55 protein-coding genes are annotated in these 54,457 nt (G+C 74.5%); 28 read left to right on the top strand and 27 right to left on the bottom strand.

The window, feature by feature from the left end; genetic code table 11:
* The first annotated feature begins 16 nt into the window (after positions 1-16).
* A complete protein-coding gene (locus AB0302_RS09220; protein ID WP_366371560.1) occupies positions 17-412 on the top strand; it encodes a hypothetical protein in 396 nt (131 codons plus the stop codon).
* A 50-nt stretch (positions 413-462) separates the two neighbouring features.
* On the opposite strand, the gene AB0302_RS09215 is transcribed toward AB0302_RS09220, so the two are convergent.
* Both AB0302_RS09215 and AB0302_RS09210 read right to left on the bottom strand, forming a co-directional pair.
* On the bottom strand, positions 463-1,476 hold the full coding sequence (locus AB0302_RS09215) for an L-lactate dehydrogenase (protein ID WP_248115728.1): 1,014 nt from the start codon (positions 1,474-1,476) through the stop codon (positions 463-465).
* A 75-nt stretch (positions 1,477-1,551) separates the two neighbouring features.
* The gene (locus tag AB0302_RS09210; RefSeq protein WP_319075927.1) at positions 1,552-2,385 is read right to left on the bottom strand and encodes a CGNR zinc finger domain-containing protein; all 834 of its coding nucleotides are present in this window, start codon (positions 2,383-2,385) and stop codon (positions 1,552-1,554) included.
* Between the two features lie 159 nt (positions 2,386-2,544).
* Between AB0302_RS09210 and AB0302_RS09205 the strand changes: the two genes are divergently transcribed.
* Positions 2,545-4,200 (top strand): thiamine pyrophosphate-dependent enzyme, encoded by a 1,656-nt coding sequence (locus AB0302_RS09205; RefSeq protein ID WP_248115726.1) that lies wholly within the window; start codon positions 2,545-2,547, stop codon positions 4,198-4,200.
* A 37-nt stretch (positions 4,201-4,237) separates the two neighbouring features.
* Here AB0302_RS09205 and AB0302_RS09200 read toward each other — a convergent pair whose 3' ends face one another.
* Positions 4,238-4,801, bottom strand: coding sequence for a GNAT family N-acetyltransferase (locus AB0302_RS09200; RefSeq protein ID WP_366371557.1), 564 nt, complete (start codon positions 4,799-4,801; stop codon positions 4,238-4,240).
* Positions 4,802-5,113: 312 nt separating this feature from the next.
* Between AB0302_RS09200 and AB0302_RS09195 the strand changes: the two genes are divergently transcribed.
* The 4 genes from AB0302_RS09195 (at position 5,114) to adhP (ending at position 9,748) form a co-directional block, all read left to right on the top strand.
* Entirely contained in the window at positions 5,114-5,551 is a 438-nt protein-coding gene (locus AB0302_RS09195) for a DUF779 domain-containing protein (RefSeq protein WP_366371555.1), read from the top strand.
* On the top strand, positions 5,548-7,017 hold the full coding sequence (locus tag AB0302_RS09190; RefSeq protein ID WP_366371553.1) for a GAF domain-containing protein: 1,470 nt from the start codon (positions 5,548-5,550) through the stop codon (positions 7,015-7,017). The genes AB0302_RS09195 and AB0302_RS09190 overlap by 4 nt, the downstream gene beginning before the upstream one ends.
* Before the next feature lie 121 nt (positions 7,018-7,138).
* Entirely contained in the window at positions 7,139-8,662 is a 1,524-nt protein-coding gene (locus tag AB0302_RS09185) for an aldehyde dehydrogenase family protein (protein ID WP_366371551.1), read from the top strand.
* Between the two features lie 54 nt (positions 8,663-8,716).
* Complete coding sequence (gene adhP / locus AB0302_RS09180) at positions 8,717-9,748, top strand: alcohol dehydrogenase AdhP (RefSeq protein ID WP_298985922.1); 1,032 nt, start codon at positions 8,717-8,719, stop codon at positions 9,746-9,748.
* Between the two features lie 154 nt (positions 9,749-9,902).
* On the opposite strand, the gene AB0302_RS09175 is transcribed toward adhP, so the two are convergent.
* Positions 9,903-10,808, bottom strand: coding sequence for an alpha/beta fold hydrolase (locus AB0302_RS09175; protein WP_366371549.1), 906 nt, complete (start codon positions 10,806-10,808; stop codon positions 9,903-9,905).
* Positions 10,809-10,856: 48 nt separating this feature from the next.
* Here AB0302_RS09175 and AB0302_RS09170 point away from each other — a divergent pair, with 48 nt between their 5' ends.
* A complete protein-coding gene (locus AB0302_RS09170) occupies positions 10,857-11,297 on the top strand; it encodes a hotdog fold thioesterase (RefSeq protein ID WP_366371547.1) in 441 nt (146 codons plus the stop codon).
* Positions 11,294-11,614: an antibiotic biosynthesis monooxygenase gene (locus AB0302_RS09165; protein ID WP_248115722.1), complete on the top strand. Its 321-nt coding sequence runs from the start codon at positions 11,294-11,296 to the stop codon at positions 11,612-11,614. Before AB0302_RS09170 ends, AB0302_RS09165 begins: the two co-directional genes overlap by 4 nt.
* A 31-nt stretch (positions 11,615-11,645) precedes the next feature.
* Here AB0302_RS09165 and AB0302_RS09160 read toward each other — a convergent pair whose 3' ends face one another.
* The gene (locus AB0302_RS09160; protein WP_366371545.1) at positions 11,646-12,227 is read right to left on the bottom strand and encodes an SRPBCC family protein; all 582 of its coding nucleotides are present in this window, start codon (positions 12,225-12,227) and stop codon (positions 11,646-11,648) included.
* A 74-nt stretch (positions 12,228-12,301) separates the two neighbouring features.
* Between AB0302_RS09160 and AB0302_RS09155 the strand changes: the two genes are divergently transcribed.
* Positions 12,302-12,721 carry a DUF4259 domain-containing protein gene (locus AB0302_RS09155; RefSeq protein ID WP_248115720.1) on the top strand — a complete coding sequence of 140 codons (420 nt, stop codon included), beginning with the start codon at positions 12,302-12,304 and terminating at the stop codon, positions 12,719-12,721.
* An 8-nt stretch (positions 12,722-12,729) separates the two neighbouring features.
* On the opposite strand, the gene AB0302_RS09150 is transcribed toward AB0302_RS09155, so the two are convergent.
* The 4 genes from AB0302_RS09150 to AB0302_RS09135 form a co-directional block, all read right to left on the bottom strand.
* Positions 12,730-15,216 (bottom strand): heavy metal translocating P-type ATPase, encoded by a 2,487-nt coding sequence (locus tag AB0302_RS09150; protein WP_366371591.1) that lies wholly within the window; start codon positions 15,214-15,216, stop codon positions 12,730-12,732.
* Positions 15,217-15,264: 48 nt separating this feature from the next.
* Positions 15,265-15,483, bottom strand: coding sequence for a heavy-metal-associated domain-containing protein (locus AB0302_RS09145; protein ID WP_298985932.1), 219 nt, complete (start codon positions 15,481-15,483; stop codon positions 15,265-15,267).
* A gap of 83 nt (positions 15,484-15,566) precedes the next feature.
* Positions 15,567-15,926: a metal-sensitive transcriptional regulator gene (locus AB0302_RS09140; RefSeq protein ID WP_248115718.1), complete on the bottom strand. Its 360-nt coding sequence runs from the start codon at positions 15,924-15,926 to the stop codon at positions 15,567-15,569.
* Between the two features lie 181 nt (positions 15,927-16,107).
* A complete protein-coding gene (locus AB0302_RS09135) occupies positions 16,108-16,833 on the bottom strand; it encodes a protein-tyrosine-phosphatase (protein WP_319075909.1) in 726 nt (241 codons plus the stop codon).
* Positions 16,834-16,979: 146 nt separating this feature from the next.
* Between AB0302_RS09135 and AB0302_RS09130 the strand changes: the two genes are divergently transcribed.
* Complete coding sequence (locus AB0302_RS09130; protein WP_366371542.1) at positions 16,980-18,233, top strand: chorismate-binding protein; 1,254 nt, start codon at positions 16,980-16,982, stop codon at positions 18,231-18,233.
* A gap of 21 nt (positions 18,234-18,254) precedes the next feature.
* Here AB0302_RS09130 and AB0302_RS09125 read toward each other — a convergent pair whose 3' ends face one another.
* Positions 18,255-18,530 carry a three-helix bundle dimerization domain-containing protein gene (locus AB0302_RS09125; RefSeq protein ID WP_366371540.1) on the bottom strand — a complete coding sequence of 92 codons (276 nt, stop codon included), beginning with the start codon at positions 18,528-18,530 and terminating at the stop codon, positions 18,255-18,257.
* A 411-nt stretch (positions 18,531-18,941) separates the two neighbouring features.
* Between AB0302_RS09125 and rlmN the strand changes: the two genes are divergently transcribed.
* Positions 18,942-20,339, top strand: a complete 1,398-nt coding sequence (gene rlmN / locus AB0302_RS09120; protein ID WP_366371538.1) for a 23S rRNA (adenine(2503)-C(2))-methyltransferase RlmN — start codon at positions 18,942-18,944, stop codon at positions 20,337-20,339.
* Positions 20,340-20,499: 160 nt separating this feature from the next.
* Here the strand turns inward: rlmN and AB0302_RS09115 are convergent, their stop codons facing one another.
* Positions 20,500-20,982 carry a pyridoxamine 5'-phosphate oxidase family protein gene (locus AB0302_RS09115; RefSeq protein WP_366371536.1) on the bottom strand — a complete coding sequence of 161 codons (483 nt, stop codon included), beginning with the start codon at positions 20,980-20,982 and terminating at the stop codon, positions 20,500-20,502.
* 149 nt (positions 20,983-21,131) lie between these two features.
* Positions 21,132-21,587, bottom strand: a complete 456-nt coding sequence (gene aroQ / locus AB0302_RS09110; RefSeq protein WP_319075901.1) for a type II 3-dehydroquinate dehydratase — start codon at positions 21,585-21,587, stop codon at positions 21,132-21,134.
* Positions 21,588-21,753: 166 nt separating this feature from the next.
* Here aroQ and AB0302_RS09105 point away from each other — a divergent pair, with 166 nt between their 5' ends.
* On the top strand, positions 21,754-22,689 hold the full coding sequence (locus AB0302_RS09105) for an aldo/keto reductase (protein WP_366371534.1): 936 nt from the start codon (positions 21,754-21,756) through the stop codon (positions 22,687-22,689).
* Between the two features lie 155 nt (positions 22,690-22,844).
* Positions 22,845-23,273, top strand: a complete 429-nt coding sequence (trxA, locus tag AB0302_RS09100) for a thioredoxin (protein WP_248115710.1) — start codon at positions 22,845-22,847, stop codon at positions 23,271-23,273.
* A 15-nt stretch (positions 23,274-23,288) separates the two neighbouring features.
* Here trxA and idi read toward each other — a convergent pair whose 3' ends face one another.
* Positions 23,289-23,864: an isopentenyl-diphosphate Delta-isomerase gene (idi, locus tag AB0302_RS09095; RefSeq protein ID WP_248115709.1), complete on the bottom strand. Its 576-nt coding sequence runs from the start codon at positions 23,862-23,864 to the stop codon at positions 23,289-23,291.
* A 153-nt stretch (positions 23,865-24,017) separates the two neighbouring features.
* Here idi and AB0302_RS09090 point away from each other — a divergent pair, with 153 nt between their 5' ends.
* The 9 genes from AB0302_RS09090 to AB0302_RS09050 all read left to right on the top strand — a co-directional run bounded on the left by AB0302_RS09090 (position 24,018) and on the right by AB0302_RS09050 (position 31,369).
* Positions 24,018-24,581 (top strand): hypothetical protein, encoded by a 564-nt coding sequence (locus AB0302_RS09090; RefSeq protein ID WP_248115708.1) that lies wholly within the window; start codon positions 24,018-24,020, stop codon positions 24,579-24,581.
* A 172-nt stretch (positions 24,582-24,753) separates the two neighbouring features.
* Positions 24,754-25,815, top strand: coding sequence for a polyprenyl synthetase family protein (locus AB0302_RS09085; protein ID WP_366371531.1), 1,062 nt, complete (start codon positions 24,754-24,756; stop codon positions 25,813-25,815).
* Between the two features lie 2 nt (positions 25,816-25,817).
* Complete coding sequence (locus AB0302_RS09080; protein ID WP_366371529.1) at positions 25,818-26,747, top strand: squalene/phytoene synthase family protein; 930 nt, start codon at positions 25,818-25,820, stop codon at positions 26,745-26,747.
* Positions 26,744-28,435 carry a phytoene desaturase family protein gene (crtI, locus tag AB0302_RS09075; protein ID WP_366371527.1) on the top strand — a complete coding sequence of 564 codons (1,692 nt, stop codon included), beginning with the start codon at positions 26,744-26,746 and terminating at the stop codon, positions 28,433-28,435. Before AB0302_RS09080 ends, crtI begins: the two co-directional genes overlap by 4 nt.
* Positions 28,432-29,316, top strand: coding sequence for a prenyltransferase (locus AB0302_RS09070; protein ID WP_366371525.1), 885 nt, complete (start codon positions 28,432-28,434; stop codon positions 29,314-29,316). The genes crtI and AB0302_RS09070 overlap by 4 nt, the downstream gene beginning before the upstream one ends.
* Positions 29,313-29,636 (top strand): lycopene cyclase domain-containing protein, encoded by a 324-nt coding sequence (locus tag AB0302_RS09065; protein ID WP_282442579.1) that lies wholly within the window; start codon positions 29,313-29,315, stop codon positions 29,634-29,636. Before AB0302_RS09070 ends, AB0302_RS09065 begins: the two co-directional genes overlap by 4 nt.
* Positions 29,633-29,974 (top strand): lycopene cyclase domain-containing protein, encoded by a 342-nt coding sequence (locus AB0302_RS09060; RefSeq protein WP_366371522.1) that lies wholly within the window; start codon positions 29,633-29,635, stop codon positions 29,972-29,974. Before AB0302_RS09065 ends, AB0302_RS09060 begins: the two co-directional genes overlap by 4 nt.
* 1 nt (position 29,975) lies before the next feature.
* Positions 29,976-30,563: a hypothetical protein gene (locus AB0302_RS09055; RefSeq protein WP_366371520.1), complete on the top strand. Its 588-nt coding sequence runs from the start codon at positions 29,976-29,978 to the stop codon at positions 30,561-30,563.
* On the top strand, positions 30,560-31,369 hold the full coding sequence (locus AB0302_RS09050) for a glycosyltransferase family 2 protein (protein WP_366371518.1): 810 nt from the start codon (positions 30,560-30,562) through the stop codon (positions 31,367-31,369). The genes AB0302_RS09055 and AB0302_RS09050 overlap by 4 nt, the downstream gene beginning before the upstream one ends.
* Here AB0302_RS09050 and AB0302_RS09045 read toward each other — a convergent pair.
* Positions 31,302-32,963, bottom strand: a complete 1,662-nt coding sequence (locus tag AB0302_RS09045) for an SDR family oxidoreductase (RefSeq protein WP_366371516.1) — start codon at positions 32,961-32,963, stop codon at positions 31,302-31,304. The genes AB0302_RS09050 and AB0302_RS09045 overlap by 68 nt on opposite strands.
* Before the next feature lie 105 nt (positions 32,964-33,068).
* Here AB0302_RS09045 and AB0302_RS09040 point away from each other — a divergent pair, with 105 nt between their 5' ends.
* Positions 33,069-36,470: an SNF2-related protein gene (locus AB0302_RS09040; RefSeq protein ID WP_366371514.1), complete on the top strand. Its 3,402-nt coding sequence runs from the start codon at positions 33,069-33,071 to the stop codon at positions 36,468-36,470.
* Positions 36,471-36,626: 156 nt separating this feature from the next.
* A complete protein-coding gene (locus tag AB0302_RS09035) occupies positions 36,627-37,976 on the top strand; it encodes an aminotransferase class I/II-fold pyridoxal phosphate-dependent enzyme (RefSeq protein ID WP_366371512.1) in 1,350 nt (449 codons plus the stop codon).
* Here AB0302_RS09035 and AB0302_RS09030 read toward each other — a convergent pair.
* Positions 37,933-39,228 (bottom strand): acyl-CoA dehydrogenase family protein, encoded by a 1,296-nt coding sequence (locus AB0302_RS09030; RefSeq protein ID WP_366371510.1) that lies wholly within the window; start codon positions 39,226-39,228, stop codon positions 37,933-37,935. The genes AB0302_RS09035 and AB0302_RS09030 overlap by 44 nt on opposite strands.
* 1 nt (position 39,229) lies before the next feature.
* Positions 39,230-40,597 (bottom strand): acyl-CoA dehydrogenase family protein, encoded by a 1,368-nt coding sequence (locus AB0302_RS09025; protein WP_366371508.1) that lies wholly within the window; start codon positions 40,595-40,597, stop codon positions 39,230-39,232.
* 219 nt (positions 40,598-40,816) lie between these two features.
* Between AB0302_RS09025 and AB0302_RS09020 the strand changes: the two genes are divergently transcribed.
* On the top strand, positions 40,817-42,298 hold the full coding sequence (locus AB0302_RS09020) for a hypothetical protein (protein ID WP_366371506.1): 1,482 nt from the start codon (positions 40,817-40,819) through the stop codon (positions 42,296-42,298).
* A gap of 238 nt (positions 42,299-42,536) precedes the next feature.
* Here AB0302_RS09020 and AB0302_RS09015 read toward each other — a convergent pair whose 3' ends face one another.
* The 3 genes from AB0302_RS09015 to AB0302_RS09005 form a co-directional block, all read right to left on the bottom strand.
* Complete coding sequence (locus AB0302_RS09015) at positions 42,537-43,331, bottom strand: hypothetical protein (RefSeq protein WP_366371504.1); 795 nt, start codon at positions 43,329-43,331, stop codon at positions 42,537-42,539.
* 160 nt (positions 43,332-43,491) lie between these two features.
* Positions 43,492-44,163, bottom strand: coding sequence for an SGNH/GDSL hydrolase family protein (locus AB0302_RS09010; protein ID WP_366371502.1), 672 nt, complete (start codon positions 44,161-44,163; stop codon positions 43,492-43,494).
* 112 nt (positions 44,164-44,275) lie between these two features.
* Positions 44,276-45,166 (bottom strand): dihydrodipicolinate synthase family protein, encoded by an 891-nt coding sequence (locus tag AB0302_RS09005; RefSeq protein ID WP_366371500.1) that lies wholly within the window; start codon positions 45,164-45,166, stop codon positions 44,276-44,278.
* 95 nt (positions 45,167-45,261) lie between these two features.
* Between AB0302_RS09005 and AB0302_RS09000 the strand changes: the two genes are divergently transcribed.
* Genes AB0302_RS09000 through AB0302_RS08990 form a run of 3 tightly spaced genes read left to right on the top strand, consistent with a single transcriptional unit; the run spans position 45,262 to position 47,802 of the window.
* Positions 45,262-45,690: a nuclear transport factor 2 family protein gene (locus AB0302_RS09000; protein WP_366371498.1), complete on the top strand. Its 429-nt coding sequence runs from the start codon at positions 45,262-45,264 to the stop codon at positions 45,688-45,690.
* Complete coding sequence (locus AB0302_RS08995) at positions 45,687-47,123, top strand: cytosine permease (protein WP_366371496.1); 1,437 nt, start codon at positions 45,687-45,689, stop codon at positions 47,121-47,123. Before AB0302_RS09000 ends, AB0302_RS08995 begins: the two co-directional genes overlap by 4 nt.
* 4 nt (positions 47,124-47,127) lie before the next feature.
* Positions 47,128-47,802, top strand: a complete 675-nt coding sequence (locus AB0302_RS08990) for a cyclase family protein (protein WP_366371494.1) — start codon at positions 47,128-47,130, stop codon at positions 47,800-47,802.
* Positions 47,803-47,814: 12 nt separating this feature from the next.
* Here the strand turns inward: AB0302_RS08990 and AB0302_RS08985 are convergent, their stop codons facing one another.
* The 8 genes from AB0302_RS08985 to AB0302_RS08950 all read right to left on the bottom strand — a co-directional run bounded on the left by AB0302_RS08985 (position 47,815) and on the right by AB0302_RS08950 (position 54,235).
* Positions 47,815-48,720 carry a hypothetical protein gene (locus AB0302_RS08985; RefSeq protein ID WP_366371492.1) on the bottom strand — a complete coding sequence of 302 codons (906 nt, stop codon included), beginning with the start codon at positions 48,718-48,720 and terminating at the stop codon, positions 47,815-47,817.
* 3 nt (positions 48,721-48,723) lie between these two features.
* Complete coding sequence (locus tag AB0302_RS08980) at positions 48,724-49,119, bottom strand: hypothetical protein (RefSeq protein ID WP_366371490.1); 396 nt, start codon at positions 49,117-49,119, stop codon at positions 48,724-48,726.
* A 103-nt stretch (positions 49,120-49,222) separates the two neighbouring features.
* Entirely contained in the window at positions 49,223-50,029 is an 807-nt protein-coding gene (locus tag AB0302_RS08975; protein WP_298710210.1) for a class I SAM-dependent methyltransferase, read from the bottom strand.
* A 9-nt stretch (positions 50,030-50,038) separates the two neighbouring features.
* On the bottom strand, positions 50,039-50,674 hold the full coding sequence (locus AB0302_RS08970) for a hypothetical protein (protein WP_298710212.1): 636 nt from the start codon (positions 50,672-50,674) through the stop codon (positions 50,039-50,041).
* Entirely contained in the window at positions 50,671-52,089 is a 1,419-nt protein-coding gene (gene brnQ, locus AB0302_RS08965; protein WP_366371487.1) for a branched-chain amino acid transport system II carrier protein, read from the bottom strand. Before brnQ ends, AB0302_RS08970 begins: the two co-directional genes overlap by 4 nt.
* A 179-nt stretch (positions 52,090-52,268) precedes the next feature.
* Positions 52,269-53,345: a GNAT family N-acetyltransferase gene (locus AB0302_RS08960; RefSeq protein ID WP_366371485.1), complete on the bottom strand. Its 1,077-nt coding sequence runs from the start codon at positions 53,343-53,345 to the stop codon at positions 52,269-52,271.
* Between the two features lie 240 nt (positions 53,346-53,585).
* The gene (locus AB0302_RS08955) at positions 53,586-53,882 is read right to left on the bottom strand and encodes an SUMF1/EgtB/PvdO family nonheme iron enzyme (RefSeq protein WP_366371589.1); all 297 of its coding nucleotides are present in this window, start codon (positions 53,880-53,882) and stop codon (positions 53,586-53,588) included.
* A gap of 29 nt (positions 53,883-53,911) precedes the next feature.
* Positions 53,912-54,235 (bottom strand): SUMF1/EgtB/PvdO family nonheme iron enzyme, encoded by a 324-nt coding sequence (locus AB0302_RS08950; protein ID WP_366371483.1) that lies wholly within the window; start codon positions 54,233-54,235, stop codon positions 53,912-53,914.
* Positions 54,236-54,457 lie beyond the last annotated feature (222 nt).

The following is a 54,457-nucleotide window of genomic DNA, read 5'->3' as shown; positions in this document are numbered from 1 at the left end:
CCGTAGGAGGCGCACCGTGAGCGCACCGTCCCCCCGTCCGTCCCACGACCGCGCCGGCACCAGTGCCGGCCGTCCGGCACGCGGCGGGCTGCGCACCACGGTCAAGGGCCCGCTGATCTTCTCCGCCGTGCTCGGCCTCGTCGGCGGCGTCATCGCCGCCCTCACCGCCTCGGGGGGCACTTCGAACCCGCTGCGCGTGGACATCGGCCTCATCGCCTTCGGCGTGTTCTTCATGACCTCGCTCGTGGTGGTCGCCATGCTGCAGCTCTCCACCCGCGAGAATCCGCCGCGCCTCTCCCATGGCTCCGGCGTGAACCTCTCCTCCGAGGAGACCTTCCGCAAGGCGGCCGCCGAGCGCCGCGCCAAGGCGGCCGCCGAGCGCGCCGCCAAGGAGCGTGGGCCGCAGGGCTGAGCTCGCCGGCTGGAGGACCCCCGCCCGCGCCTCACAAGCCGGACCGCCCCTCAGAAGCCGAACCGCGCCGCCGTCGCCCGCAGCGCGGCGGCCGAGGCCTGCAGCTTCGCGGTCTCGGCCGCGTCCAGTTCGAGCGGGATGACCCGCTCCACCCCCGCCCGCCCGACGACGGCCGGCAGCGAGAGCGCGACGTCGTGCAGCCCGTGGGGGCCGTCGAGCACCGTGGAGACCGGCAGGATGGCGTGCTGGTCCCGCAGGACCGCCTCGAGCAGGCGCGTCGTCGCGACGCCCACCGCGTAGGTGGTGGCGCCCTTGCCCTGGATCACCTCGTAGGCCGCGTTCGTGACGGTGTGGGCGATGGCGTCCAGGTCCGCGAGCGAGAAGAGCGGCGCGGCGGCGTCGGGCCACTCGAGGATGGGCATCGGCCCGATCCGCGCGGAGCTCCACGCCGGGAACTCCGTGTCCCCGTGCTCGCCCAGGATGGACGCGTGCACCGACGACGTGTGCACCCCCGCCCGACCCGCCAGCAGCCAGCGCAGGCGTGAGGTGTCCAGGAGGGTGCCGGAGCCGATCACCCGTCCGGCGGGCAGCCCCGTGATCCGCTGCGCCACGAGGGTGAGGACGTCCACGGGGTTGGTCACCAGCACGATGAGCGCGTCCGGCGCCGCGGCCTGCACCCGGGGGAGCAGGTCGTGCAGGATCGCCACGTTGCGCTCGGCCAGGTCCAGGCGGGTCTGGCCCGGCTTCTGCTTCGCGCCGGCCGTGACCACCACGATCTCCGCCTCCGCCAGCACCGCGGGGTCCGCCCCGCCGGTCATCGCGTCCGCGGAGGTGAAGGGCGTGCCATGGGCGAGGTCGAGGACCTCGGCGCGCACCTTGGGCTCGTCGATGTCGTAGAGCGCGACCTCGCGGGCCACGCCGCGGATCAGGGTGGCGTACGCGATCGCCGTCCCGACGCCGCCGGCTCCCACCACGCCGACCTTGCGGTGGGCGGGGACGCCGGGGTCGCTGACCGCCCACGGGGACGGGGCGGGGGAGGGGGCCGGGTCGCGCTGGTCGCTCATGGGCGCCAGCGTAGGGGCGACCCGCGCCGCGCAGAAGGGGGCCGCGCGCCCCGTCACCGGGAGTTCAGACGGGCGTCAGTCGTCGGACTTCTCCGTGTCCTTCTTCGCCTTCTTGTCCTTCTTGCCCTTCTTGGCGGCCTTCTCGGCCTCCTTGGCCGCCTTCTTCTCCGCCTTCTTGCGGGCCTTCTTCTCGGCCTCCTTGGCCGCCTTCTTCTCGGCCTTGGCGGCGTCCTCGGCCTTGCCCTCCTCGGCCTTGCCCTCCTCGGCCTTCACGGGCTCTTCGACCGGGGCGTCCTCCTTCACGGGCTCCGCCTTCCCGCCCGCCTCGGGCGCCGGGGTCTCCGCCGTCTCCTCGGCCAGGCGCGCGCGGTAGCTGCGCACGTGCGTGCGGTTGGCGCAGTTGGCGGCGTCGCAGAAGCGCTTGGAGCGGTTGCGGCTGGCGTCCACGAGCGCGTTCTCGCAGTCCTCGCCCGCGCACACGCGCAGGCGGGAGAGCTCGCCGTCGACGGCGGCCTCGGCCATCGCGAGGGCGGCCAGCGCGGTGAGGCGCTCGACGGCGTCGGACGGGGTGTCCGCGGGCGCGAAGTCCACGGCCTCCTCCCCGGCCACGAGGCGCAGGGGGCCGACCGTGGCCAGCAGCTCGTTGACGCCCTCGGTGGCGGCGGCCTCGTTCGTGGCGGCCAGCGCCCAGGCGGAGGTGAGGCGCTCGCGCAGGTCCTTCGCGCGCACGACGGCGGCCGCGGCCACGCGCAGGCGGGCGTCGCCCTCCTGCAGGGCCGGGACGAGGTCGGCGAGCTGGGCGCCGGCGGTCAGGCGTTCGGGCTGCTCGGCACCGCCTCGCGGGCCGGGCGCGGTGTTGAGGAACGCGGCGATCGAGGAGAGCAGGGTGAGGGTGCGGGCGGAGAGCATGGGCCAACTGTACGGGGGAGTGCCACGTCACACCGCGTGGCACGCCTCCCCGGCCCGCGCGTCGTCAACTACTGTGACCGCAGGCCCCTCGATCCCAGTGCCGGGGCCGGACCGACCGGGGTGCGAGGGCGCTCCCGGAGCACGCCGACAGGAGCCCCCATGACGCAGAACCCCGAGGCCGCCGAGCGACTGAGCGCCGGCCACGTGATCGTGAAGACCCTGGAGTCGCACGGCGTGAAGCGCGTGTTCACCGTGCCCGGTGAGTCCTACCTCGACGTCCTCGACGGCCTGCACGACTCGGGGATCGAGAACGTGGTGTGCCGCCACGAGGGCGGGGCCACCTACATGGCCGAGGCCGAGGGCAAGATGAACGAGGTGCCCGGCGTCGCCATGGTGACCCGCGGTCCCGGCGCCGCGAACGCCCACGTCGGTCTGCACACCGCGTGGCAGGACTCCACCGCCATGGTGCTGTTCGTGGGCCTGATCCCGTTCGAGCACCGAGACCGCGAGGCCTTCCAGGAGTTCGACCCGCACGCCTGGTTCGGCAGCGGCGCCAAGCGCGTCATGGTCCTGGACCACCCCGAGCGCGCCTCCGAGATCGTGGCCGAGGCGATGTTCGCCGCGTCCTCCGGGCGCCCTGGGCCCGTCGTCGTCGGCCTGCCGGAGGACGTCATCCGCGTCGAGGTCGAGGATCACGTGCACCCGCAGATCCCCGTGGCCCCGGGCGGCATGCCGGTGGAGGACTGGAAGTCCCTGCACGCGGCGCTGAAGGAGTCGAAGAAGCCCCTGTTCATCACCGGCGGCAACGACTTCACGGACGAGGGCGCCCAGCAGCTCACCCAGTGGCTCGAGGACCACAAGATCCCGGCCGCCGCCGAGTGGCGCACCGAGGGCACCGTGCCGTTCTCCTCGCCCTCCTACGTGGGGCCCATCGGCTACGGCCGCCCCAAGCCCACCTACGACCTGCTCGAGGAGACCGACCTCATCGTCTTCGTGGGCACCGTGCCCGGCGACGTCGTGACCAACGGCTTCACGATCCGCCAGAACTGGGACAAGAAGAACTTCCTCGTCACCATCGACCCCTCGCTGCGCGGCCGCTCCGGTCCCGTGTCCCACCAGATCGTCGCGAAGCCGGACGTGTTCGTCCGCGACCTCGTCCGCATGGAGCTCGAGGTCAAGCCGGAGTGGGAGGAGTGGACCGCCCGCATGCGCGGCGAGCAGGAGAAGTTCGCGGCCCTGCCCCCGGCCGAGCCGTCCGAGGGTCAGGCGAGGATGGCCACGCTCATGGCCAACCTGGTGCCGAAGCTGCCGAAGGACTCGATGGTCTCCCTCGGCGCGGGTGAGCACACCAACTGGGCGCACCGGTACTTCCCGACCGAGGGCTACCGCGCCATGATCTCGGCCCGCAACGGCTCCATGGGCTACTCGGTGCCGGGCGCCGTGGCCGCGTCCCTGAACTTCCCGGACCGCACCGTGGTGACCATCGCCGGCGACGGCGAGTTCCTCATGAACGGCCAGGAGCTGGCGACCGCCGCGCAGTACGGCGCCACGCCCCTCGTGATCGTCATGGACAACCAGGAGTACGGCACCATCCGCACCCACCAGGAGAAGCAGTACCCCGAGCGCATCTCCGGCACGCAGCTGAAGAACCCGGACTTCGCGCAGATGGCGCAGGCGTTCGGCGGGTTCGGCGTGCGCGTGGAGCGGGACGCGGACGTGCCCGCGGCCGTCGAGGCCGCCCTGAAGGCCGTGCAGGAGGAGGGCCGCTTCGCGCTCATCCACCTGATCGTGGAGCAGCGCGTCAAGGCGTACTGAGGCCGGCGGCGCGGCGCGGTCCGCGCCGCCCCTCCGGTCAGGCCGCCGTCGTGGGGACGTCGAAGCGCAGCTTCGGTTCGGGGAAGGGCGCACCGTCGAGGTCCGTCTCGACCCGGTCCCGCAGCACGCCCCCGCACGCGCGGATCGTGGCCACGGAGGCGGTGTTCGTCTCGTCGCACGTGAGCAGGGCGGAGGGCGTCCCGCGCGCGGCCAGCAGCGTCAGGGCGCCGCGCAGCAGGCGCGCGGCGTGCCCCCGCCTCCGGAACGCGGGGCGCACCGCGTAGCCCACGTGCCCGTTGACGTGCCGCAGCGCCTCGTTCAGCTCCCACCGCACGGACACCCGGCCCACCAGCTCGCCCGCCTCGTTCACGCCCACGTAGAAGGACGCGGGCACCCGGCCGGGTTCGACGTCGCCGCGCGCCTCGGCGGCGAACGCGCGGCGGATCGCGGGGAAGGAGAGAGTGGCCCCGCCGAGGAGGAAGTCGAAGCCCTCGCGGTGCAGCTCGGCGTCCGCCTCGCGCGCCGCGATCTCGTCCGCGGCGCGCAGTGGGCGCAACAGGAGGCCGTCCACGGTGACGGTGGGGCTGGGGTCCGGGAGCATGCGCCGAGTGTACGCGGGGGGACGCCGGGCGCGGCCGAGTGAGCCGCCCGCCGCCCCAGCCCTCTTCCCCTCCCCATCCCCGCGCCGTGAGCCAGACGTTTCGGTGGTGATCAGCCCCTGATTGCAGCCGAAACGTCTGGCTCGCGGCGGAGCACGTGGCCCCGCGCGACCCAGCCCGCGGCTCAGCCCGCGGCACAGCTCTCGGTGCACCCTCCGGGCCGCCGCGCCCCCCACCACGACAACGGGGGTGACGTGGATCACGTTGAGGGCTAGGGTGTGGGGACCGACGATCGCCCACCCCAGGAGGCCGCGATGATCGTGCCGTCCCCGTCGGCGGAGCACGCGCCCGCGCTCGAGGCTCGCCCCGAGCTGCCGGGCGAGACCGTGTCCCGCGTCGCCATGACGCCCGCGGCGCTCGAGCTGATCCGCCGACTCCTCTCGATCCACGGCCCGCTCATGTTCCACCAGTCCGGCGGCTGCTGCGACGGCTCCGCGCCCATGTGCTATCCCGCCGGCGACTTCACGACCGGCGCCGCCGACGTCCTGCTGGGCACCTTCGCGCTGCCGGCCGAGGGGGACCAGGCCGCCGTCGAGATCCCGTTCTGGATGTCCGCCGCCCAGTTCGAGTACTGGAAGCACACCCACCTCACCCTGGACGTGGTGGACGGGCGCGGCTCGGGCTTCTCCGTCGAGGCGCCCGAGGGCAAGCGGTTCCTGATCCGTTCGCGGTTGATGGCCGGCTCGGGATGAGCTCGACCCTCGCCACCGGCGCCTACCGACGCGCCGTGGACCGGGCCCACGAGTCCCTCGACTCGGTCCGCCTGTCGCTCGCGCCGTCGTCGCCCACCGCTCCGGCCGGCGCGGACCAGGGCCTGCGCGCCGCCCTCCAGGGGCTGCGCCGGGAGGTCCGCGAGTCCTGGCTGCGCTCCCTCGGCGCCCTCACCCCCGCGGGGTCAGCCCTCGACGCGGGGGCGTCCGCGACCGCCCCCGGGGTGCCCGGCCAGAGCGACCCGGCCACCCTCGCCGACGACGACCTCGCCGCCGCCCGCCGCGAGCAGCGCCTCGCCGTGGCCCTGCCGGTGGTCCGCCGCATGCTCATCCACCCCGCGGCCGAGGCCGGGATGCTCGCCGCGATCGGCAATGCGCGCGGCCACCTGCTGTGGGTCGAGGGCGATCGGACCGCGGTGGGCCACGCCGAGACCATGGGCTTCGTGGCCGGCGCCGACTGGTCCGAGGCGTCCATGGGCACCTCCGCCCCCGGCATCGTCCTCGCGACCGGCGCCCCCACACAGGTCAGCCGCGGCGAACACCTGAGCCCGCGCGTGCACCCGTGGAGCTGTTCGGCCGTCCCGCTCACAGACCCGGCCACCGGGCGGCTCGTCGGGGTCCTGGACCTCACCGGGGGCGAGGACGCCGTCAGCCACCTCGCCCTGCCGCTGCTCCAAGCCACCGTGGACGCCGTGCACGCCGCCTGGCGGGACCTGCCCGCCCCGTCCCGGGGCCGCCCCCGCGGCACATTCCCGACGCCGGGCCCCTCGGCTCCGCCGTCCGCCTCGCCGGGGCCGAGCCCCGCCGGCGCGCCGCACCGCCACGACGACGCAGCGGGCCTGCTGCGCGTCACCGGCCACCTGCCGCCCACGCTGGACGGGGCCGAGCTCACCCGCCGGCACGCCGAGATCCTCGCCCTCCTCGCGTGGCACGGCCCAGGCCTGACCGGAGCCGAACTCGAGATCGCGCTGTATCCGGAGGAGACGGCCAGCCCCCGGCCCGCGCCGGGCGATGCCCCCGCCCGCGCCATCTCGCTGCGCGCCGAGGTGCATCGACTCCGCCGGGCACTGCATGACGTGGGGGCGCCGGTGGGGCTGCTGTCCCGGCCATACCGGCTCGTGGGGGAGGTGCACGCGGACCTGCTGTGCGCGCGGGAGGCGCTGCGCGCCGGGGATCTGGACCGTGCGCTGCACGCGGCGGCCGGGCCGGTGCTGCCGCGCTCGGTGTCCCCCGGTGTCGCCTCGATCCGAGCAGAGTTGGGGGAGGCGCTGCGCGAGGCCGTCGCCCAGGACGCGGATGTCGAGCAGCTCTGGGCCTACCTGGGCCGCCCCGAGGCCCGCGACGACGTCGACCTCTGGGGTGCCGCCCTGCGTCTGCTGCCGACGGACTCGCCGCGGCGCGCGCTCGCCGTGGCCACGCTCGAGCGGATCGAGCGGGACCTGGCCTGACCCGGCCCACCCCTCATCCGCGCCCGGTGCAACCTTCGTGCAACCTCCTTGTGACTAGGGTCACAGCCACGGCAGGGCGCCACCCGGCGCCGAGGCAACCGCAGGCAAAGGAGCCAGCACCATGACCGTCTACGCATTCCCGGGCACCGAGGGAGCCGAGGTCGAGTTCAAGTCCCGCTACGAGCACTTCATCGGTGGAGAGTGGGCGCCCCCGGTCAAGGGCCAGTACTTCGAGAACGTCACGCCCGTGACGGGCAAGGTGTTCTGCGAGGTCGCCCGCGGCACGGCCGAGGACATCGACGCCGCCCTCGACGCCGCCTGGAAGGCCGCCCCGGCCTGGGGCGCCACCTCGGCGGCCGAGCGGGCGCTCGTGCTGCATCGCATCGCGGACCGCATGGAGGAGAACCTCGAGATGCTGGCGGTCGCGGAGACCTGGGACAACGGCAAGGCCGTCCGGGAGACCCTCAACGCGGACGTCCCGCTGGCCATCGACCACTTCCGGTACTTCGCCGGCGCGATCCGCGCGCAGGAGGGCGGCCTGTCCCAGGTGGACGAGGACACCGTCGCCTATCACTTCCACGAGCCGCTCGGCGTGGTCGGCCAGATCATCCCCTGGAACTTCCCGCTGCTGATGGGGGTGTGGAAGCTGGCACCCGCGCTGGCCGCGGGCAACGCCGTCGTGATCAAGCCCGCCGAGCAGACCCCGGCCTCGATCATGGTGTTCATCGAGCTGATCGCGGACCTGCTGCCGCCGGGCGTCGTCAACGTGGTCAACGGCTTCGGCCTCGAGGCCGGCAAGCCGCTCGCGCAGTCGCCGCGCATCCGCAAGATCGCGTTCACGGGCGAGACGACGACGGGCCGGCTGATCATGCAGTACGCCTCGGAGAACATCATCCCGGTGACCCTGGAGCTGGGCGGCAAGTCGCCCAACGTGTTCTTCGAGGACGTCATGGCGAACGACGACGCCTACTGGGACAAGGCGCAGGAGGGCTTCACCCTGTTCGCGCTGAACCAGGGCGAGGTCTGCACGTGCCCGTCGCGTGCGCTCGTGCAGGAGTCGATTGCGGAGAAGTTCCTCGACGCCGTCGTGGAGCGGACCTCGCGCATCGTGACCGGCAACCCCCTGGACACGGACGTGATGATGGGCGCCCAGGCCTCCAACGACCAGCTCGAGAAGATCACGTCCTACCTGGACATCGGCCGTCAGGAGGGCGCCGAGGTGCTGATCGGCGGCGCGCGGGCCGAGATGGAGGGCGAGCTGGCCGGCGGCTACTACGTGCAGCCCACGATCTTCCGCGGGGACAACTCGATGCGCATCTTCCAGGAGGAGATCTTCGGGCCGGTGGTCTCGACGACCACGTTCACCGACTTCGACGACGCCATGCGGATCGCCAACGACACGCTCTACGGGCTCGGCGCCGGCGTGTGGTCCCGGAACGGCAACACCGCCTATCGCGCGGGCCGGGCGATCCAGGCCGGCCGCGTGTGGGTGAACAACTACCACGCCTACCCGGCCCACGCCGCGTTCGGCGGGTACAAGTCCTCCGGCATCGGCCGCGAGAACCACCTGATGATGCTCGACCACTACCAGCAGACCAAGAACCTGCTCGTCTCCTACTCCGAGGACAAGCTCGGGTTCTTCTGAGCCGACGCCGGCACCGCACGACCCCCCTCCCCAGCCCACGAAAGGTGATCCCCCATGGCCACGATGAAGGCAGCCGTCGTCACCCAGTTCGGCACAGAGACCGACGTCCAGGAGGTCGAGCGCCCGACGCCCGGCCAGCACCAAGCGCTCGTGAAGCTCATCTCCTCGGGCGTCTGCCACACGGACCTGCACGCGATGGAGGGCGACTGGCCGGTGAAGCCGACCCCGCCGTTCATCCCGGGCCACGAGGGCGTGGGCATCGTCGAGGAGGTCGGACCCGACGTCGAGAACCTCAAGGTCGGGGACATGGTCGGCAACGCGTGGCTGTGGGGCGCGTGCGGCCACTGCCAGTACTGCCGCACCGGGTGGGAGACCCTGTGCGAGGAGCAGGTCAACGGCGGCTACTCCATGAACGGATCCTTCGGCGAGTACATGCTCGTGGACGCCCGCTACGCGCCCCTGATCCCCGAGGGCGCGGACCCGATGGAGGTCGGCCCGATCCTGTGCGCCGGCGTCACGGTGTACAAGGGGCTCAAGCAGACCGAGGTGCGGCCCGGGCAGTGGGTCGTGATCTCCGGCATCGGCGGCCTGGGGCACATCGCGGTGCAGTACGCCGTGGCGATGGGCATGCGCGTGGTGGCCGTGGACGTCGCGGACGACAAGCTGGCGCTCGCCTCCCGGCACGGCGCGGAGCTGACCGTGAACGCGAACGTCGCGGACCCCTCCGTGGAGATCCAGGAGAAGATCGGCGGTGCCCACGGCGTGCTCGTCACGGCCGTGCACCCGCAGGCGTTCGGCCAGGCCATCGCGATGACCCGCCGCGGCGGCACCATCGTGTTCAACGGCCTGCCCCCGGGCGACTTCCCCGCGCCGATCTTCGACATCGTCCTCAAGGGCCTGACCATCCGCGGTTCGATCGTGGGCACCCGGCAGGACATGGTCGAGGCACTCGAGTTCTACGAGGCCGGGAAGATCCACCCGACGTTCCACACCCGCCCGCTCACCGAGATCAACGACGTGTTCGACGAGATGCGCCACGGCAAGATCGAGGGCCGCGTCGTCATCGACTACGCGATGCAGGACTGACGTGTCGCCTGGGCGTCGGCTGGGCGCGGGGTAGTGTCGACACATCACACGCACCAGTGCGACGGCGGTCGTCCCGCCCGGAGATCCGGGCCGGGGCGGCCGCCGTCGTCGTCGCGGGGACGGGGCGGGCCGCAGCGCGCCCGACGCCCGAGCCTCAGCGGGCCGCGGCCGGGACGACGCCGTCGCGCAGCCACTCCAGCGTGGCCGGCCAGAAGGTCGGCGCGAACCGCGCGTGGAACAGCCCGAAGTGCCCGATCTCCGCCACACCGAGCTCCTCCGGCCGCACCCGCCAGCGCACCGTCCGCCGGCCCGGCGAGTAGGCGCCCGCGCGATCGAGGGCGGCGTCGGTGCCGAAGTCGTCGTCGACGGGCGCCACGATCAGCGCGTCCGCCGTGAACGCGGCCAGACGACGGCGCAGCTCGTCCCGGCCGGCGGCGGTGCGGGCGCTCGCGGTGAAGTCGCGCCGACTGCGCGCCCAGTCCAGGGCGACCCCGCGCGGCAGGTCCTCGAGCCAGCCGAGCCGCCGCCCCGGGAAGTGCCCGCGGGCCAGCGTGACCACCGGCATCGCCGCATGCCAGCGACCCCACATCCGCGCCCGCCCCGGCCGCGCCCGGTAGTCCCGCCAGTAGGCGTGCTGCCCGCCCACGGCCACGTGCCGGGCCACATGCCGCGCCTCGTCCGCGAGCCCGATGCCGAACCCGCCGTAGCTGTGGCCCACCGTCAGGAGGGGGCCGGGCAGGTGCGTCCGGGCCCAGCCGAGCACGGCGTCCGCGTCGAGGGCGCCCCAGTCCGCCCAGCGCGCCCGCCGGGCCACGGCGAACGGCTCGCGGGACTCCCCGACGCCCCGGTAGTCGAACGTGACCGCGTGGAATCCGTGGCCGGCGAGGAACTCGGCGTAGCGCCGGTAGTACGTGGCCTTCACCCCGGTCGCCGAGGCGATCACCACGGTGCCGGCAGGCGAAGCCGGGGGCGTCGTCGTCGTGGGGGAGAAGTGACGGGCCGCGAGCACGAAGCCGTCGGGGGCGCGGAGGCGCACGGGGGTGGAGGTGGTCTGCGTCACGTCGCCACCCTAGGTGCGGGGCGGCGCGACCTGCGACACAATGGGCCCATGACTGAGACCCCCCAGAGCTCGCCCGGCCAGAGCCGGGACGAGATCCTCGCCCGCCTCGAGGAGATCTACGCGAACGACCCCGCGGTGCGCGAGCACGGCGTCACCCTCGGCGAGGTGGCCGAGGGCCGCGTGGTGCTGCACCGCGACGTCACTGCGGTCATGGTGAACTCCCACGAGATCTGCCACGGCGGCTTCCTGTTCCACCTCGCGGACTCGGCGCTGGCGTACTGCGTGGCGACCTTCGGCGCCGCTCCCGTCACCCGGCGCGCGGAGATCACCTACGTGGCGCCGGCCCGCCTGGGCGCGCGGCTCACCGCCACCGCCCGACAGTCCGTCGAGTTCGGCCGGGACCGCATGATCGAGGTCCGCATCGAGGCGGACGGCCAGCTCGTCGCCTGGTTCACCGGCCACTCCACGAGCCCGAGGCCGCGCGCATGAGCGCCGCGACGCCGTCGGGGCCGGTCCGCGAGATGGTCGAGCTGCACGTGGCCGAGGGTGCCGAGGAGGCATTCGAGACCGCCGTCGCCGAGGCCGCCGCGCTGTTCCGGGACAGGGACGCCACGTCCTTCGAGCTGGTCCGACAGGTGGAGGACCCCCTGTGCTACCGGCTGATCATCGGGTGGCGCCGCCTCGAGGACCACACCGTGGGCTTCCGCGAGTCGGACGCCTTCCCGGCCTGGCGTGCCCTCGTCACACCGCACCTAGCGGAGCCGCCGGCGGCCACGCACTGGACGACGGCGCACGGCGCCTTCTGAGCACCCCCCCTTCGACGACGACGGGGGCCCCTCAGAGGTGGCGGGCCGCCAGCCGCGTGAGGCTGGCCTGGATGCCGCGGGCGTTGTCCTTGGTGAGCCGCAGCGTCTCGAGCGCCTTCCCCACGGCGGGGCGCGTCCAGGAGTAGTCGAAGATCTCGGTGACCTCCGTGGTGCCGTCCCCGTTGTCCAGGAACTCCCAGCGCCAGCGGTGCCCGCCCGGGTGCGCCCACTCGATCAGGCGGTCCGGCTCGGAGGCCGTGGTGGTCAGCGTCATCCGGTACGGCACCCCGTACTTCTTCATGGCGACGGTGAACCGGTCGCCCACGGCCAGCCGGTGCGGCCCGCTGACCTTCGGCTTCACGGTCCCCGAACCGTCCGCCTCGTGGTGCCGGTGCGGGTCGGCCAGCGCAGCCCACAGCTCCTCGGCGGGGGCGTCCACGGTGAGCCGGTAGGCCACCTGGCGCTCGCCGACCTCGACGCGCGTGGGCCACGCCGCCTGCGCTGCGGCACGGGGCAGGGCGGCGGACGACGACGGTGCGCCCGGCTCGCTCTGTTCGGACGGGGAGGTCGCGGGGGTCTCGGGGCTCGCGGAGGGGGTCGGCTCGGTGCTCATGCGGCCAGTCTAGGAACCCCTGGGAACCGGCCGGAGTCCTGGCCCCGGCGGCGCGGCGGGCCTAGTGTTGCTCCATGAGCACCTGGGGAATCCACGTCTTCGAGAACGACGCCGCGCAGGAGCTGGTGGACGAGGTCCTGGACGGGACCTTCCGGCTTGACGAGTACCGCGGCACCTTCCGCTCGGAGGAGGATGAGGACTTCATCCCCGCGGACCCCGGCGCCCGGCTCCTCGCCATGGGTGCGATCCTGCGGGTGGCGGACGACTCCGAGGCCCCCGCGGCAGCCGCCCTCGAGGAGATCGCCGGCACGGACGAGCTGGACCTCTCCACCTTCCGGGCCCAGTTCTCCGACGAGGACGTCCTGACCCTGCACGAGCTGATCGGCGTCGTGCTGCGCGAGCCGGCCTCCTCCGAGCTGTTCGAGCGCTGGGAGGAGTCCGGCGAGCACGAGGAGTGGCTCGCGGTCTCCCGCGCGGCCGCCGTCCCGAACTGAGCCGGTGCTCAGCGCCCGTAGCGCGTGAGCCGCAGGGAGTTCAGCACCACGAGCACGCTCGAGGCCGCCATCGCGCCGCCGGCGATCATCGGGTTCAGCAGGCCCGATGCCGCAATCGGGATGCCGAGCACGTTGTACGCGAACGCCCAGAACAGGTTCATCCGGATGATGGCGAGAGTCCTCCGGCTCAGCTCGAGCGCCTGCACCACCTGGTCCAGGTCGTCGCCGAGCACGGTGATCTGCGCGGCCTCGCGGGCCACGTCCGTCCCCGAGCCCATCGCGATCCCCATGTCTGCGGCGGCGAGCGCGGGGGCGTCGTTGACGCCGTCGCCCACCATGGCGACCACGCGGCCCTCGGCCTGCAGGCGGCGGACCACGTCCACCTTGTCCTCGGGGCGGACGCCGGCCACCACGTCCTCGGGTGCGATCCCGACGGCGGCGCCCACCTGGGCGGCCACCGCGGCGTTGTCACCGGTCACCAGCAGCGGGCGCAGGCCCAGGTCCTTGAGCCGGGCGATCGCGGCCGCGGAGGAGGGCTTCACGGTGTCCGTCACGGAGACGATCCCGGCGAGCCGGCCGTCCACGGCCACCCACACGGCGGTGGCGCCGGCGGACTCGGCGGCCGCGAAGGCCTCCGCGTGCTCGGCGGGGATCGGGCCGCCGAGGGCGTCGTCGACCACGGGTCCACGTCCCACGGCCACGCGGCGGCCCTCGACCACGCCGGTCACGCCGCCGCCCGGGGTGGAGGCGAAGTCCTGCACGGCGGCGAGATCGAGGCCGCGCTCGCGGGCGCCGTCGACGATCGCACGGGCGATCGGGTGCTCGGAGCCGGTCTCGACGGCCGCGGCGAGCGCGAGGACGCGGTCCTCGACCGGGTGCGCGGCGGCGCCGGGGGCTCCCGTCCCGCGCACGGAGGCGTCTGGAGAGGCTCCCGCTTCGTCCACGGAGACGGGGCGGACGGCGGCCAGGCGCATGCGGCCCTCGGTCACGGTGCCGGTCTTGTCCAGCACGAGGGTGTCCACCGTGCGGGTGTCCTCGAGGACTTCGGGGCCGCGGATGAGGATGCCCAGCTGGGAGGCGCGGCCGGTGCCGGCCAGCAGTCCCACGGGGGTGGCGAGGCCGAGCGCGCACGGGCACGCGATCACCAGCACGGCGACGCCGGCACGCAGGGCGGGGGCCACGTCGCCGCCGGTGACGAGCAGCCACACGGCGAACGTGAGCACGGCCAGCGCCAGGACGACGGGCACGAACACGGCCGAGATGCGGTCCGCCAGGCGGGCGACGCGGGCCTTGCCGGTCTGTGCGTCCGAGACGAGGCGGCCCATCTGGGCGAGCGTCGTGTCCGCGCCGGTGCGGGTGACGCGTGCGATCAGGCGGCCGGAGGTGTTCAGGGTGGCGCCCGTGACCTCGTCCCCGGGGCCGACCTCCACGGGCACGGACTCGCCGGTGAGCAGGGAGGCGTCCACGGCGGAGGCGCCCTCGAGCACCACCGCGTCGGAGGGGACCTTCTCGCCCGGGCGGACCACGACGACGTCGCCGGGGTTCACCTGCTCTGCGGGGACCACGCGCTCGGCGAGGCGGTCGCCGGAGGGGCCGTCGCCGGCGTCGGCGCTGTCCCAGCCGGGGAGCAGGGTGGCCTGGGCCGCGCCGAGGTCCAGGAGGGCGCGCAGGGCGGCGCCGGCCTCCCGCTTGGCGCGGGCCTCGAGCCAGCGGCCCAGCAGCAGGAAGGTGGTGATGACCGCCGCGGTCTCGAAGTAGAGGCTGTGGTGCATCATCGCGGCCATGCCGCCGCCCACGTGGGCGGTCATGCCCGGGTCGAGCAGCAGCTCGATCGCGGAGTAGCCCCACGAGACGAGCACGCCCACGGACACGAGGGTGTCCATGGTGGAGCTGCCGTGGCGGCCCGCGCGGACGGCGGCGGAGTGGAACGGCCAGGCCGCCCAGAACACCACCGGCGCGGAGAGTGCGAGCGCCGCCCAGCCCCAGTGCGGGAACTGCAGCGCCGGGACCATGGAGATCAGCAGGACGGGCAGGCTCAGCAGGGCCGCCCCGATCAGCCGTGGGCGCAGCACGTCCTCCCGCGGGCCGTGCTCCAGGTGGTTCACGTGGTCGTGGTCCGCGTGGCCGGGGCGATCGCCGCGAGCTGCGTGGTGGCCGGTGCTGGAACCCGCGGGGCCTCCGGCGTGCCCCGCGTCCTCCATGGCGCCGGCGTCCGCGGTCGGCTCCGCGCCCGGGGTGGGGGCCGTGGTGACGGCGGGCCGCGCGTGCGGGTCATCGCGCACCCGCGCCGTGTATCCGGCCTTCTCGACGGCGGCGATCAGCTCGGCGTCGCTCACGCCCTCGGGCGCGGTGACGGTGGCCCGCTCGAGGGGCAGGTTCACCGAGGCCTCGACGCCGTCGATCTTCCCGAGCTTGCGCTCCACCCGGCCGACGCACGAGGCGCACGTCATGCCGGAGACGTCGAGGTCCACGCGGCGCCCGCCGGTGCTGAGCACCTCGGCGGCGGCCTGCGCGGGCGTACGGGTGCGATTCTCCGTCACGGGTCAGCCCTCCACGATCTGGTAGCCGGCCTCCTCGACGGCGGCGCGCACGGCGGCGGGGTCGAGGTCGGACTCGGAGATCACGGTGGCGGTGGACGCGCCGCCCTTGACGAGGTCCACGTCCACGGCGGTCACGCCGGGGAGCTCGCCGAGCTCCTCCGTCACGGACGCGACGCAGTGGCCGCAGGTCATGCCGGTGATCTTCAGGTCGGTGGTGGTCATGGGGTGCTCCTTCGGGTGGGCGGTTCCGGTGGTTCCGGTGGTGTCTGAGGTCTGGGCGGTGAGGGCGCGGACGGGGGTGCGCGTCAGCGCAGCAGCCGCCCGATGGCGGCCGTGGCCTCCGCGACCTTCTCGTCGATGAGGTCGGTGCGGCCCTGCGCCTCCGCCTGCACGGCGGCCTCCGCCACGCAGTGGCGCAGGTGCTCCGAGGTGAGGTTGAGGCTCAGGGCCTGCAGGGCCTTGGTGACGGCGGCGACCTGCGTGAGGACGTCGATGCAGTACACGTCCTCCTCCACCATGCGGTGGATGCCGCGGACCTGCCCCTCGATGCGGCGCAGCCGCTTCAGGTGCGCGTCCCTGTCACGGTGGACGGCGTGGGGCGGCTCGGGGCCCTCGCACGGGTCGACGGCGTGGCACGCGGAGGTGCCGGCTGATTCGCTGTTCACCCCTGGACCATATACCCCATGGGGGTATGCCGTCCATGGGCCGATCCCGCCGCGCGCGGTGTGTCCTTGCGCGGCGCCGCCGTGGCCGCGCGACCCCGTCGCGCCTCCGCGCCGGCTCGTGCGACGGCAACGGCCGCCCGGCGAGCGGCCGGGCGGCCGTGGGGGAGGGCAGGGGCGACGCTCAGGCGGCGGCCCGCTCCTCCAGGTCGGCGATCAGCTCGCGCACCTGGAGGTCGAGGGCGTCGCGCACGCTCCGCACCTGCTCGATTCCGAGGCCGCGGATGGAGGGGACGGACCAGCGGCGGACCTCCGCGCCCGCGGGGATCTCGAACGGGTCCGCACCGTCGAAGAGCACCACCAGCTCGGTCGTCCGCAGGACGTCCGCGTCCAGCCCCTTGGGGTAGGCGTGGTGCAGGGGGATGCCTGCCTCGGTCATGGCGTCCAGCGCGGTGGGGATGATCTCGCCCGCGGGGGAGGTGCCGGCGGAGCGGGCCTTCACCGCGCCGGCGGAGCGGTTCTCCAGCAGGGCCGCGGCCATCTGCGAGCGGCCGGCGTTGCCGTGGCACACGAAGAGCACGCGGGGGTGGCGCGACTCGATGCTGCCCTGCGCGATCGCCATGGCGCGCAGCCGGTCGGCCGCGTGGCGCACCGAGGTGGTCGCGAGCATCTCCGGGTGACGGCTCGTGGCGGACAGCGTGGCGTAGGACTCGGCCAGCACGGTGCGCGCCGTCGCCACGTCGCCCACCTCCGGGTACCGCGCGTGCAGGCGCACGGCCTCGCGCTCCAGCACGCGGGCGGGCATCCCGTGCGGCGCCGCCTCCGAGGGCTGGTCGGCGACGGCGTCGAGCGGGACGCCGTCCTCGGGGGTGCGGGGAGCGGCGTCGGGATCCGGGGGGATGGGGCACATGGGAAGGACCTCGGGTGGGCGGGCGTTCGAGGTGAACGCGGGGCTAACGAACCCCTCCACGCTAGTGCATCGCGTCTGCGAGGAGGCGGCGGTGCGGCCGGGCGGGGCCGTTCGCGACGGCCCGGCCGTGGGAGAGAATGGACGCCATGTGTGCCCGATCCGCCCTCCCGGACGTCGGCCCGGCCGTGGCCGGCGTGCTCGACGCCGCCGCCTCGCCGTTCGCAGACGCGGTGGTCTGGGCGCAGGGGGACGTCGCATGGCGCGGCACCGGCGGGTGGACGGTGCTCCTGACGGGGCGGGATCGGCTGCGCCGGCTCTCCGCGCTGTGGCAGGCCGCCGTCGCGGGACGGCCGGACCCCGCGGCGCCCGTGCGTGGCTGGATCTCCTCGACCTTCGCCGACGACTCCGCCGAGCCCGCCGTCCTCCGCGTGCCCGAGCGGCTCGCCCGGGCGGATGCGGACGGGGTGCGCGGCATCGAGCAGCACGCGGACGGCGCGGCGCTCGCCGCGGCCGCCGCCGCCGATCCGGACGCGCGCCTGCTGACAGGCGAGGATTTCCCCCTGCCCGCGGACACCGCGGAGCACGCGTGGGACGACGTCGGCTACGCCGCCGGGGTGCGGGAGGTCCTGGAACGCCTGGCGCGCCCCGGGGACGGGGCCGGGCGGGAGCCCCTCGAGAAGGTCGTCATCAGCCGCACGTTGACGGTGCCGGCCGAGGACGCAGACCTGTGGCGCGCGGTCGAGGCGCTGCGGGCGGACTACCCGCAGACGTGGGTGTTCGCCGTCGGCGGGCTCGTGGGGGCCACCCCGGAGATCCTCGCGACGCGCCACGCGGGCGAGGTCTCCTCGCGCGTGCTGGCCGGCTCCCTGCCGCGGGGTGCGACGGCGGCCGAGGACGCCGCGCTGCGGGCCCGCCTCGCCGCGGACGAGCGCCTCGGCCATGAGCACCGCTGGGCTGCTCGATCGGTGGTGGACGCCCTCGCACCGGTGGTGGAGCTGGAGGACGCGGATCCGGCGCCCACCGTGCTGACCCTGCCCAACGTGCACCACCTGGCCACGGCCGTGCGCGGGCGGCTTCGGGACGGGGGCGGCACCGTCCTGGACGTCGTGGCGGCCCTGCACCCGACGGCGGCGGTCGGCGGCACGCCGCGAGAGGCGGCCGTGCGGCTGATCGCCGAGGTCGAGCCCGTGGACCGCGGCCGCTACGCCGGGCCCGTGGGGTGGATGGACGAGACCGGCGACGGCGTGATCGCGCTCGCCCTGCGCTGCGGCCAGCAGGTGTCCGGCGGGATCCGGCTGCACGCCGGCGGCGGCATGGTGCCCGGGGCGGTGCCCGAGGAGGAGGTCGTGGAGGTCGGCGTGAAGCTCCAGCCGATGCGGCGGGCGCTCGGGCTCCGCTGACCCCGGGGCGGCTCAGGCGGCTCAGGCGGCCTGGGCGACCCCGGGGGCCGCAGCATGCGCGGCCTCGCGCAGGCGGCGGCCGGCCTCGTGCTCGGCGAGGGCCGGCAGGAACGTGGTCAGGCGGGCCTCGGCCTTGAGGTCGGCGACGACCGCGCGGACGGTGGCGCGCACGGCGTCGGCGGGGACCTCGTCCGCGAAGCGCTGGGCGAGCTTGTTCTCGACGCGGGCCAGCACGTGGCGCTGCATCAGGGGGCTGGGGGCGGTGGGCAGGTGGTGGTCGGTGTTCGGGGTGGTCATGGGGATGACTCCTCTCTGAGCCGGGCGTGACACTCGGCGGCTGATGCGGGGCGGGCCCCGCCGGATGGATCGATGTGTCCCACCCTTCCAAAGTGAACGAAAGGTGAACAACTTGTTAACCAGCCTACTCGGGCGGCGGGATTTGGCAAGTCTTCGCCGGTGGTCCGGAGCGTCCGTCGAACCCTCGTAAGGTCCCTCAGAGGTCCAGAAGATGCCGGAACCGTGCGGATCCGGGCGATGGGTCCCTGGTCGGCGAGACCTCGGGCGCAAGGTAAACGAAAGGTGAACGCAGCCATGGTGCCCCTGTCCTGGCCGGCGGGGCGCGGTGGCGCGCCGGATCGTGCGGGGGCTGCCGACGTCGTCGTGAACCGACCCGCCGGGACCGCCGCCCCGTCTGGGAGAATGGACGGGATGTCTGACTACCAGCCCCGCCGCCCCGGCTCGAAGCCCGCCCCCGCCCATCGCACGGACCGCACCGGCAAGCCCGCGTTCAAACGGCCCGAGCGCGGCATGATCGACGAGTCCGAGGCCCGCCAGCTCGCCGAGGACCGCGAGCGCATGCACCGCGCCGGGGTCGGCCACCAGCTCTCCGCGCCGAAGCGCCGCGAGGCCGCGGCCGCCGAGCGCCCCCAGGTGATGCCCAAGACCGAGGGCTGGGCCCAGCCCATGGGACCGGACGGACGCCCGCAGCTGCAGTTCAAGCAGCCGCGGGTCTCCCAGCCGCCGCAGCACCTCGCCGACCTCACCCTGGCCGAGCGCCAGGAGAAGGCGAAGGAGATCGGCCTGCCCGCGTTCCGCGCGAAGCAGCTCTCCGTGCACTACTTCGAGCACTTCACCACGGACCCGGAGCAGATGACGGACCTGCCCAAGGACAAGCGGGAGGCGATCGCCGAGGCGTTCTTCCCGCCGCTGCTCACCGAGGTCCGCCGCATGGAGACCGACCGGGGGGACACGATCAAGTTCCTGTGGCGCCTGTTCGACGGCGCGCTCGTGGAGTCCGTGCTGATGCGCTATCCCGGCCGCGTCACGCTGTGCGTGTCCAGCCAGGCCGGCTGCGGCATGAACTGCCCGTTCTGCGCCACGGGCCAGGCCGGGCTGACCCGCAACATGTCCACGGCCGAGATCGTGGAGCAGATCGTGCGCGCCAACCAGGTGATCGCCGCGGGCGGCCTCGGCGGCAAGCGCAAGGACGGCGGGCACGACGCCGACCGCGTCACCAACGTCGTCTTCATGGGCATGGGCGAGCCGCTGGCCAACTACAAGCGCGTGATCGCCTCCGTGCGACGCATGGTGGACCCGGCATCGGAGGGCCTGGGCATGTCCGCGCGGCACGTCACGCTCTCCACGGTCGGCCTGGTGCCGGCCATCCGCAAGCTGACGGAGGAGGGCATCCCGCTCACCTTCGCGCTCTCCCTCCACGCGCCGGACGACGAGCTGCGCGACGAGCTCATCCCCGTGAACTCCCGGTGGAAGGCGGACGAGGCCATCGACGCCGCCTACGACTACTTCGTGAAGACCGGCCGGCGCGTGTCCATCGAGTACGCCCTCATCAAGGACATGAACGACCACGCGTGGCGCGCCGACCTGCTCGCCAAGAAGCTCAACGCGCGCGGCAAGGGCTGGGTGCACGTGAACCCCATCCCGCTGAATCCGACGCCGGGCTCCATCTGGACCGCCTCGGAGCGGGACGTCACCCGCGAGTTCGTCGACCGCCTCAACGCGGCCGGCATCCCCACGACGCTGCGCGACACCCGCGGCAAGGAGATCGACGGCGCGTGCGGCCAGCTCGCGGCCGAGGACGAGGACTGACCCCGGCGCTTTCGCTGACGGAACGGGGTTTCCCGGTCACTCGCACTCGTGGAACGGGGGCACCCGCACCCGACGGCGCCCCGCACCTCTTCTCCCAGAGGTGCGGGGCGCCGTCGTCGGTCTCCAGCTCGGGGCCTTGCCGAATCCGCCCCTCAGCGGATCAGAACTCCACGGTCGTCGAGTCGCCCGGCTCGGCGGTGCCACCGGTGACCTTGGCCCTCACGACCTCGACCGCGGTGGCCACCGCGCCCGCGGATTCCCAGTACTGCGCGGACTCGGCGTCCACGCGCACGAGCACGATCTGCGGATCCTCGGGCGTCGAGCCCTCACCGAAGAAGGACTCGTTGACGGCGCTCCAGTACGTCCTCTTGCGCTCGTCGTCACGGACCACCTGGCCGTGGCCGGAGACGGACGCCCAGAAGGACTTCTCCTGGACAGCCACGTTCACGGGACGCTGGGCGGCCTCGTCGGCGACGTCGGAGCTCGCGCGGGTCACGAACCACAGGGTGCCGTCCTGCTCGGCCTCCTGCAGGCCCATGGGGCGGGTCACGAGGCGGCCGTCGGCCTCAGAGGTGGTGAGCATGGCGACACGGACGTCGGCCAGCCTCTCGAGCAGGTGGGTGCGGGGGTCCTTCTCAGCCATGACGGCTCTCCTTCGGTCTCACGGTCAGTGCGTGACGTTCGGTCTCACGGTCAGTGCGTGACGCCGACGCTAGGCCCCTGCACCGGGGCTCGGCCAGGCTCGGGCGCCGGAGGCGCCGCGCGCCGGACGACGGCGGCCGGCGTCGTGCCTCAGTCCTCGGACGCGAGGTGCGCGATCTGCTCCACGGCGTACGCGTAGCCGTGCACGCCCGCACCGGCGATGACCGCCTCGACCACGGGGGAGAGGTAGGAGTGGTGCCGGAACGGCTCGCGGGCGTGCACGTTGCTCAGGTGCACCTCCACGGCCGGGATCTGGACGGCGGACAGCGCGTCCCGGATCGCGACGGACGTGTGGGTGAAGCCGCCCGGGTTCAGCACGATCCCGACGGCGGCCTCCCGCGCCTCGTGGATCCAGTCGATCAGCACGCCCTCGTGGTTGGACTGGCGGAACTCCACGGCGAGGCCGTGCTGCGCCGCGCGTGCCTCGGTGAGGGCGCGGACGTCGTCGAGGGTGGCCGTCCCGTAGACCTCCGGCTCGCGCGTGCCGAGCAGGTTCAGGTTCGGGCCGTTGAGGACGAACACGGTGCGGGCGCTCTGGTCGGTCATGGCGTCTCCTGGGGGTGTCGGAGGGGAGGGCGGGGCGGGCGGACGGGGCCGGACGGCGACGGCGTCGTCCCCTGCGAGCGTACGTCGCCGGCGCCGTCCGCGACTCGCGCGCGGCCCGGTCTGCCTGCTTCTCTGGAGGCGGCCCCACCAGAGAGAAGGACGACCAGTGACGACTGACCCGCACGCCACGGAGCCCCGCGGCCCCCACGCCGCCGCCCCCGACCTCACCGCGCCCGACCTCGGCGCCGACGTCCCCGCCACCGTCACGCTGACGGGCACGGGCGTGGCCGGCGTCGAGATGCCCCGGATCGGGCTGGGCACGTGGCGCCTGGCCGGGGAGGAGGGCGCCGACGCGGTGCACGCGGCCCTCGCGGCCGGCTACCGCCACGTCGACACGGCGGAGAACTACGGCAACGAGGACGCGGTGGGCCTCGCCGCCGCCCGGGCCCTCGCCGAGGGCGTGCTCACCCGCGACGAGCTGTTCCTCACCACGAAGCTCAACAGGGAGCACCACGGCGGCCCGGAGCGGGTGCGGCCCGCCGTCGAGGCCTCCCTGCGCCGCCTGGGCGTGGACCATGCCGACCTCGTGCTCATCCACTGGCCCAATCCCGAGCAGGACCGGTACGTGGAGACGGCGGCCGCGCTCGCGGGCCTCGTGGAGACGGGCCTGATCCGCGCGTGGGGCGTCTCCAACTTCACGGCCGAGCACCTGGACCGCCTCGCGGAGGCCGGACTGCGGGCCCCGGTCGACCAGATCCAGGTGGACCCCGTGGCCGCGATCCCCGGCTGGCAGGCCGCCGTCCGCGCGCACGGCGCCGTGGTCACGGCCTACTCGCCCATCGGCCGCGCCGAGCTCGGCATCGAGACCCGCGAGGCGATCACGGCCGCCGTCGCCCGGACGGGGCGCACCGTGCAGCAGGTGGTGTTGCGCTGGCACCTGCAGCACGGGCGCGTCGTCATCCCCAAGTCGGCGGATCCGGCGCGCCAGGCCGAGAACCTGGACCTCCTCTCCTTCTCCCTCACGCCCGCGGAGATGGCCGGGATCGACGCGCTCGACGACGGCTCCGGCCCCCGGCAGCACCCGGAGACGTTCGGGCACTGAGCGCGCCGGAACCGGCGCGGTGCCGGGGGTCCCGCGCGCGGGGACAGAGGCGCGGGGGCGGAATAGCCGCGCTCGACGGCCTGTTCCACCCCGTGAACCACTGACGGCGCCGCCCCGCTCGGGCGCCGACGTCGCCACCGATGAAAGGACCTCCCATGGCCACCACCGATCTCACCCTCGACGCCTTCGGCTCGACCGTCTCCGAGAACGACACCGTCCTGGTGGACTTCTGGGCCTCGTGGTGTGGCCCGTGCCGACAGTTCGCCCCCGTCTTCGAGGCCGCCTCGGAGAAGCATGAGGACGTCGTGTTCGCCAAGGTGGACACCGAGGCCGAGCAGCAGCTCGCCGCGATGGCCGGGATCACCTCGATCCCCACGCTGATGGCGTTCCGCGGCGGCGTGCTCGTGTTCTCCCAGGCCGGCGCCCTTCCCGGCTCGGCGCTCGATCAGCTCCTCGAGCAGGTCAAGGGCCTGGACGTGGACGAGGTGCGGCGCATGGCGCAGGAGTCCGACGCCGCCGAGCCCGCCCCGGAAGAGGCCGTGGAGTCGGCTGCCGCGCAGCTCGACGAGGTCAACGGCCGCTGACGCTCCACCCCCGTCTCACCCGGCGTCGAACGCGCCCTGCTCCCACTGCGCCACGAGCCACGGGCTGAACGCCCGCGGCACGGCGGCCAGGGCGGCGGTCAGCTCGGCGACGCCCACCCAGCACCACTCGGCGACCTCGTCCTCCTCAGGGGCGGGGTCGCCGTGCAGTGTCGCGCGGAACACCGGGCAGACCTCGTGCTCCTCCACGCCGGCCGCGTCGGCCGCGCGGTACCGGAACCCCGGCAGCAGGGGAGCCACGTCCGCCACCTCCACCCCCAGCTCCTGGGGCGCCCGGCGGCTCACGGCCTCCTCGGGGGTCTCGCCGACGGCGGGATGGCCGCAGAACCCGTTGGTCCACACGCCCCCGAAGGCCTTCTTGCCCAGGGCCCGGCGCGTCAGCAGGAAGCGGCCGTCGGGGCTGTAGACGTGGCACGAGAACGCCAGGTGCAGCGGCGTGCCGCCCTCCGCGACGTTCCGGTGCACGGTCGCCTTCGGCTCGGCGCCGACGGGAGTGCCGTCCGCGTCCAGGAGCACCACCCGCTCCACGTCGGAGGCGGTGGCGTCGGAGGCATGCGGGCCGGCGGTGTCCATGCGCACCAGTGTGACAGGGCGCGCCCGGGGGTCGCCCCTTCGGTGTGCGCCATCTCACTCTGCCCTGTGATACGCGTCTGACCTGTGGCGATAGAATCCCCCGCGAGCGTCCCGTTCCGTGGGCCGCACCACTTGTCGTCCAGGAGGACCCCCATGACCCTCGCCCTGCCGCGCCCCGCCCGCCTCACCGCGCTCTCCGCCGCCGCCCTGCTCGCCCTCACCGCGTGCGGCGGCCAGGACACGGCCGAGTCCTCGGCCTCGTCCCCGGAGGCCGGCGCCCCGACGTCGGCCGCGGCCTCACCGACGGAGTCCGCCTCGGCCTCGCAGGCCGGATCCTCCTCCGCCGCCCCGGTGGAGCACGGGCCGGGCACGTGCTTCACCGCCCCTCTGGGCGCGCGCGACCTCTCCAACTTCGAGGAGACCGACTGCGCGGAGGAGCACACGGCGGAGTACCTGTGGCCCGTCCCCGCGGTCGCCGAGGGCGAGGAGGCCTCCTCCACGTCCGCCGCGGTCTGCCAGGCCGCAGGAGAGCGGCTCTCCGAGCGTGAGGAGATCGGCGCGGGCACGGTGCTCTCCGCGGCGGAGCTCAGCTCCTTCGGCACGGAGGGCACCCACTGCGTGGTCTACGCGGTCTCCGGCCAGTGGAAGGGCCAGATCGTGGACCCGGCGACCACGCTGGAGAAGGCGGCGCAGGAGGCGCCCGCCGCCACGTCCTGACGCTCGCTCCGCCGGTCCACTCCCGTGCGCGGGACCGCGGCGTCCGGGAGTGGACCGGCGGAGCAGAGGCGCGCTAGCGTGGCGTGGAGATTCGACCGTCGAACTATTTTCGGCACGCCGCGTTCCCCGCACCGGCCCCATCCTCACTCGCACCGCCAGCCCAGGAGGCCCCATGCCGGATCCCGACGCCTGCTCCCGCATGTCCGGCATCCTGGACGAGGCGCTCACCCACGCGGCCTCGCGGGCTCCTGACTCCGCCGCCTTCGCGGGCCTGGTCGAGACGCTGCGCGCCCCGGTCGCCGGGGGCAAGCTCGTCCGACCGCAGCTCGTGGACCTCGGCTACCGCGCGGCAGCCGGCGGCCCGGTCCCGCCCGCGGACCGGGCCGCGGTGGACCGTCTCGGCGCGGCGTTCGAGCTGCTGCACACCGCGCTGATCGTGCACGACGACGTGATCGACCGCGACACCGTCCGCCGCGGCCGCCCCACGGTGGCGGAGGAGCACCGTGTGCGCCTCGCCGCGGCGGGCGTGCCCGCGGGAGAGGACGCCCACGCGGGGCTCTCCGTGGCCGTGATCGCGGGGGACGCGCTCCTCGCCGAGGCCCTGCGCCTGGCCGTGACCTGCACCCCGGACCCGGTCCGCGCGGTGCCGGTGGCCGTCGTCGTGATGGACGCCGCCACCGCGACCGCCGCCGGCGAGCTCGAGGACGTGCTCCTGGGCCTGTCCCGCCACACCGGGGACGAGCCGGACCTCGCGCGCATCCTGGCGATGCAGCGCCTCAAGACGGCGCGCTACTCGTTCGACGCGCCCCTGCGCGCCGGCGCGCTCCTCGCAGGGTCGTCCGAGGAGTTCGCCGCGGCCCTGGCCGACGTCGGCGCGGACCTGGGCGTGGCCTACCAGGTGGTGGACGATGTCCTCGGCGTCTTCGGCTCGCCCGCGGCCACCGGCAAGTCGGCCGCGGGGGACCTGCGCGAGGGCAAGGCCACCGTGGTCACCGCGCACGGCCGGCGGGACCCGGCCGTGCGCGCCCTGCTGGACCGCGCCGCGGCCTCCCCGGACGCCGTCGACGCCGCCCGGCGCGGCCTCGAGGGCGCCGGCGCGCGCGAGCACGCCCGCTCCGTGGCCGCCGAGCTCGTGGAGCGCGGGCGCGCCCGCCTGGCCGCGCTGCCGCTCGGCACCGCGGAGCGGTCGGAGCTCGAGGCCGCGTGCCGCGCCGTCCTGGAACGGGAGGCGTGAGCGTGGGCGCGCCCGTCTCCGACCCCGTCTCCACCCCCGCCTCCGACCTGGACCGCTACACCCGCACCGCCCTCGCGGCGTCCGGGCGGGTCATCGGCCGCTACTCCACCTCCTTCTCCTGGGCCTGCCGCACCCTTCCGGCCGCCCAGCGCCGGGACATCGCCGCGATCTACGCGATGGTGCGCGTGGCGGACGAGATCGTGGACGGCACCGCCGCGGCCGCCGGCGCGGACCCGGCCGAGGTGCGGGCCGCCCTGGACGGCTACGAGGCCGCGTGCGAGCGCGCCATGGCGAGCGGGTTCTCCACGGACCTCGTGCTGCACGCGTTCGCCGACGTGGCCCGCCGCCACGGGATCACCCCCGCGCTGACGGCCCCCTTCTTCGCCTCGATGCGCGCGGACCTGTCCACGAGCGAGCACGGCGAGGAGTCCCTGGCCCGGTACATCCACGGCTCCGCCGAGGTGGTGGGCCTGATGTGCCTGCGGGTGTTCTTCTCCCTGCCCGGCACCCGCGCGGACACCCCGGCCGGGCGGGAGCTGCTGACGTCGGCGGCGTGCCGGCTGGGAGCGGCGTTCCAGAAGGTCAACTTCCTGCGGGACCTGGCGGCGGACCACGACGGCCTGGGCCGCACCTACCTGCCCGGCGCCGCCCCGGAGGTCCTCACGGAGGAGCGCAAGGCCGAGCTCGTGGCGGACCTGCGCGGCGACCTCGACGCCGCCCTGCCCGGCATCCGCGCCCTCGACCCGCGGGCCGGCCGGGCGGTGCTGCTCGCGCACGGCCTCTTTGCGGAGCTGGCCCGCCGGATCGACGCCGCCCCGGCCGCCGAGCTGGCCTCCCGCCGCGTGCGCGTGCCGGACGCCGTGAAGGCCCGCATCGCCGCGCGCGTCCTGGGGGCGAGCGCCCTGTCCCGTGTCCGAGGAGGAACCCGATGAGCACCCGTCCGCGCCGCGTCGTCGTGATCGGCGGCGGCTTCGCCGGCCTGGCCACCGCGGGGCTGCTGGCCCGCGATGGGCACGCCGTCACCCTGCTGGAGCGCAACGCCGAGCTGGGCGGCCGCGCCGGGCGGTGGAGCGCCGCGGGCTTCGCGTTCGACACCGGACCCTCGTGGTACCTCATGCCCGAGGTGATCGACCGCTGGTTCCGGCTCATGGGCTCCTCCGCCGCCGAGCAGCTGGACCTGCGCCGCCTCGACCCGGCCTACCGCGTGTACTTCGAGGGGCAGGACGCCCCCGTGGACGTGGTCACGGGGGGCGCCGAGTCCGCCGCGCTCTTCGAGGGGATCGAGCCCGGCGCGGGGGCCCGGCTGGGGGAGTACCTCGACTCCGCCGCGCGCGTCTACGCCCTCGCCAAGCGCCACTTCCTCTACACCGACTTCCGCCAGCCGCTCGCCCTCGCGCACCCCGAGGTCCTGCGCGCCCTGCCGACGCTCGGCCCCCAGCTGCTCGGCGGGCTGCGCGAGCACGTCGCGGCCCGGTTCCAGGACCGGCGCCTGCGCCAGATCCTCGGCTACCCCGCGGTCTTCCTGGGCACCTCCCCGCGCCGCGCCCCGGCCATGTACCACCTCATGAGCCACCTGGACCTGGTCGACGGGGTCCAGTACCCGATCGGCGGATTCGCCGCCCTTGTCGACGTCATGGCGGACCTGGCACGGCAGGCCGGCGTCGAGATCCGCACCGAGGCGGAGGTCACCCGCATCGAGGTGGAGGACGCCCCGGCGCCCCGCACCCGCGCCGCGCGCGTGCGCGCCCGCCTGGCCTCCCCACGGCGACGCCGGCGCACGGGCCGGGCGACCGGCGTCGTCTGCCGGGACGCCGCGGGCACCGAGCTCCGCCTGGACGCCGACGCCGTGGTGGCCGCCGCGGACCTGCACCATGTGCAGACCGCGCTGCTGCCGCCGGCTCAGCGGGTGCCCGAGTCCGCATGGGACCGCCGCGACCCCGGCCCCTCGGGGGTGCTCGTGTGCGTGGGCGTGCGCGGCGCCCTGCCGCAGCTGCTGCACCACACGCTGCTGTTCACCGCGGACTGGGACGACAACTTCGGGCGCATCGAGTCCGGGCGCATGCTCGCGGACGACACCTCGATCTACGTCTCCCGCACCTCGGCCACCGATCCCGGCGTCGCGCCGGAGGGGGACGAGAACCTCTTCGTGCTCGTCCCCGCGCCCGCCGAGGTGGGCTGGGGCCGCGGCGGCATCCGCGTCCGCGACGGTGAGGGGTGGCGCGTGGAGGAGCCCGGCGACCCCGTGGTGGAGGCCGTGGCCGACCGCGCCCTCAACCAGCTCGCGCGCTGGGCGCAGATCCCGGACCTCGCCGAGCGGATCGAGGTGCGCCGCACCTACGGGCCCGGGGACTTCGCAGCGAACGTGAATGCGTGGCGCGGCTCCCTGCTGGGTCCGGGGCACACGCTGGCGCAGTCGGCCATGTTCCGCCCGCCCGTGCGGGACGCGGGCGTGGCCGGGCTCGTCCACGTCGGCTCCTCCGTGCGGCCGGGCATCGGGGTGCCCATGTGCCTCATCTCGGCGGAGATCGCGCGGGAGGCCGTGGGGGAGCACCTGGGCGTCCCCGCGCCCCGGCCCGGTGTCCCGCTGCCGGGGGAGTCCGCGCGGGAGGACCGCGCGTGATCCGCACCCTCTTCTGGGCCTCGCGCCCCGTCAGCTGGATCAACACGGCGTTCCCCTTCGCGGCCGCCGTGATCCTCACCGGCGGGCTGCCGGCGTGGCTCGTGGTGCTGGGCGCGGTGTTCTTCCTCGTGCCGTACAACCTCGCGATGTACGGCATCAACGACGTCTTCGACTACGCCTCGGACCTGCGCAACCCGCGCAAGGGCGGGGTCGAGGGATCGGTGCTCGCCGATCCCGCCGTGCGCCGGTCCGTCCTCGCGTGGTCCACGCTGCTGCCCGTGCCGTTCGCGGCCGTGCTCGCGGGCTGGTCGATCGCGCGGGGCGAGTGGGCCGCCGTCGGGGTGCTCGTGGTGAGCCTGTTCGCGGTGGTCGCCTACTCGTGGGAGGGCCTGCGGTTCAAGGAGCACCCGTTCCTGGACGCGGCGACGTCGGCGACGCACTTCGTCTCCCCGGCCGTCTACGGGCTCGTGCTGGCCGGTGCCGCGTTCACCCCCGCCCTGGGGGCGCTGCTGGGCGCGTTCTTCCTGTGGGGGATGGCCTCGCAGATGTTCGGCGCGGTGCAGGACGTGGTCCCGGACCGCGAGGGCGGCCTGGCGTCCGTGGCCACCGCGCTCGGCGCCCGCCCCACGGTCTGGCTCTCGGCGGCGCTGTACGCGGCCGCGGGGCTGCTGATGCTGGGCACCGAGTGGCCGGGCCCGCTCGCCGGGCTGCTGGCGGCGCCGTACCTGCTCAACGTGCTGCGCTTCCGGGGCGTCACCGATGCGACGTCCGGTGAGGCCAACCGCGGCTGGAGGCTCTTCCTGCCGCTCAACTACGGCGTGGGGTTCGGCGTGACCATGCTGCTGATCGGCTGGGCGTTCGCGCGGGAGGGGGCGGCATGATCTACCTGCTGATCCTGCTGGGCGTGATCGGGTGCATGGCGCTGCTCGACCGCCGCTTCCGTCTCCTCCTGTGGCACCGCCCGGCGGCCGGCGCCGCGGTGCTCGCCGTGGGGCTGGCCTACTTCCTGGCGTGGGACGTGTGGGGGATCGCCGAGGGCGTGTTCCTGCACCGCGAGTCCCCGTACATGACGGGCGTGATGGTGGTGCCCCAGCTGCCCCTGGAGGAGTGCTTCTTCCTGCTCTTCCTGAGCTACATCACCATGGTCCTGTTCACGGGGGCCCTGCGGATCCTCGAGCACGTCAGGGGGAGGGGCGCATGACGTTCTGGGAGCTCAACGCGGTGTTCGTGGGCGCGGCGCTGGCCGCCGTCGCGGCGGCCGCGCTCACGGGGCGCCTGCGCCGCGCGCACGCCGCGGCCATGGCGGCGAGCGTGGTGGTGCTCTGGATCCTCACCGCGGTGTTCGACAACGTGATGATCGCCTCCGGCCTGTTCGACTACGGCCACGACCTGCTCTCCGGGCTCTACGTGGGCCTGGCCCCCATCGAGGACTTCGCGTACCCGCTGGGCTCCGCCCTGCTGCTCCCCGCGGTCTGGCTGCTGCTGACGGGCCGGCGCAGTGAGCACCGGGCTGACCGGCACCGTGAGGACGGCCGCTGACGTGCTCCCCCTGCTGCCGGCCGACCTGCTGCGCGCCCTCGGCCTCGCCCTGATTCCGCTCGCGGGCGCCGAGGCCGGCTGGCCGTCCGCGGCCGTGATGTTCCTGGTGTTCGGCGCGCAGTGGCAGCTGCGCTGGCTCGCCGGCGGGAGCCTGCTGGACTGGGCCGGCCAGGCCGTGCTGCTGGCCGCGGGGTGGTTCAGCGTGATCGGGCTGTACCACCGCGTGGGATGGCTGGACGTGCTCACCCATGCGGCCGCCTCCGCCGTGATCGCCGCCCTCGTGGCGGTCACGCTGCGCTCGTGGCTGCGGCGCCGCGGCGTGGACGCGGGGGAGCTCGCGCGGCACGTCGGCCTCGGGCTCGCCCTGCTCGTGCTCACCGCCCTGACCGTGGCGCTCGGCGTGCTGTGGGAGATCGCCGAGTGGTGGGGCCACCACGCGGTCAGCGAGGAGATCGGCGTGGGCTACGACGACACCTTGGGGGACCTCACCGCGGACCTGGTCGGCGCACTGGCCGGCTCGGCCCTCGTGGTGCGGGCGGCGGCGCCGGCACCGGCGGCAGCTCCCGTGCGCTCGGCGGACGGCCCGTGAGCGCCTCCTCCGCCGCGGACGGCCACACCGTCAGCGTGGTCATCCCCGTCCTCGACGATGCGGCCCACCTGCGCGTGTGCCTCGCCCACCTCGCCCGGCAGACACGGCCGGCGGACGAGGTCGTGGTGGTGGACAACGGAAGCCGCGACGACTCCGCGGCCGTCGCCCGGTCCTTCGGAGCGCGCGTGGTGGCCGAGCCCGAGCGCGGGATCCCGGCTGCGTCAGCCGCCGGGCTGGACGCCGCCATCGGGAGCCTGCTGCTGCGCTGCGACGCAGACACCCGTGCCCCCGCGGACTGGATCGAGCGGATCGTGGCGTGCTTCGCCGCCGAGCCCGGGCTGGACGCCCTGACCGGGCCGGGCGTGTTCTACGACCAGCCGGGACGGCGCGGGCTCGTGCGCTCGCGAGCCTACGCGGCCGCGTACCGGTGGGCGGCGGGCGCGGCGCTCGCGGGCACCCCCGTGTGGGGGTCGAACCTCGCGCTGCGGGCGGAGGCGTGGCGGGAGGTGAGCGGCCGCGTCCACCGGCGCCGCCCGGACGTGCACGACGACCTCGACCTCTCCTTCCACCTCGCCCTCGCCGGCCGCACGGTGCGGTTCGACCCGCAGCTGCGCGTGGGCGCGGCGGGGCGGATCTTCCACTCCCTCGGCGAGCGGGTGCGGCAGGGCCGCATGGCCGCCGCCACCCTGCGCGTCAACTGGGCGATCCTCCCGCCCGGTCTGCGGTGGGTGCGGCGGCTCAGCCCCGATCGCCCTCGCTCTCCTCGTTCTCCTCGCGGGTGGAGCGGTCCAGCGGGTTCTTCCTGATCGGCAGCCGGTCGGCGAGCACGCGCACGAAGCTGCGCGTGCGGGTCCGCTCGCCCCCGGTCTTGCGCCGCTGCGCCTCGGCCAGGATGTTGGCCGCCATCTCCGGGAAGACCACGGCGTGGAACGGGAGGATGGCCGTCCAGTAGGCGCGGCCCAGCAGGCCGTCTGGCATGAAGACGGCCCGCTGCCGGTACACGCAGCCGCCGCCCTCGCGGGGTTGCGTGGACAGCTGCAGCCAGGCCCGCCCGCCCGCGCGCATCTCCGCGCGCAGGGTGAGGCGGCGGCCGGGCTCGATGTCCTCCACGCGCCACCAGTCCACGACGTCCCCGCGACGCAGGTGGTCTGCGTCGCGGCGTCCGCGGGCCAGGCCGGGGCCGCCCAGGGCCTTGTCCATGACGCCGCGGATCCGCCACAGGTAGGGCGTGGAATACCAGCCGTTGGCCCCGCCCACGGACTCGATGACGGGCCAGACGTCCTCGGCGGCCAGGTCGGACTCGCGCTCGCGGTCGTCCGTGTAGACCGTGTGGCCGGTCCACTCGGGGTCGGAGGGCAGCGGCGCGGCCGGGTCGGCCACCGAGAACTCGTCCGCGTCCCAGATGACGTCCAGCGGGCCGGACTTCTCCCGGGCCAGCGCGCGGCGCACCGCCTCCCGGTAGTCCGTCAGGCCGCCCGGCGGGTCCGGGATGATCTCCGCCACCCGGTGGTCCGAGGTGACGGCGTCCTCCTGCAGGGAGGCCGCCAGCGGCATCGCCACGCCCACGGGGATCGGGGTGACCAGGCCGATCCACACGCCGGAGAGGTGCGCGGCGGGGATGGGCAGGGGGATCACGGTGCGCTTGGACAGGCCCGCCACTTCGGCGTACTCGGTCAGCAGCGAGGCGAACGCCTGGGGGGTGCCGTCTCCGATCTGGGCGCGGGCCTGCACGGGCTCGGGCAGGGCGCACGCCTGGGCGAGGTAGTAGAGGACGTCGCGGATGGCGATGGGCTCCACCATGTTCGTCAGCCACGTGGGGCCGGGCATCACGGGGAGGCGGTCCGAGAGGTGGCGGATCATCTCGTAGGACGTGGAGCCGGAGCCGATGATCACGCCGGCCTCGAACACGAGCGCGGGGGTCGCTGCCTCATCCAGGCGGCGGGCCACGAGCTTGCGCGAGCGCATGTGGTCCGAGAGCTCCTCCACCGGCTTCTCATCCGGGTGCAGGCCGGAGAGGTAGACGAGCTGGGCGACGCCGGCCTCGTCCGCCGCGGTGGCGACGACGTCGGCGATCCTCTGCTCGCGGGCCACGAAGTCGCCCTTGCCGCCCATCGAGTGCACGAGATAGAGCGCGGTGTGCACGTCCTCCATGGCGGCACGGACCTGCTCGGGCTCCGAGAGGTCCGCCTGGACGACCTCCACCGCGTCCGACCACGGACGCCCCTGGAGGTCATCCGGACGGCGGGCGGCGGCGCGCACCGTGAAGCCCGCGGCGACGAGCTCGGGGATGAGGCGGCCGCCCACGTAGCCGGTGGCACCGGTGACGAGCACGCGGCGGCCGGCCCCCTCGGGGAGGGCGAGGCCGAGGAGGGAGTCGGGGCGGTCGGCGGAGGAGGTCATGGGATCACCCTAGAGAGCCCCCCGGACCCGAGACGAGAGCCCACGGGCGCGGTGTGGCCCACAGGCGTTCGCGACGGGGGAGTCCGCCGTGGGAAACTGTTCGCTATGGCCATCGCAGACTCCGGAGACGTCCTGCCGCACCTGCGCACCGAGGCCATCCGGGCCGTCGTCGGCTCCACGATGGCCGACCGCGGGTTCGAGATCGCGGCGCGCGGCGCCGTCGGCCGCCTGCGCTACGACGCCGGCCAGGGGCTCCTCACCGCGTCCGTCCAGGGCTCGGCGCCCAGCCCCTACCGCGTGCGGGTGCACGTGCAGGAGGCGTTCGCCCCCGGCGAGGACGCCCCGGCCCAGGCGGAGCCCGTCGGCGGGCAGTGCACGTGCCCGGTGGGGACGGACTGCAAGCACGTGGCCGCCGTCCTCTACCAGGTGGTCCGCCTCGACGCCGGCCGGGCCCTCGACGACGCGCGCCGCAAGCTCGCGGACATGGTCACCACGGCCGACGCCCTGCCCGTGCCGCCCTCCTCGGACCCCGACGCCGTGGCTGCCGCGGCCCGGGAGCGCTCGGCCGCCCGCGGCACGGGCCTCGACTGGCGCCGCGTCATGGAGCCCCTGGCCGGGCTCGACGCCCCGCGCCGGCTCGGGGCGGCCCCGCCGCTGGGGATCGGCGTGGAGCTCGTGGCCGAGTCCTCCCGCAACGTCTACGCCCAATGGGGCCCCGCGCCCGCGGGCGAGGAGCACCTGCGGGAGGGCCGCCCGCTGTACGTGATCGTCCGCCCCCTCAGGCGCGGCGCGAAGGGCACGTGGATCAAGGGCGGACTGACCTGGCGGAACTTCCAGTTCGGCCGCGCCGAGTTCGCCCCCGCCCAGGAGCGCGCGCTGCGCCTGATCTGGCGCCAGCTGCAGGCCGAGGACTCCTACCCCACGGACGCGTGGTTCGGCCTGCACGCCTTCGACTCCCCGCGCATCTGGCAGCTGCTCGCCGAGGCGCAGGAGGCCGGCGTCGAGCTGGTGCCCCAGGGCCTGCTGGACGAGGTGGTGCTGGAGGCGCCCGCCGCCGTCGGGCTGGACGTCACGCGCGGCCCGGACGGCGGGCTGGAGGTGACGCCCGCGCTGGGCGGGCTCGCGGGCGGCATGGCCGGGGTGCACACCGTGGGCGGGGTGGGCTTCTACCGCGTCACCCACGACGACGGCGCCTACACGCTGCACCTGATCCCCGTCGAGGCCCCGGTGCCGGACGCGGTGCAGCAGCTCGTGCTCGCGGGCGAGCCCGTGCGCGTGCCCGCCGCCGACCGGGACGAGTTCCTCACCCGCGTGTACCCGCGGCTGCGTGCCGCCCTCGAGGTGGCCAGCCCCGACGCGTCCGTGGAGCTGCCCGAGTTCGAGCCCCCCGTGCTGCGCCTGCGCGCCGACTTCCAGAAGGACCACCGCCTCGTGCTGCGCTGGTCCTGGCTGTACTTCGACCCGCCCCGCGAGCTCGGGATGAACCCGGCGGGGGACACCCTGCGGGACGTCCGCCATGAGGACGCGGTCCTGCGCGCCGCCGCCGAGGCCTGGCCCCGGGCGGGCCGGGCCGAGGAGCAGGTGCTCGAGGGCGTGGCCGCGGCGCGCTTCTCCGAGACCGTGCTGCCGCAGCTGCAGCAGCTGGACCACGTGCGCGTGGACGTGCGCGGCGAGCGCCCCGAGTACCGCGAGCTGACGTCGGCGCCGCGGATCGAGGCGAGCACCACCGCCGCCCGCAACGACTGGTTCGACCTGGGCGTGCAGGTCTCCGTGGACGGGCACGTGCTGCCGTTCGCGCAGCTGTTCACCGCCCTCGTGCAGGGGCAGAGCTCGCTGATCCTCTTCGACGGCTCCTACCTCTCCCTCGACCATCCGGCGTTCGAGCGGCTGCGCGCGCTGCTCTCCGAGGCCGCCACGCTGCAGGAGTGGACCCCGGAGAACCCGTCCGTGTCCCGGCATCAGGTGGGGTTCTGGGAGGAGCTCAAGGAGCTCGCCGACGAGACGACGGAGGATCCCGCGTGGACCGCCGCCGTCGGCCGCCTCGCCGCCATGGAGCGCCTGCCCGAGGCGCCTGAGCCCGCGGGGCTGCAGGCGGACCTGCGCCCGTACCAGCAGGAGGGGCTGCGCTGGCTGCACTTCCTGTACGAGCAGGACCTCGGGGGGATCCTGGCCGACGACATGGGCCTCGGCAAGACCGTGCAGACTCTCGCGCTCATGGCGCACGCCCGCGCCGCGCACCCCGGCCGCGCGCCGTTCCTGGTGGTGGCGCCGAGCTCGGTGGTGTCCGTGTGGGCCGCGGAGGCGGCCAAGTTCACCCCCGGCCTGGACGTGCGCGTGCTGGACACCACCACGCGCAAGCGGGGAGCGGACGTGGAGACGGCGGTGGCCGGCGCCGACGTCGTGGTGACGAGCTACACCCTGCTGCGGATCGACGCCGCCCAGTACGGGAGGGTGACGTGGGGCGGCGTGGTCTACGACGAGGCGCAGTTCCTCAAGAACCGCGCCTCCAAGGTGCACACCGTGGCCCGGGACCTGCCCGCCCCGTTCCGGCTGGCCATCACGGGCACGCCCATGGAGAACTCGCTCAGCGACCTCTGGGCGCTGCTCGCCGTCGTCGTGCCGGGGCTGTTCCCGAGCCACCGCCGGTTCCGCGAGGCGTACGTGACGCCCATCGAGTCCGGGGAGCACCCGGAGCGGATGGCGGCCCTGCGCCGCCGCGTGCGCCCGTTCATGCTGCGCCGCTCCAAGGAGCTCGTGGCCAAGGACCTGCCGCCCAAGCAGGAGCAGGTGCTGCGCGTGGAGCTCGAGCCGAGCCATCGCAAGGTGTACGACCGCGTGCTGCAGCGCGAGCGCCGCAAGGTGCTGGGGCTGCTGGGCGACGTGGACGGCAACCGCTTCACCATCTTCAAGTCGCTCACGCTGCTGCGCATGCTCGCGCTCGCGCCGCAGATCGTGGAGGGGGAGTACGCCTCCATCCCCTCCTCGAAGCTGGAGCGGTTCCTGGACGACCTCACGGAGATCCTCGCCGAGGGCCACCGCGTGATCGTGTTCAGCCAGTTCACGAGCTTCCTCAAGGTGATCGCCGAGGAGCTGGACGCCATGGAGGTGGAGCACGCCTACCTCGACGGCGGCACGCGCGGCCGCGCCGAGGTGATCCGCGGCTTCCGGGAGGGCGAGGCGCCGGTGTTCCTCATCTCCCTCAAGGCCGGCGGCTTCGGCCTGACCCTGACCGAGGCCGACTACGTGTTCCTCATGGACCCGTGGTGGAACCCCGCCGCCGAGGCACAGGCGGTGGACCGCGCACACCGCATCGGCCAGGAGCGCACCGTGATGGTCTACCGCATGGTCTCCGAGGGGACGATCGAGGAGAAGGTCCTCGAGCTGCAGCGACGCAAGGCCGAGCTGTTCGGGGCGCTCGTGGACGAGTCCGACGACTCCGGCGCCGGCGCGTTCACGGACTCGTTGACGGCCGACGACATCCGGGAGCTGCTCGGCGCGGAGGAGTGAGGGCCGCGCGGGGCGGGCCGGACGTTTTCGTTCGGGAAACGGCGGCGGGTCGAGACGTTTTCGTTGATGAAACGGCGGCCCGCCCGGGCGTTTCGTCAACGAAAGTCGTCCCCGGGACGCCGTTTCCCGAACGAAAGCGGGGGGTAGCCTCGGGCCATGCGTCGCCCGTCCCGTTCCAGCACCGCCGCCCCCGCCAGCACCGCCGCCCCCGCCCCCGCCTTCGCGCCGTCCGACCGGTCGCAGGTGCCGCCGTTCACGGTGATGAGCATCCTCGGCCGGGTCGCCGCACTGCGCGCCGCCGGCCACGACGTCGTCAGCCTGTGCGCGGGGGAGCCGGGCGGGGGCGCCCCGCCCGCCGTCGACGCCGCGGCCGCCGCCGTCCACGCCTCCGGCCGTGCTCTCACCTACACCCCGGCGCTGGGCCTGCCGGAGCTGCGGGCCGCCGTCGCCGGCCACTACCGCCGCTGGTACGGGCTCGACGTGCGCCCCGAGCAGGTCGCGATCACCACGGGCTCCTCGGGGGCGTTCATGCTCGGCTTCCTCGCGGCGTTCTCCCCGGGGGACCGCGTGCTCCTGCCGCGCCCCGGCTACCCCGCGTACCGCAACATCCTCACGGCGCTCGGGGTGGAGGTGGTGGACGTGGACGTCGACGCCGGCACCCGCTACCAGCCCACGGTCGCCCACCTGGAGGCGGCGCTCGCGGAGGGCCCGGTCGCGGGGCTCGTGCTCGCCTCCCCGGCCAATCCCACGGGCACGATGGTCAGCGCCGACGAGCTCGCCGAGCTCGCCCGCTGGTGCGAGGAACGCGGTGTGCGGCTCGTCTCGGACGAGATCTACCACGGCATCGTGCACGCGGACGGGCAGGGGCCCGGCGCCTGCGCATGGCGCACCTCCCGCACCGCGCTCGTGGTCAGCTCGTTCTCCAAGTACTGGGGCATGCCCGGCTGGCGGCTGGGCTGGATGCTCATGCCGGACGACCTCGCCGCCGCGGTCGACGGCCTCGCCGGCTCGGTCGCCCTCTGCCCGCCCGCCGCGGCCCAGGAGGCGGCCGTCCACGCGTTCAGCGAGGAGTCCTACGCGTTCTGCGCCGAGCAGGCCGGCGGCTTCACGGCGACGCGCGGCGTCGTGCTGGCCGCCCTGCCCCGGCTCGGCTGGGCCGACGCCGCCCCCGCCGACGGCGCCTTCTACCTGTGGGCCCGCCTCGCCCCGGGCATGCTGGCGGAGTTCGGCAGCGCCGTCGGCTACTGCGCCGCCCTGCTGGAGGAGGCCGGCGTCGCACTGACCCCGGGGGACGACTTCGACGCCGTCCACGGACCCGAGTCCGTCCGCCTCTCCTTCGCCGCCGGCCCGGACGCCGTCCACGAGGCGCTCGAGCGGATCGCCGCCTGGCATGCGGCGCGCGGCCTGGCCGGAGGGGCTCCGCCGCGCGCCGCACCGGCCGGAGCCTCAGCCGCCCGACGCCTCAGCCGCCCAGCCGGTAGTGGCGCTCGAGCGACGTGCCGTTGACGGCCCGGTCGCCGAGCAGTCGGGCGCGGTAGATCAGCGGGTTGTGGCTGGCGAGCACCCGCGCATTGCGCCAATGCCGGTCCAGTCCGCGCGTGCGCAGCGTCGCGGAGGCCCCGCCCACCTCGAACAGGCGGGTCGCCGCGTCGAGGGCGGCCCGGGCGATCACCTGCTGGGCGGCGTAGACGGCGGCGTACACCGCGTCCACCTCGGCCTCGGCCAGGGGTGCGCCCGACGCCTCGGCCCGCAGCGCCCGGTCCAGGGGCCCGACGACGGCGTCGAGCGCCGCCTGCGCCCCGAACGCGGCGGCCTCCAGCTCGCCCACCACCTGCAGCACCTGCGGATCGTCGCCGGGCCGCGGGGCTGCCCCGTGTGAGAAGCCGCGCGTGCGTCCGGCCACATAGGCCGCCGCGTCGCGCACGACGGCGCGGGCGATGCCCGTCAGGCCCACCAGGTGGACGAACTGGAAGATCGCCTGCGAGGCGAAGATCGACGAGCCGTCGTCCAGGGACTGGCCCACCGGCGTGAGCTCCTCCGGATCCACCACCACGTCCGTGAACTCCGTGGTCCCCGAGGCGGACAGCCGCTGACCGAATCCGTCCCAGTCGTCGTGCAGGGTCACCCCGGGGGCGTCCGAGCGCACGGTCGCCGCGCGCTCGGCACCGTCCTCGTCCTCGACGACGACGATCGTCCAGTCCGCGTACAGCGTCCCGGTGGAATAGGCCTTGCGGCCGTTGACCACCGCCGAGCCGTCCGGACGCGTCGTCAGGCGGGTCTCGTAGTGGCCGGTGCGGTTGCCGATCTCCGTGGTCGCGTTCGCGACCGTCTCACCCGCGGCGAAGCGGTGCAGCCACCGTTCGCGGCGCGGCCCGGCCGGCGAGCCGAGCACCGTCTCCACGTTCACCACGTGCACCCGCAGGGCCTGCAGCACGTTCGAGTCGGCCTCGGCGAGCTCCACGTACAGGCGCGCGGCCTCCGGGAACGTCAGCCCGGCCCCGCCCGCGTCCTCGGGCACGCGCAGCCCCGGGAAGCCGGCGGCGGCGAGGCGGTCCGTGGCCTCGCGATCGGTCACGCGTTCACGGTCCCGCTCGGCGGCGGTCTCGGCGAGCCAGGCGAACACGGGGGCCAGCCGTGCGCGGGCGGCGAGGAACTGGGGGCGGTCGGCCGGGTGCGCGGTGGTCGGCACCCCCGAGTGGGTGGTCCCGACGTCGGCGGGACGGGAGATCGTGTCGGTGCGGTCGGTGGTCGTCGTCATCTCACTGCTCCTTCGGGGCGGCGGGGGTCGAGGGGGACGGGGAGGCGCTGTCGCGGGACGGATCGGCGCCGGTGGACGATGCGGTCTCGACCGCGTCCGCGCTGTGCGGGGCGGGGGTGCCGTGCAGCAGGCACTCCCCGATCTGGCGGCGGCGGTGCGGCAGGGGCGTGTGACTGGCCAGCACGCGGGCGTTGCGCCAGTGGCGGTCGAGTCCCGGGCCAGCGACGACGGCCGACGCCCCGGCCGTCTCGAACAGGTCGGAGGTCAGCCGCAGCGTCAGGTCGGCCGCCACGGAGGACGCCGAGGCTGCGGCGACCCAGGCCTCCGTGTGGGCGGCCTCGAAGGCCTCCGCGGCGCCGTCGTCCTGGGACTCGGACTCGGCCGCGCCGAGCGCGGGAGCCGCACCGGCCGCGGCGGTGTACGCCGCCTCGAGGGCAGGGACCGCGCCGAGGACCACGGAGCGCAGCGCGCGGACCTGCGCGGCGGCGGCCCCGAGCTGGTGCTGCAGGACCGGGTCGTGGGCGGGGCTGGCGCTCGCGGCGTGCTGGTAGGAGCGGGAACGGCGGCGGAGGATCTCGGCGAAGTCGTCGAGCGCGCGCTGGGCGATGCCCGCCTGGGTGGCCGCGAGGATGAGCCACAGGAACGGGTAGCCGGGGGCGGCGGCGGGGCGCTCCAGGTCGACGCGGCGCCAAGCGGGGGCGGGTGCGTCGGTGTAGACGGTGGTGCCGGAGGCCGTGCCCCGCTGGCCGATGCCGTCCCAGTCGTCGCGGGCCTCGACGCCCGGCCCGGCCACCCCGACGACGAGGGGCTGCAGAGCCCCGGCGTCGTCGTGGGCGGCGACCAGGGTCCAGTCCGCCAGCAGGGTGCCGGTGGAGTACTGCTTCGTGCCGGTCAGCAGGAACGCCTCCGGGTCGCGCGGGTCCCGGCGGGCCGTGACGCCCGGCAGGCCGGTCGCGGCCGGCGGGTCCACGAGCGCGTTGGCGAAGACCTTCCCGGCGGCCACCTCGTCCAGCCACCAGTCGGTCAGACGCGGGTGGACGTCACGGGCGACCTGCTCCGTGAACATGAAATGCCCGTGGAGGGCCTGGGGGAGGTTCGCGTCGGCTGCGGCGAGGTCCACGAGCAGGTCGAGGAGCTGCGTGAGGGTCGCGCCGGAGCCGCCGCGCTCCCGCGGCAGCCGGAGGGCGGTGAAGCCGGTCTCGGCGAGCAGGCGCACGGCCGCACGGGGCGGGACGGCCGTGTCCCGCCGCCTGGCCTCGTTCGCGGCGATCCGGGCGAAGACGGGGGCGAAGCGGGCTCGGAGTTCTGCGGTGTCGGGGGCGTCGGCGGCGGAGGTCGGTGCGGGACGGTCGAGGACGGGAGTGGTCATGAGCGGTCCTTCCGTGGGCAGGTGGGCCGACCGTAGGCATCCGCCCCGGGCCCGTCCCAGCCCGCCGACGGGTGGCGTCACGCGCCGGTTCCCGCGACGGGGGCGCGCCGTCGGCGCCGCCGGGATGACGGGGCGGGGTCCACCGCAGTATTGCGAACCATCCGCAACAGTCTTTATTGTGAATCAGTCGCATCTTTCCGCCCTCGTGAAAGGCCCCCCGTGTCCCACTCCGCCCCGCAGCGCCGTTCCACGCGCACCGCCGCCTTCTCCGCCACCTTCGCCGCCGCGGCCGTCGCCCTCACGGCGTGCGGCGGGGACGCCACCCCGTCCGGCCCGACGTCGGCACCCGCCTCCGCCTCGGGTGGCTCCGAGTCACCGGCGGGTGAGGCGACGGCGGCCTCCTCCGTCTCCGAGGAGGACCGCGTCGACCCGACCCAGACCACCGAGGTCTCCGCGGTGACTCCGCGCATCCTGCTCTCGCACGAGGACGGGCTCACGCTGCTCGACGCCGAGTCCGGTGAGGTGGTGAAGGAGCAGGACGTCCCGGGCTTCACGCGGCTGAGCAACGCCGGCAACGGCAAGGACGTCCTGGTGACCACCGGGAACGGCTGGGAGGTGTTCTCCACCGGCATCCAGGCCAAGGCCCACGGCGATCACTTTCACAACTACGAGTCCGCGCCCGGCATGACCGGCGTGACGTTCCCGGGTGAGCACCCCGGCCACGTCGTCACCCACAACGGCAGGACCACCCTCTTCGCGGACGGCACGGGAGCGATCCGCACCTTCGACTCGACCCACCTGGACAAGGCGACCCCGGACCTCATGCCCGTCATGACGGAGGCCGAGACCGAGGACCCGCACCACGGCGTGGCGCTCGAGCTCTCCGACGGCGCCCTCTTCACCACGCAGGGCACCGAGGACTCCCGGAACACGCTCCAGGTGATCGACCCGAAGACCGGCGAGGCCACGGCCGAGACCGACGACTGCCCCGGATCCCACGGCGAGGCCGCCGCCCAGCCGAACGCGTCCGGCGACGTCGTGGTGATGGGCTGCGAGAACGGGCCGATCGTCTACCGCGACGGCACGTTCCACAAGGTGGACGTGGAGCCGGCGTGGCAGCGCTCCGGTAACCTGTTCGGCCTGCACGACTCGCCCATCGTCCTGGGCGACTACAAGGTCGAGGAGGAGCCGGAGGAGGCCGTGGAACGCCCGACCAAGGTGGCGCTGATCGACTCCCGCACGGACGAGCTGACCACCGTGGAGCTCGGCTCCTCCTACTGGTTCCGCTCCCTGGCCCGCGCCGAGGACGGCTCCGGCGTGGTGCTCACCTACGACGGCGAGCTCAACGTGATCGACGAGGAGACCGGCGAGATCACCGCCGAGCACCCCGTGATCCAGCCCTGGAAGGAGAAGGACGAGTGGCAGGAGCCCGGTCCGATCCTGAAGGTCGCCGGGAACACCGCCTACGTGACGGACGCGGAGAACCGGAGGCTCGTGGCCGTGGACCTGGAGACCGGTGAGAAGGTCCTCGAGAAGGAGCTGGACTTCGCGCCCGTCGAGATGGCCGTGGTCACCGGCGAGCCCGAGTCCGTGAAGCCCGAGGAGGGCGCGCACGGTGACGAGGACCACGACGACGACGGCCACGAGGGCCACGACCACGGCGCCGAGCCCTCGGAGGGCCACGAGGGGCACGACCATTGATCGTGTGACGAGACTCCGGCCGGGCGCCCTTCGTGGGGAGGGGGGCCCGGTCGGCGGCCGGGGGCGTCGTGGGGACGCTGACGGCCAGGGCCGGCACCTGCCGCCGGCCCGTGGATGGAGGAGGGCGGGGTCGCGTCGTGGGGACGCGGCCCCGCCCGCCTGCCCGCAGGCCCCGCTCCGGGAGGGCCTGCCGGATCCAGGAGGGCCTGCCGGAGAGGATGGCCCGGGGATGGTGGGGTCAGTCGGCCACCGGATCGTGGTCCGTGATCACGCTCAGGCGGTACCGGGTGCCCTCGGGGACCTCGGCGCTCACCACCAGGTCCTCCGCGTCCGACTCCGGCACCATGACGACGTATCCGCCGCAGCGGTCCGACCACCCCAGGGGTTGGTAGGCGGCGAAGCCGTCCGCCCCGAGGATGCCCACCGAGGACGGGCCGGCGTCCGGGTCGTCGCACAGCAGCATCAGGCGCAGGGTGCCCTCGGGGCGTTCGCCGCCCATCGCCGCGCCCCCCTCCCCGGGGGTCTGGGGGCCCTGCAGCTCGGAGGCGATCACGTTGACGTCCGTCGTGGGCGTGCCGGGCAGCTCGACGCCCTCCAGGGCCCGGGCCAGGGGGTCCTCCGTCGGACTGCCCGCCCGGTGCGTGACGGCGGCCTCCGGGAGGGCGGCGAGGAAGCCCTCGCTCAACGGCAGAGCCCCGTTCCTGGCGGGATCGGCGCCCTCGGGCACGAACCCGGCACCGGCGGTGGAGCCGCCGCCCGAACCCTGCGTGGCGCTCCCGGAGGCCGGCGCCGGAGTGCTCGGCGCCGTGGTGCCGGAGGCTGGCCCGCCCGCGGACGGCGTGGTGGTCTCGGACGTGCTCGACGGGGACGGCGTCGTGTCGGAGGACGCCGCAGGGGAGGGCGTGGTGCCGGACGCCGTCGCTGGGCCCCCGCCGCCGGAGCAGCCGGCGAGCGTGAGGGCCAGGGTCAGGGCCGCCGTTGTGGCCGGGAGGGCATGGCGGGCGGAGCGGAGGGAAGGGGGTGAGGGGGTCAAGGCGGACCTCCGTCGGTCGGGGGAGCCCGTGCTCCCGGACGCCGGCCCGACCGGTCGTCGAGCAGTGCGTGAGGGAAGACTATGCATCGCATGGGTCCCCGTCTAGCCCCCGGTGTGAGGGACGCCGGATGTGCGCTTCGCGCGCGGCGGGGAGGAGTCCTCAGGCGGCCGGTGCCTGACCCCGCACCTGCCGCAGCACCTCGGGGGCGACCGCCGCGGCCCAGTCCTCGTAGCCGGCGCCGTTGGGGTGGAACAGGTCCCGGGCCAGGCGGCTGACCTGGTGCCTCAGATTCCGCCGCCACGTGGCCGCGTGCACGTCCGCCACGCCGAGGCCGTGCCGGGCGGCCACCCGCCGCACCACCGTGTTCGCCCGGCGCACGCGGGCCTCGAACGGCGGGATGCGGAACGTCGGGACCAGGCCCAGCGTGGCGCCGGCGGGCAGGGCGCGGGCGATCGCCTCGAGGGGCTCCTCGAAGGCGGCCTCGCGGAACCGCCACGTCCACGTGACGTCGTTGCCGCCGACGACGCACGTCACCGCGTCCACCCCGCTCGCCGGCATGAGGGGCAGCTGGTCGGCGAGCACGTCCTTCGCCATGGCCCCGCTGACGGCGAGGTTCACCACCCGCACGGGCCGGCCGGTCTCGGCGGCCACCCGCTCGGCCACCTGGGCCACGTACGTGCGCTCCACGCTCTCGGCCCCGATCCCGACGGCGGCCGAGTCGCCCAGCACCACCCACGTGAGCGCGTCGGGGTCCGCGCGGGCGGCGAGGGCGTGCCAGTGGGCGCGGTAGTCGGCGTCGTGCACGGCCTGCCAGCCGGAGGGGGAGGGCATGGGCGCCAGGCTACCGGCGGGCGCGGGGCGGACACGACGGCGCCCCGGGGATCCTCTGCCCCGGCGTCGGGGGATCCGGTGCCGCACCGCTGAGCTGTGCCCGGCCCCGCCCTCAGCCCATCACGCGCGCGACGACGTCGGCCACCTCCGCCCGATCCGCGGCCCCCAGCCCGAGCAGGGGGCGGGGCAGGCACCCGGGCGCGGTGAGCCGGAGGTGCTCGGCGGCCGCGGCGGTCACGCGCAGGCTCCCGTGCCGGGCGAACAGGTCCCACAGCGGTGCCAGCCGCTCCGACTCGGCGAGGGCGTCGGCGGGCCGGCCCTCCCGCACCGCGCGCGCGATCCGCACGGCGGGCTCCGGCAGCGTCCCGGCGATCACGGAGAACCACGTGTCGCAGCCGGCGATCAGCCCTGCGGCGCCGAACGCGTCCCCCGAGACGCCCACGCCCACGTGCGAGGGCAGTGCGGCGCGGATCTCGGCGACCCGCTCCCGCGCCTCGGCCGGGTCCGCGGGCACGCCCGGGATCTTCAGGGAGGCGACGCCGGGCAGCGCCGCCACGCGCTCGTACAGGGCGGTGCTGAACGTGAAGCGCGTGGTGGTCGGGTTGTCGTAGACGACCACCGGCAGGTCCGTGGCGGCGGTGACGTCCGCGTAGAGGTGCGCGACGTCGTCGTCGGTGAGGGGCTGGTAGGACTGCGGCGCGAGCAGCAGCCCCCGCGCCCCGGCCGCGGCGGCGTCCTCCGCGAAGGCGAGGGCGTGGGCGGTGCGCAGTGCGCTCACCCCGGCGTGCACGGGCACGTCCCCGGCGGCGTCGACCGCGAGGCGCACCACGCGTGCCCGCTCCGCGCGGTCCAGGTAGGCGCCGGAGCCGGTGGAGCCGAGGACGGTGATGGCGTCGACGCCGGCGGCGGCCAGGCGCTGGACGATCCGGACGAGGGCGGGCTCGTCGAGGCGGTCGTCCCGCAGGGGAGTCAGGGGGAAGGCGTCGAGCGCGGCGGTGGGCATGGGGGAAGGCTAGTGGGGCGGGCCGGGCCGTTGACGTGCGCGGGCGCCCGCGGGTGGACTGTTGCCTTCATCCCCGTGTGCCCCAGGAGGGCCCCATGTCAGATCAGCTCGAGCAGGAGATCGACGACGCCGCGGCGGCGATCGTCGACGCGTTCCGGTCCAACGACGAGGAACGCTACTTCTCCGGGTTCGCCCCGGAGTGCAGCTTCGCCTTCCACACGGACCGGGAGATGCTCTTCGGTCGGGATGCATGGCGCTCGGCGTGGCGGGAGCTGCGCGAGTCGGGGTGGCGCGTCGTCGACTGCCGCTCCCTCCGCACCCACGTCCAGCCGATCGGCCGGGACGGCGGCGTCTTCCTGCACGAGCTGGAGACCACCGCCGAGCAGGACGGCCGCCGCGAGACGTACCGTGAGCGCGAGACGATCGTCTTCGAGCGCCGGGACGGGCGCCTGACCGCCGTGCACGAGCACCTCTCCCCGGTGCCCGTCGAGGCCGATGCGACCGACGGGGAGGGCGCCCGATGAGCACCGCGGCGGGCGCGACCGGCGCCGTTGCCTCTGCCGACGCGATGGCCGACCCTCCCGTGAGGGGCACCCTGGGCGGTCTCCGCATCGGACTGATCTGGCTGGCGGCCAACCTGGTGGTCACCACCCTGTTGACCGGCACGCTCTTCGTGCCGGGGGTGCTGTTCGCCGAGGCCCTGGGGTGGATCGTCCTCGGCACGGTCCTGGGCGCGATCGTCCTCACCCTGGTCGCGGTCATGGGCGTGCGCACGGGGCTGCCCACCATGGCGCTGACCCGGGGGTCCTTCGGCCTGCGCGGCTCGATCGTCCCCGCCGTGGCCAATGTGGTCCTCCTGATGGGGTGGTCGTGGGTGCAGGCCATGCTGGCCGGCATCTCCCTGAACGCGCTCGTGGAGCAGTGGACCGGGTTCTCGAACCCGGCGCTCTTCTCTGCGCTCTGCCAGGCGCTGGTGGTGGGCCTCGCGATCTTCGGGCATGACGGCATCGCCAAGGTGGAGCCGCTGTTCGCCGTGGTCATCCTCGGGATCATGGCGTGGATCTTCGTGACCGCCTTCGGCTCCCACACGCCCGCGGAGTACCTGGCCATCCCCGCCGATGCGGCGGGGTACGACGGCATCACCGTGCTCGACATCGTCTTCGCGACGGCCACCTCGTGGACCGTGCTCTCCGCCGACCTGACGCGGTCCGCCCGCACCCAGGCCGGCGGCGCGGTCGGCGCCGGCGTGGGCTACACGGTGTCCACCGTCGTCTCGATGGCCCTCGGCCTCACGGCGGCGTCGTTCGTCCTCCTCGAGGGCGGCGAGGTGCTGCCCTTCGACCCGACCCTGCTCATCGGCTCGTTCGGCGCTCCGGTGGCGATCGCCATGTTCCTCTCGGTGATGGCCACCAACACGATGGTCATGTACGGGATGACGGAGTCCGTGCGCCACGCGCTGCCGCGCACCCGGCCGCTGCCGTTCATGCCGACCGCCCTGGGCCTGGGCGTGGTGGGCGTGATCGGGGCGACCTGGCTGGGTCTGCTGGAGCGGTTCACGGCCTTCCTGTCCCTGATCGGGGCCCTGTTCATCCCCGTGTTCGCGATCATGATCGTGGACTACTACGTGGCGCGTCGCGGCGTGTACCGGGCCGACATCCTGCGGCACTCCGGGGGCGCCTACTGGTTCCGCGGCGGGTGGAACCCGGGCGCTCTGGCCGTGTGGGTCCTGGGTGCGGTGGCCTACCTGCTGTTCTACTTCGTGATCCCGACCCCGGTGGGCGCGGCCCTGCCCACGTTCGCCGTGGCCGCGCTCCTGTACTGGGCGTGGACGCGGGTCGCCGGCATCCGGGAGGCCCCGGACGCGCGGTCCCAGCACCTCGCGGACGCCGTCCGCTCCCCGGCCGCGGCGGACGAGCAGGCGGTCGTCGAGGGCGGGGCCGGCCATGGGCGCGCCTGACGGGGTGAGGCTGGTCGATCTCAGCCATCGACTGACCTCGGGCGGGACGGTGTTCCCGGGGGACCCGGAGATCCGGCTCGCCCCGGCCGCACAGATCGACGCCGACGGGTTCGCCGTCACCTCGGTGACGATGGGGTCCCATTCGGGCACGCACGTGGACGCGCCCAGCCACACCGTTCCCGGCGGGCGGACGATGGACGGCGTCGACGTGGCCCGCCTGATCGGCCGGGCGCACCTGCTGCGCGTGCCGGACGCGACCCCCCGGCAACGGATCGGCATGGAGCTGCTGGAGGGCCAGCTGGCCGCGCTGCCCGACGACGCCCGGATCGTCCTCCTGGTCACCGGCTGGGACCGGTTCTGGGGCGGCGCCGCCTACCTCGACCATCCGTTCCTCGACGCCGCCGTGGGGGAGCACCTGCGGGATCGAGGCGTCGACGTGCTGGGCGTGGACACCCTCAACCCGGACGAGACCGCCCCCGACGGGTCCGCACCCCTGCCGGTGCACGAGGCGCTGCTCGGGTCCGACCGGCTCATCGTCGAGAACCTCCGTGGGCTCGCCGACCTGCCGGTCTCCGTCACGAGCCTCGACCTCACCGCGCTGCCCCTCCCGCTCGCCGGCGCGGACGGGGCACCGGTGCGGGCGATCGCCACGATCCCCGCGGAGGCGTCCACGGACTGAGCCCGTCCCTGACTATGAGCGACTGGTGCGCGAGGGCTGACCGACGCGGGCCTCGCCGGCGGCCGCCCGTTCCGCCGCCCAGGCGGCCTTCTGCCGTTCCGAGCGCTGATGGTTCCGCACTGCGATCACGCCGAGCACCAGGCCGATGAGCACGGGCTTCCAGATCTCGTCGTACTCCAGCACCGTCCGCAGCCAGCCGGGCAGCGGGGGGATGTCGATCTCCCACTCGGGGAGTCGGGGCGCCGGCAGGTGGATCTGCGGCATGGTCGGCACGGGCAGGTGGATCCGGGGGAGGCGGAACTCCGGCAGGTCCACCTGCCAGCCCGGCAGCAGCCGCGCCAGGAGAGGGAAGAGCACCAGGAAGAGGATGGCCCCGCCGGCCTTCCCGAGTCCGCCCATCAGCGGATAGAGGATCCGCTTCACGCTGCTGGACTCCATGGCGGCCTGCCGGCGGGCGCCCCGCGAACCGGGCGGCGGGTCGAACTCCACCACGGACGAGCCCTCGCGGAACTGCACGGAGAGGATGTCGCCCAGGGCGTTCGCCTGGACCCTCAGGCGCCGCAGGTTCGACGCCGGGTTCGACTCCAGCGTGGAGAAGCCGTCCTCCTCCGTCTTCGGGTTCTTCAGTCGGACCTCTCCCACGCCGGTGCGCGGGTAGCGGCCGGTGACCTCGCCGTCGATGCGCACCTGCAGCCGCAGCGGCGGGTTCGTCACCCGGGCCCGCACGCGGTCCCGGAGCGGAGCGTCCAGAGGAGCCCGCTCGCCGGCGCGCACAGGGGCCGACTCGCCGGTCCCGTCGACGGCGTCGTCCTCCTCCGGCTGCGGCCAGCCCGGGTCGTCGGCGAGGAACTCGGCGTCGAAGCCCTGCCGCAGCTCGAGTCGGCCGTGCTGCGGGTGGTCGAGGGTCCAGATCTCCACGGCTCAGCGCCTCCGCCGGAGTCGGCCGCCGAGCGCGCCGCCGAGGCGGCACAGGGCCAGCACGCCGAGCGCGTAGATCCAGGTGCCGTCGTGGGTGTACATCCCCAGGCCCAGCAGGGCGAGGATCGTCGTGAGCACGGGGAACGCCCACGTGCCGCGGAACACGACGCCGTCGATCGCCCCGAGCGTCAGCGCGCCGACGGTCAGCAGGCCGAGCAGGGCCGTCGTGGCGATCTCGGCCGGCAGTAGGGCGCCGAGGGCGAACGGGGCCGCCAGGTAGGCGGCCGCCGCGAGGGCATAGGGCCAGGCCTGCGCCACGGTGCGGTCCGGTGAGCCCTTCGTGGATGAGGAGGCGGATTCCGGCTCCGCCGTGGCCGGTGCAGGGATGGTCTCCGTCATGCCCCGAGGCTAAGCGCCGCACAGGCACGCCGGGGACCGCCGAAAGCAGGGGTCTGCGCGGGCCGTCCTGCGACCTTCGGGGGAGCCGGCCCGCGGGCGCCCCTCAGCCCCGCAGCGCCTCCACCACGAGCACCCGGTGCTCAGCCGGGTCGAACGGGGTGCGGTGCCAGTCGCCGGAGATCCGCTCCACGCTCAGCCCTGCCGCGGCCAGGTCCGCCCGGACCTGCTCCGCGGAGCGGAACTGCAGGTGCTGCTCCAGCTCCAGCACGTCGCCGGAGTCGGGGAACTCGGTGCGCAGGTGCATGGTGACCACCCCGTCCTCGCTCGGGGCGGAGGTGCGCTCCGACTCGATGAGGCGACCGGCCGGCGTCGTGCGCGCCGTGGGGTCCTGGTGCCAGCCCTCCCACGCACGCCGGGCGGGGTTGCGCGTCTCGAATACCAGCCGGCCGCCGGGGACGAGCCCCGCGTCGATCCGTCGCAGCGCCTCGCGCCAGTCCTCGCCGATCAGGTGCATGGCCACGTTGCCGCTCATCACCGCCAGGTGCGCGGAGTCCGGCTCGATCAGCTCCGCGGTGCCGTGTCTCCACGTCACGCCGTCCCCGCCTGGGCGGGTGCGGGCTGCCTCGAGCATGGCCGCGGCCGGGTCGATCCCGACGACGTCCCGCCCCGCCCCCGCGAGCGTCACCGTGAGGATGCCGGTCCCGCAGCCGAGGTCGACGATGCGGACGGTGGGGCCGTCCGGGCGGTCGGTCCCACCGAGGCGAGCCGCGACGTCGGCCGCGACCTCGTCCGCCACGCGGCGGAAGAAGACGTGGTCCTCCACGGCGGGATTGTTGACGTCGTAGACGGCGGCGAGGCGGGCGTCGTCGTAGGTGTGCCGGTTGGCCTCGGCGCGGGAGGGGGATCTCATGGGTGGAGGCTAGTGGCCATGCGGACGCCGTTCGGTGCGGCGGGGCGCCCCCTGCCGCAGCGCCTGCCCCGCCACGATCAGCAGCATGGCCGCGCCCGCGGCCGCGGCCCCGGCCGGCCCCGCGGCGGGTGTGCCGAGGCTCGCCAGCAGCGCCCCGATCAGGCCCAGGGCCAGCATGGACCCGCCGATCCACCGGAACACCGGTGCGCCGAACGCCCGCGCGAACGGCAGGAAGTGCCCGCCCACCACGGCCGCCACCAGGGCGATCTGCGCCGTCGGCGCGTCCACGGCCCGGGCCAGCAGGGCGGTCACGGGGAACAGCAGCAGCATCACGACGACGGCCGCCCCGTACACCCGCATCGCCCCGGGTGCCGGGGGCGGCAGGGCGGCCAGGACCCGGCGGCGGACCAGGACCGCCACGAGGGCGACGCCGAGGAGGGAGAACGCCAGCCCGCGAAGGGTCCCCTGCCACGTCGGGGGCAGTCCGGCGATCCCGGCGAACAGGAACGCCGCCCCGCCGACCACCCCGATCAGCCCTCCGGACACCACCGGATGTCGCAGATGCCCGATCCCGCGGACACGCTGCTCGTCCCGCCGATCGCCGCGGTCTTCGACGGCCTGCGTCCCGATGTCCACCTGTGTCATGACTCCCCCTGGGTCTGTGCGTGATCCAGGTCATGGTGGCACAGCCGCTCCCCTCGGCCCATGCCCTCCGCCTCCCTCGACGACGTCCGCCGTCGGGACACCGCCAGCCCCACGCCGACGGCGAGCCCCACCAGGGCCGGGACGACCCATCCGAAGCCCACCTCGTATCCCGGCAGCACCCGCGCGGCGAGGCCGGTGAGGGCGGTGACCGCCGGCGTCGCGGCGAGGGGCTTGGGCAGCGCCCCGAGGAGGTCGAACAGCGCGGCCGCGGCCGTGAACGCCACCACGCAGCGGGCCACCACCAGGTGGTGGCGCACCCGGCTCCACGCCAGGCCGAGCAGGATCACGACGACGGCGATCGGGTAGAGCAGCATCAGCACGGGGACGGACCACGCCACGATCGCGTCGAGGCCGAGGTTGGCCACGGCGAACGAGACGAGCAGGAAGGCCCCCGCCCACACGCGGTAGACGCCGGGGAACAGGTCGGAGAACATCTGCGCGCACGCGACGATCAGGCCGATGCACGTCTTCAGGCACGCCACGAACACGATGGCCGCGATCAGGTACAGGCCGGCGCGGCCGAAGTAGTGCTGCGAGGCGCCGGCGAGGACGTCCCCGCCGTTCTCGGCCTGCGCGACCGCCCCGACGCTCGTGGCGCCGAGGTACGCGAGCGCGGCATAGACGGCCGCCATGCCGAGCCCGCCGACCGCGCCGGCCTTGCCCAGCTCGACCGCCATGCGGCGGGGGCTCTCGACGCCGAGGCGTCGGGCGGCGTCGACGATCACCACCGCGAAGGCCAGGGACGCGAGGGCGTCCATCGTGTTGTAGCCGTCCAGGAAGCCCTGCACCAGCGGCGCCTCGGCGTACGCGGGGGCGGGCGCCGGCAGGGGGTCCGCGGTCATGGGGGAGACGGCGGCGGCCACGACGAGCGTGCCCAGCAGGACCAGGAACACCGGGGTCAGGTATCGGCCGATCCAGTCCATGAGGCGGCCGGGGCGGAACGCGGCGACCGCGGCGAGGGCGAAGAACAGCAGGGAGAAGAGGACGCGCCCCACGGTGCTGTCCCCGGTGAAGGGGGTCACGCCGATCTCGTAGGAGACCATCGCCGTGCGCGGGATCGCGAAGAGCGGGCCGATGGTCAGGTACAGCAGGCACGTGAAGACGACGGCGAAGCGCCCCGAGATCGGGGCCGTCATGTCCCGGACGGAGCGGGATCCGGTCAGGGCCGAGGCCACGATGCCGAGGACGGGCAGGCCGACGGCCGTGACGAGGAAGCCGAGCGTGGCCGCGGTGACGGACGATCCGGCGTCGCGGCCCAGGCCGGCGGGGAAGATCAGGTTCCCCGCGCCGAAGAACAGGCCGAAGACGAGGGAGGCCAGCAGCAGGGTCTGACTGGGGCGCAGGCGCGCGGGCATGGGTGCCTCTCGAGGGGGGAGCGGGGAGCGGCCCCGATCCTATGCCGCGCCGCGCGTCGGTGGGCCGCGACGTCTCGGCGCACCGGTGATCGACCGGCACCTGTCACGGCTCTCGGCGCGAGGACCGTGACAGATGCCGGACGCACCCCCTGCCCCTCCCGGGAGCCGGGCCCGTCTGCTCAGTCGACCGCCCGCCGCAGCGGTCCCGTCGCCTCCATCGCCGCCTCCACCAGGATCGGTCGGAAGCCGAGCGCCTCGTTGACGTTGAGCATGGGCCGGTTCTCCTCGGCGTTCCAGGTGATGATCGCGCGGGCCTCGGGCATGGCCTCGCGCAGCGCGACCACGTTCGCGGCCTTCACGCGCATCCCCAGCCGGTGGCCGCGGTGCTCGGGCAGCACGATGGTGTCCCACTGGTCGACGACGCCGCTCGCCCGGGAGCGCGGCGCCACCAGCTCGTTCAGCCCCACGATCCGGCCCGTGCCGCGGTGTCGCGCCACCGCCCGGAAGAGGCGCCCGGTGAGGAGGATCTCCTCCTCCTTGCGGCGCACCCGGTCCGCATCCCACGTCTGCGCGACGACCGTCAGGTCCCCCGTGGGCACGTCTGTGGACATGCGCGCCTTCAGGACGGCGAGGTCGGCCCGCAGGGAAGCGTCGGCGGGGCCCTCCCAGGCGTGCACCTCGTAGTCGGCCGAGAAGCGCTCGGCCTCCGCGAGGGCGGCGGCCGGGTCGACGGCGGGGGCGGCGACGTCGTACCGGCTCACCCGTTCGATCTGGGCGACCGCGAAGCCGTACGACTGGGCGAGCCGCACCCCGGGGTGATCGGCGGGAACCGCGCCGGCCCCGCTCGAGGGCATGAGAACCTGCTCGCCGGGGGCGGGCGGGGCGGCCATGGGCCACGTCTCGAAGCGGGTGAACCCGGCCGTGTCCTGCACGAGCCGGTCGGCCAGCGCGCGGCCGACGCCTCGGCCGCGGTGGTCGGGGTGGACGTCGACGTGCAGGGCGGCGGCGTCGGGGTCGTCCACGTGGTTGACCAGGATGCGCGCGCGGCCGACGGCCTCGCCGTCCACATGCGCGAGGTAGCGGCGTTGGGTGTAGTCGGTCTCGGCGGCGGCCTGGAGGAGGGCGTCCTCGGGGGACTCGTCCCACTCGGTGGTGCCGAGCAGCTCGTGGTTGTACTCACGGCCGAGGCGGCAGTAGTCCTGCCACTGAGGGTCGGCGGCGGAGGTGGGCAGGGGGAACTCGATGATGTCAGGCATGGGGTGACTGCTTTCCACAGGGAGGAGGGCGCCGCCGAGCGCCGAGCGGGGCTCGGGCGGGGGCGCTGAGGGGACCTGGGTGCGGGGGCGTGGTGCGCCCCCGGCGTCACTGCTGCTGCATCATGCTGTGAAGCGTGTCACAGGTGGGGTGGAGGGGGCAAGGCGGTGCCACGACGGCCTGTTCATGCCTTGCACCTGCTGCGTCGGCGGCTGGTCAGCGAGGATGGGGCGGGCTCCCTCTCAGGTGTGGATGGTCCGCAGGGGAGTCCACCCCATGGGACGTGGCCCTCGGAGGGAGGCCCGTTCCCGGTCTGCCGCATGGGACCACCCTTGCGCTGCCCCGTCGGCCCCCACTGGGCCGCGCGCCACACGCAGCCCCACATCCTCGAGGACGGCGTCGGGGGCGCTGCCGCGGCGGACGGAGGCCCGCACGCTCCAGGGCTTGTCGGCCCAGCCGCCGCCGCTCACAGTGCGGTGGTCCCCGTCGCGGGCGGGGTCGGCATAGTCCCAACACCATTCCCACACGTTGCCGAGCATGTCCTGCAGGCCCCAGGCGTTGGGCTCCTTCATGCCGACGGGCTGCGGCCCCTGAGGTCATCGAGGCTGGTCCAGGCGATGTCCTCGAGTGGCCCGTAGGTGGGTGAGGTCGTTCCGGCGCGGCAGGCGTACTCCCACTCGGCCTCGGTGGGCAGCCGGTAGCCGTCCGCTGAGGTGTCCCAGGTGACGACGCGTCCGTCCTCTCCGAGGGAGTAGGCCGGCTGCAGGCCCTCCCGGTGGGAGAGGTCGTTGCAGGTCTCGATCGCCTGGAACCAGGTGAGGGGTGCCGTGGGCGGCCCGGTGTCGTGGGAGTGGAGAGGGTGGACGGAGAGCTCGAAAGCCTCGAGCGCCACCTCACGTGTCGTGCCGCGCCGGGTATCGCGCAGCGTGGCACATCGAACGAACCGCCGGGAGCACACATATGAGTGAAGCTCCCACCAGTCAACCTACGAGCATCTCTATCGCGTATGGAACATAGAAGGGACTGGTGCACGTGTAGGTGACAGGCGTCTTCACGTCGGGTCTGCGGGCGTGTGGTCCATGATCAACTCGTACTCGACGGGCGTCAATCGGCC

Source organism: Micrococcus sp. NPDC078436 (genome assembly GCF_040702705.1).
GTDB lineage: Bacteria > Actinomycetota > Actinomycetes > Actinomycetales > Micrococcaceae > Micrococcus.
Note: the sequence above shows the minus strand (reverse complement) of the source record. Positions and strands in the feature narration are given on the sequence as shown.

What these genes read in the sequence shown, in the direction of transcription:
- AB0302_RS09215 (WP_248115728.1), bottom strand. Translation starts at nt 1,476, where the DNA reads ATGAGCGACCAGCGCGACCCGGCCCCCTCCCCCGCCCCGTCCCCGTGG.
- AB0302_RS09210 (WP_319075927.1), bottom strand. Translation starts at nt 2,385, where the DNA reads ATGCTCTCCGCCCGCACCCTCACCCTGCTCTCCTCGATCGCCGCGTTC.
- AB0302_RS09205 (WP_248115726.1), top strand. Translation starts at nt 2,545, where the DNA reads ATGACGCAGAACCCCGAGGCCGCCGAGCGACTGAGCGCCGGCCACGTG.
- AB0302_RS09200 (WP_366371557.1), bottom strand. Translation starts at nt 4,801, where the DNA reads ATGCTCCCGGACCCCAGCCCCACCGTCACCGTGGACGGCCTCCTGTTG.
- AB0302_RS09195 (WP_366371555.1), top strand. Translation starts at nt 5,114, where the DNA reads ATGATCGTGCCGTCCCCGTCGGCGGAGCACGCGCCCGCGCTCGAGGCT.
- AB0302_RS09190 (WP_366371553.1), top strand. Translation starts at nt 5,548, where the DNA reads ATGAGCTCGACCCTCGCCACCGGCGCCTACCGACGCGCCGTGGACCGG.
- AB0302_RS09185 (WP_366371551.1), top strand. Translation starts at nt 7,139, where the DNA reads ATGACCGTCTACGCATTCCCGGGCACCGAGGGAGCCGAGGTCGAGTTC.
- adhP (WP_298985922.1), top strand. Translation starts at nt 8,717, where the DNA reads ATGGCCACGATGAAGGCAGCCGTCGTCACCCAGTTCGGCACAGAGACC.
- AB0302_RS09170 (WP_366371547.1), top strand. Translation starts at nt 10,857, where the DNA reads ATGACTGAGACCCCCCAGAGCTCGCCCGGCCAGAGCCGGGACGAGATC.
- AB0302_RS09165 (WP_248115722.1), top strand. Translation starts at nt 11,294, where the DNA reads ATGAGCGCCGCGACGCCGTCGGGGCCGGTCCGCGAGATGGTCGAGCTG.
- AB0302_RS09160 (WP_366371545.1), bottom strand. Translation starts at nt 12,227, where the DNA reads ATGAGCACCGAGCCGACCCCCTCCGCGAGCCCCGAGACCCCCGCGACC.
- AB0302_RS09155 (WP_248115720.1), top strand. Translation starts at nt 12,302, where the DNA reads ATGAGCACCTGGGGAATCCACGTCTTCGAGAACGACGCCGCGCAGGAG.
- AB0302_RS09145 (WP_298985932.1), bottom strand. Translation starts at nt 15,483, where the DNA reads ATGACCACCACCGACCTGAAGATCACCGGCATGACCTGCGGCCACTGC.
- AB0302_RS09135 (WP_319075909.1), bottom strand. Translation starts at nt 16,833, where the DNA reads ATGTGCCCCATCCCCCCGGATCCCGACGCCGCTCCCCGCACCCCCGAG.
- AB0302_RS09130 (WP_366371542.1), top strand. Translation starts at nt 16,980, where the DNA reads ATGTGTGCCCGATCCGCCCTCCCGGACGTCGGCCCGGCCGTGGCCGGC.
- AB0302_RS09125 (WP_366371540.1), bottom strand. Translation starts at nt 18,530, where the DNA reads ATGACCACCCCGAACACCGACCACCACCTGCCCACCGCCCCCAGCCCC.
- rlmN (WP_366371538.1), top strand. Translation starts at nt 18,942, where the DNA reads ATGTCTGACTACCAGCCCCGCCGCCCCGGCTCGAAGCCCGCCCCCGCC.
- AB0302_RS09115 (WP_366371536.1), bottom strand. Translation starts at nt 20,982, where the DNA reads ATGGCTGAGAAGGACCCCCGCACCCACCTGCTCGAGAGGCTGGCCGAC.
- aroQ (WP_319075901.1), bottom strand. Translation starts at nt 21,587, where the DNA reads ATGACCGACCAGAGCGCCCGCACCGTGTTCGTCCTCAACGGCCCGAAC.
- trxA (WP_248115710.1), top strand. Translation starts at nt 22,845, where the DNA reads ATGGCCACCACCGATCTCACCCTCGACGCCTTCGGCTCGACCGTCTCC.
- idi (WP_248115709.1), bottom strand. Translation starts at nt 23,864, where the DNA reads ATGGACACCGCCGGCCCGCATGCCTCCGACGCCACCGCCTCCGACGTG.
- AB0302_RS09090 (WP_248115708.1), top strand. Translation starts at nt 24,018, where the DNA reads ATGACCCTCGCCCTGCCGCGCCCCGCCCGCCTCACCGCGCTCTCCGCC.
- AB0302_RS09085 (WP_366371531.1), top strand. Translation starts at nt 24,754, where the DNA reads ATGCCGGATCCCGACGCCTGCTCCCGCATGTCCGGCATCCTGGACGAG.
- crtI (WP_366371527.1), top strand. Translation starts at nt 26,744, where the DNA reads ATGAGCACCCGTCCGCGCCGCGTCGTCGTGATCGGCGGCGGCTTCGCC.
- AB0302_RS09065 (WP_282442579.1), top strand. Translation starts at nt 29,313, where the DNA reads ATGATCTACCTGCTGATCCTGCTGGGCGTGATCGGGTGCATGGCGCTG.
- AB0302_RS09060 (WP_366371522.1), top strand. Translation starts at nt 29,633, where the DNA reads ATGACGTTCTGGGAGCTCAACGCGGTGTTCGTGGGCGCGGCGCTGGCC.
- AB0302_RS09045 (WP_366371516.1), bottom strand. Translation starts at nt 32,963, where the DNA reads ATGACCTCCTCCGCCGACCGCCCCGACTCCCTCCTCGGCCTCGCCCTC.
- AB0302_RS09040 (WP_366371514.1), top strand. Translation starts at nt 33,069, where the DNA reads ATGGCCATCGCAGACTCCGGAGACGTCCTGCCGCACCTGCGCACCGAG.
- AB0302_RS09035 (WP_366371512.1), top strand. Translation starts at nt 36,627, where the DNA reads ATGCGTCGCCCGTCCCGTTCCAGCACCGCCGCCCCCGCCAGCACCGCC.
- AB0302_RS09030 (WP_366371510.1), bottom strand. Translation starts at nt 39,228, where the DNA reads ATGACGACGACCACCGACCGCACCGACACGATCTCCCGTCCCGCCGAC.
- AB0302_RS09025 (WP_366371508.1), bottom strand. Translation starts at nt 40,597, where the DNA reads ATGACCACTCCCGTCCTCGACCGTCCCGCACCGACCTCCGCCGCCGAC.
- AB0302_RS09010 (WP_366371502.1), bottom strand. Translation starts at nt 44,163, where the DNA reads ATGCCCTCCCCCTCCGGCTGGCAGGCCGTGCACGACGCCGACTACCGC.
- AB0302_RS09005 (WP_366371500.1), bottom strand. Translation starts at nt 45,166, where the DNA reads ATGCCCACCGCCGCGCTCGACGCCTTCCCCCTGACTCCCCTGCGGGAC.
- AB0302_RS09000 (WP_366371498.1), top strand. Translation starts at nt 45,262, where the DNA reads ATGTCAGATCAGCTCGAGCAGGAGATCGACGACGCCGCGGCGGCGATC.
- AB0302_RS08995 (WP_366371496.1), top strand. Translation starts at nt 45,687, where the DNA reads ATGAGCACCGCGGCGGGCGCGACCGGCGCCGTTGCCTCTGCCGACGCG.
- AB0302_RS08980 (WP_366371490.1), bottom strand. Translation starts at nt 49,119, where the DNA reads ATGACGGAGACCATCCCTGCACCGGCCACGGCGGAGCCGGAATCCGCC.
- AB0302_RS08975 (WP_298710210.1), bottom strand. Translation starts at nt 50,029, where the DNA reads ATGAGATCCCCCTCCCGCGCCGAGGCCAACCGGCACACCTACGACGAC.
- AB0302_RS08970 (WP_298710212.1), bottom strand. Translation starts at nt 50,674, where the DNA reads ATGACACAGGTGGACATCGGGACGCAGGCCGTCGAAGACCGCGGCGAT.
- brnQ (WP_366371487.1), bottom strand. Translation starts at nt 52,089, where the DNA reads ATGCCCGCGCGCCTGCGCCCCAGTCAGACCCTGCTGCTGGCCTCCCTC.
- AB0302_RS08960 (WP_366371485.1), bottom strand. Translation starts at nt 53,345, where the DNA reads ATGCCTGACATCATCGAGTTCCCCCTGCCCACCTCCGCCGCCGACCCT.
- AB0302_RS08955 (WP_366371589.1), bottom strand. Translation starts at nt 53,882, where the DNA reads ATGCTCGGCAACGTGTGGGAATGGTGTTGGGACTATGCCGACCCCGCC.